This window comes from Streptomyces sp. NPDC002935 (assembly GCF_040611295.1).
In the GTDB taxonomy this organism is placed as follows: domain Bacteria; phylum Actinomycetota; class Actinomycetes; order Streptomycetales; family Streptomycetaceae; genus Streptomyces.
The window spans coordinates 1-57,128 of sequence record NZ_JBEXNW010000021.1 but is presented as its reverse complement, the minus strand read 5'-3'; the positions used below and the strand labels follow the sequence as shown (position 1 = coordinate 57,128).

The following is a 57,128-nucleotide window of genomic DNA, read 5'->3' as shown; positions in this document are numbered from 1 at the left end:
CGCAGCCACCAGTCGCGCAGGCCCCACAGGACGAGCGCGCCGTACAGGACGTAGACGAAACCGGAGAAGGCGTAGCCGTTGGCGAAGTTGAGGGGGACACCCACCAGGTCGACCAGCAGCCAGGCGAACCAGAACTCGACCATGCCGCGGGCCTGCGCGTACATGGCGACGATCGTGCCGACGAAGATGTAGGCGTCCGGCCAGGGGTCCCAGGACAGCTTCGGGTAGACGTGGAACAGAGCGCTGACCGCGAGGGTTCCCACGGCCGCGGCGCCCACCATGTACGCGCGCTCCCGCCAGGTGGCGAACCGTACGGACACCCGCCCGTCCTTGCCCTCGCCGCGGTTCCACTGCCACCAGCCCCACAGGGCGACGACGACGACCACGACCTGCTTGCCGGCGCTGCCGGTGAGGTGGCCGGCGAAGGCCGCGAAGAGGACGACGCCGGACAGGAGCTGAACGGGCCAGCTCCAGATGGAGCGCCGCCAGCCGAGCCCGAGGGCGGCCAGGCCGAACACGTTGCCGACCATGTCCGACCACTTGATGGACTGACCGAGGAGGACGAAGGCCTCGGAGTTGATCCAGTTCACTGCCCGGCCCCCTGCGCGCCGGGCAGACCGGCAGGCTGCTCGCCGCGGGCGCCGAGCAGTCGCTCGACGTACTTGGCGATGACGTCGACCTCGAGGTTGACCGGGTCGCCGGGCTGCTTGTGGCCCAGCGTGGTCAGGTCGAGGGTGGTGGGGATGAGGCTCACGGTGAAGTAGTCGGGGCCGGCGTCGACGACGGTCAGGCTGATGCCGTCGACCGTGATGGAGCCCTTCTCGACCACATAGCGGGAGAGGTCGGCGGGGAGCGAGATCTTGACGATCTCCCAGTTGTCGGACGGCTTGCGCTCGATGACCGCGCCGGTGCCGTCGACGTGTCCCTGCACGATGTGGCCGCCGAGGCGCTCGCCCACGGCCATCGGTCGTTCCAGGTTGACGCGGGACCCGACGGTGAGAGCACCGAGGCTGGAGCGGTCCAGGGTTTCCGCCATGACGTCGGCGGTGAACTCGTCGCCCTCGTGCTCGACCACGGTGAGACAGACTCCGTTGACGGCGATGGAGTCGCCGTGCTGCGCGCCCTGCGTGACGACGGGGCCACGCAGCCGGAAACGCGAGGCGTCGTCGAGCGTCTCGACGGCGGTGACCTCACCCAGCTCTTCGACGATTCCGGTGAACACTTCCCGGGTCCTCCTGCCTCATAGGGCACGGACTCCGGGGCCTGTCGATGACGACAGAATGAGCGGACCGCGGCACACCGGGAGCGACGCCGAAAGGGCACTCGTCCCGCAGGACGAGTAACGACAAACGGCAGCGCGCACGAATGCCCGCCCGCCGCGCACTGCCTCCCATCCGGACTTTAACCGTCGGTCCAGGAATTTCACCTGGTCAACCGGCCGCTGGAAGCGACCGGGTCGCGGACTGTAACCGCCGGTTCGGAATTACACCGACCCCGGAGTGCGCTGCTTCTGGTACAGGGCCAGTGTGCCACGCCTGATCGGCGCCCATACGACCACACCTCTGTGGGGTGGCTCACAGCCGATCGGCATGGACTTCCACGGAGTGGCTCATCCGGTCAACTTCCTTCGCCCGGCGCGACCTTGGGCCGTACCACGCCACCTCAATATTGGTCCATACCTATTGACGCTATGGTCTAGTCCTCTTAGTGTCCTCGATCAAGACTGCGTGATCATTGATCGTCGGTCCCCCACGATCGACCCGGCGGCGGTGACGAAGGCCCTTGCCCCGCCGCCGGGTCCCCCACGGAGCCGGCTCGGCCGCCGGTACCCACACCGTCCGCCGCATCCCGGCCTCTGCGAGGCTGGGGGCGTGACGACGAGCCTCGCCGACGAGTTCGAGACGTATCGCCCGCGCCTGTTCGGGCTCGCCTACCGCATGCTCGGTTCCGCCGCCGACGCCGAGGACACCGTGCAGGACGCCTATCTCCGCTTCAGCGGCGCCGACCGCGCGAAGGTCGAGCAGCCCGGCGCCTGGCTCGCCAAGGTCGTCACCAACCTCTGCCTCAACCGGCTGACCTCGGCCCGGGCGCGGCGCGAGCGGTATGTGGGGCCCTGGCTCCCCGAACCCGTCGCCACCGCGGACGGCACCCTCGGCCCGCTGGAGTCGGCGGAGCAGCGGGACGCCGTGTCCCTCGCCCTGCTCGTCCTCCTGGAGCGGCTCACCCCGACCGAGCGGGCCGTCTACGTGCTGCGGGAGGCCTTCGCCTACGGCCACCGGGAGATCGCCGAGGTCCTGGAACTGAGCGAGGCCAACTGCCGTCAGCTGTACCGGCGGGCGGTGGGGCGGGTCGTGGCGCCGAAGGCCCGCTTCGAGGCCCCTCCCGAGCAACAGACCCGGCTCGTCGCCTCGTTCCTGTCCGCCGCCCGCGAGGGTGACCTGGCCGGCCTGGAGCGGCTGCTCGCGGCGGAGGTCACCTGGTGGTCCGACGGCGGCGGCAAGGTCTCCGCGGCACGGCGGCCCCTCGAAGGGCGCGAGAAGGTGCTGCGCTTCCTGGCCGGCATCCTCGGCCGGACCGCGGCGGACGGCGTCCGCCTGTCGATCACCGAGATCAACGGCCGCGCCGGGCTCATCGCGCACGGCCCCGTGGCCGCCGACGGGGTCGGCAGTGTCAGCGATGTCACGGGCGTCAGCAGCGACAGAAGCCTCAGCAGCCTCATTGGAGTTGTCGCCTTCGAAGCCCACGACGGGGTGTTCACGGGCGTGCGGGCGGTGCTGAACCCGGACAAACTGGAGTTCGTGGGGCGCCAGCTGACCCATGCCTAGCCGTCACCTCCGGTGGGCCCCGCGCACGCCACCGTCACCTCCCGTCGGTTCCGCGCGCCGGTTCGTCGCACGCAGGGTCCGCGTCCGCCCTCCGACCGACGCCGGCCGCGATCGCGGTCCCGGCGCAGGCCGTTGTCACATCCGCGCGGGCTGTCCGGTCTCAGCTCACAAAGGGCGTTCCACCGGGGAGCGTCCGGCAGCGAAAGGCTGAACAGCATGACCACGATCCTGGTGACCGGCGGAACCGGAACCCTCGGCCGGCTCGTCACCGAGCGGCTGCGGGCGGACGGGCACGAGGTGCGGGTGCTCAGCCGGCACGCACAGCCGTACGCCGTCGATCTGCGCGAGGGCGGCAGCGGCCTGGACACGGCCGTCGCGGGCGTCGACGCGATCGTGCACTGCGCGACCACACCGCGTGGAGGCGACGAACGGGCCGCCGCGCAGGTCATCGCGGCCGCGCGCCGGGCGGCCGTCCCGCATCTGATCTACATCTCGATCGTCGGCGTCGACGTGGTGCCGTTCGGCTACTACAAGACCAAGCTGGCCGTGGAGAAGCTGATCGAGGAGTCCGGGCTCGGCTGGACGATCCTGCGCACCACCCAGTTCCACGACCTCGTCGCCCAGCTCCTCACCGGGCTCGCCAAGCTGCCGGTGCTGCTCCTCCCGGCCGGCGTCTCCGACCAGCCCATCGAGGTCGCCGAGGTCGCCGACCGGCTGGCCGAACTGGCGGCCGGCCCTCCCGCGGGGCGGGTCGAGGACATGGGCGGGCCCGAGGTACGCACCTTCCGCTCCCTGGCCGCCGCCCACCTCCGCGCCGGCGGGAAGCGACGCCCGCTGCTCGGCGTGCGCCTGCCGGGCCGGGCCTACCGGGCGTTCCGGGTGGGGCATCACCTCACACCGGGGCACGCCGTGGGGAAGGGCACGTACGAGGACTTCCTGAAGGCGCGCTCCACGACGACGCGGTGACCCCGGGCGCGCCCCCGCCAGGCCCGACGCGCGACACCCGCCCCGGGGATCCCAGCGCCCGGCACCCCGGCCCGGGACCCGACGCACACCAGCCCGTCCCGAAGTCCCCAGGACCTACCGCGACGACGGCGGAGCGAACAGCTCGTCCTGGGCGCCGTCGCGCGCGGTCAGCAGGGCGCCGCGCAGCACCGCGCCGCCGCCGAGCGTGCTCGCGCGCACCTCGGTCGGGAGCGGCGACATACGGACGAGCCGCCGCTCGACCCGTACGGCGAGCGCGGCGCCGCCCGCCTGGCCGACCTCACCGCCGAGGACCACACAGCCGGGGTCCAGTACGGCGATGACAGAGGCCGCCCCGATGGCGAGGCGGTCGGCGAGGGCGTCGAGGAAGCCGTCGGACGCCGGGGAGCCGGGGGCTGCCACGGCCTGCCTCACCAGCGCCGCGGCGTGCGGTTCGTGGGCGTCCGGCTCCGCCGCGACGCCGTACTCCGCCGCGAGCGCCGCGACCGCCGCCGACCCGGCCAGGGAGTGGAAGCCGCCCTCGCAGTCGGTCGCCGAGGGGAGGGTCGTGGTGCCGGGCACGGGAAGGAAGCCGATCTCCCCGGTACCTCCGGACGCTCCCCGGCGCAGGGCGCCGTCGAGAACGACGGCGGCCCCGGTGCCGTGGCCGAGCCACAGCAGGACGAAGGTGTCGCGGTCGCGGGCGACGCCGTCGCGCTGTTCGGCGAGGGCGGCGAGGTTGGTCTCGTTCTCGACGAGGACGCGGGCCTCGGGAAGCCGTTCCTGGAGGGCGGCGACCAGGCTCCGGTGCCAGGCGGGCAGACCGGAGGAGTCGCGGAGTTCGCCGGTGGCGGGGTCGATCAGGCCGGGCGCGCCGATGCCGACGGTGTGCAGCCTGCCCCACCCGCGGACGAGTTCGGGCGGGGGCGCCGCCCCGAGGGCCCCGGCCTCCTTAGCCACCCGCTCGACCAGCGCGACCGCCTGCTCCACCGCCGGTCCCGTCCCGGTGTCGCCGCCGATCGGCACGGACGCCTCGGCGAGGACGTCACCGACCAGGTCGGAGACGACCACGGAGACTCCCTCCGTACGGACGTCGAGCGCGGCCAGGTGGGCGCGGTCCGCGACGATCCCGTAGACCCGGGCGTTCGGGCCGCGCCGCTGCTCCCCCGATTCCCCGACCACGGTGATGAGGCCGGAGGCCGTGAGGCGTTCGACGAGGTCGGCGACGGTGGGCCGGGAGAGTCCGGTGAGCTGCTTCAACCGCCCTGCCGTCAAGGGGCCTTCCTGCTGCAACAGCCGCAGGGCGAGCCGGTCGTTGATGGCCCGTGCGGTGCTCGGGGATGCGGGCATGCCGGGAATCCTTCCAGATCGGCGGGCCCGCCCGGTGGGCGGGCGGCCAGCAATCGTCTATCTATCAGGCAGGGTTCCTGATAGTTTACGGCGGCAGATTGGGGCATCATCACCCGGGGAGGGGCCCGAGCATGAGTGAAGTGGTCTACGACCAGCGCGAGGTGAAGCGCGCCCGGTACGCCGTGGCGGCCGTCTTCGCCGTGCACGGAGCCGTCACCGGCTCGTTCGCGACCCGTGTGCCGTGGATCCAGGACCATGCGTCGGTCAGCGCGGGGCAGCTGGGTTTCGCCCTCGCCTTCACCGCCCTCGGCGCGTCCTGCTCGATGCCGCTGGCCGGCCGGATCACCCACCACTTCGGCAGCCGTACGGCGCTGCGCGGACTCATGACGCTGTGGACGATGGCGCTGATCCTCCCGTCCCTCGCGCCGAACCTGCTCACCCTGTGCCTGGCGATGTTCGTCTACGGCGCCACGGCGGGGATGGCGGATGTCGCCATGAACGCGCTGGGTGTCGAGGTCGAGAACCGGCTCGACAGGTCGATCATGTCCGGGCTGCACGGCATGTGGAGCGCCGGCGCCCTGGTCGGCGCGGCGGCCGGCACGCTCGCCGCGCATCTGGGCTCGGACGCGCGCCTGCACCACGCCCTGGCCGCGGCGACCCTCACGCTCCTCGGTCTCGTCGCCTGTCGCTGGGTGCTCGACCTGCAGCCCGCCGAGGACGAGGAGCCGCCGCCGCGGTTCGCGCTGCCGCCCCGGTCGGCGCTGCTCATCGGCGCGGTCGGCTTCTGCGCGGTCTTCGCGGAGGGCGCGAGCCTGGACTGGTCGGCGGTCTACCTGCGCGACCAGCTGGACAGCTCGGCCGGTCTCGCCGCGGCCTCGACCACCGGCTTCATGCTGACCATGGCGGTGGCCCGGCTGGTGGGCGACACGGTGGTGAACCGATTCGGCGCCGTACGCACCGTCCGGGCGGGCGGTGTGCTGGCCGTGCTCGGCGGGCTGCTGATCGTCGTGGCGGAGCATCCGGCGGTGGCCATGGGCGGCTTCGCGCTGCTCGGCCTCGGTATCGCGGTCGTCGTCCCGCTGTGCTTCGCGGCGGCCGGGCGCAGTGGCCCCAACCCCAGTCAGGCCATCGCGGGCGTCGCGACCATCACGTACACCTCGGGGCTGATCGCGCCGAGCCTGATCGGGTCGGTGGCGCAGGCGACGAGTCTGATGGTGTCGTTCGGGCTGGTCACGATCCTGGCGTTCGGGCTCACCGTGCTCGCGGGTGTGCTGCGCGCCGGGGACCGCGACCGCCCGAAGGTCAGTCCTGCGAGCGCAGCAGTTCCCGGCCCAAGGTCCTGAACCGGTCGCTCCACGGCGCCGGGCGCAGCGTCCCGGGGTCGAGCCGGACGAGGACACGGGTGCCCCGCGCGTAGGTCACCGCGCCGTCGAGGGAGCAGAAGCGGAAGCCGTACGTCAGTCCGGTGTTCCCCAGCCGCTCCAGCCAGAGGTGGACGGCGTACTCGCCGGGACGGCTGACCGGGGCGTCGTAGGTGATGCGCAGTTCCTTGACGGCGTTGCAGAAGTCGCCCGCCGCCTCCCAGTCGCCCTCGAAGCTCAGGCCGCGCTCATACCACAGCGCGGCCCAGGCGCGCTCGACCATGACCGGGTAGCGGGCGTTGTGCAGCAGTCCGAGCGCGTCGAGGTCGTCGAAGTGGACGGTGACGGGCAGGAGCCGTCCGTACGAGAGGGCGGGGGCGACGGGGACTTCGGCGGTCACGGGCGGGGCTCCTGGAACGTACGGCGTGCGGATGGGGCAAGCATGGCTGAAACGCCACCCCCATCCTAAGCAAACGCTCAGGAGCCCTGTCCGGGCGGGATCAGCCCGCGATCGAGTCGAGCTGCTCGGCGGCCGGCCGCAGCTCCCACAGATCGCCGCCGGGCGGCGCTTCGAGCTTCGGTACGGCCGCCCGCGCGGCCCGGTCCCCCGCGTCGGCCGCCGCGTGCACCACATCGCTCGCCGCGAAGCGGTGGAACTCCAGCTCGGGGTGGGTCCACGGCTCGGCGCCGGTGGCGGCGGGCAGCAGGTAGTCGACCGCCTCGTACAGGCTCTGGCCGTCCGGCCCGCGGTACGACCAGAGGTTCACGCCGACGTGCCGGCCGATGGCCGCGAGCCGGGTGTAGGCGACGAGGTCGAAGGTCGAGTAGTGCCAGCTGCGGGTGCGGGCCAGCTCCTGGGGCTGGCTGCCGTCGGCGGCGATCTGCGGGTCGATGCGCAGCGCGCGGGCGTCGAGCACGGTCCGCCGGGCGAGGGCCTTGTCGCCGGTCGCGTAGGCGAGGGCGGCGAGCTGCATGTCGTAGAAGGTGCCGTGGTTGTTCCGGGCGGCGCCCTCCTCCTTGCCGAAGGCGCTGTCCGTCAGCCAGTCGCGGTAGCCGGTGTTCCAGTCGAGCATCGCGGCCCTGTCGCGCCGGGACCAGCCGGGGGCTCCGGTGTCCAGGACGGCGATCGCGTCGAGAACGCTGGTGTAGGACTGCGAGAAGTCGATCACGCCGATGGCCCGGCCGTCGTACTTGCAGGGGATGAACTGGCCGTGGTCCAGGTTCGGGTTCATCCTCGTCGCCGGGTCCAGGAACCAGGTGCGCAGGACCTGGGCGGCCTTCTCGGCGTACTGCTTCCTGCCGGTGTAGTACCAGGCGAGAGCGAGGTCGTACGTCGAGTCGAAGACCTTCTCGACGTCCTGGCGGTCGGTTCCGGTGTCCACCTCGGGGTTGCGCTGCCCGTCGCGCTGGACGTAGGGGCAGCCCCAGGGGTTGTCTGCGGTGGCGGGCCGCGAGGGCCACCAGTAGGGGGCCTGGCTGAGGTAGTCGTGGACATCGCCGCCGGGGGCGGGCTTCGGTTTGTCGACGACCGTCCAGGGGCCCTGTTCCAGCCAGTTGTCGGCCCGGGCCGTCAACGCGCCCAGCGAGCGGGCGAGTCGGCGGTCGCCGTGGTCCAGCCGGATCCGGGTCCGCTGGAGCCGCCCGCCGTCGAGGACCGCGGTCCTGGGGATCGCGGGCACGGCATGGGCGGACGCCGGGGGGACGACAACGGGCGCGGTACGAGCGGACGCCGAGGGGACGACGACGGACGCGAGCGCGACGGCGGCCGCCGCGACCACGCCCATTCGGGATCGTGCACTCACAGAACACTCCGATCAGACATATGAACGACGTTCATGAGTAGGACCGTGTGAGCGTAGAGCCGCTGGTTACCCCTGACAATGGTCCGGACAAATTCACGTACAGAGAAAGCGATTCTCACCATGGATCTCGGCGTGCGCTGGAAACTGCACGGCGACGGGCGGACTCCCGCCCCGGGAGCGGTCGTCCGCCCCGACGAACGCCTCTCCTGGCCCCGGACCTTCGGGCTCGGCGCCCAGCACGTGGTGGCCATGTTCGGGGCGTCCTTCGTGGCGCCCGTCCTGATGGGACTCGACCCGAACCTCGCGATCATGATGTCCGGTGTCGCGACGGTCGTCTTCCTGCTCGCCACCCGCGGCCGGGTGCCCAGTTATCTGGGCTGTTCGCTCTCCTTCGTGGGCGTCGCCGCCGTGATCCGCGCGCAGGGCGGCACCAGCGCCACGGTGACGGGCGCCTGCTTCGTGGTCGGGGTCGTGCTGTTCCTGGCGGGTCTCGCCGTGCGGCGGTTCGGGGCGAGGATCATCCACGCCGCGATGCCGCCGATCGTGACCGGCGCGGTCGTCATGCTGATCGGGTTCAACCTGGCGCCGGTGACCGCGTCCACCTACTGGCCGCAGGATCAGTGGACGGCGCTGCTCACGATGCTGGTCACCGGAGCGGCCGTGGTGTGCCTGCGCGGTTTCTGGTCACGCATCGCGATCTTCCTCGGGCTCGTCTTCGGCTACGTCATCTCCTGGGCCCTCGACCGGATCCTCGGCCGGATCCACTCGATGGACGCGAGCGGCAAGGTCACCGACCACTGGCGGCTGGACCTCTCCGGCGTCGGCCGGGCCGACTGGATCGGGCTGCCGTCCTTCCACGGACCCTCGTTCCAGTGGTCGGCGATCCTCGTCGCGCTGCCGGTCGTGATCGCGCTGGTCGCCGAGAACGCCGGTCACGTCAAGGCCGTCGGCGAGATGACCGGCGACCCGCTGGACGACGAACTGGGCACCGCGATCTCCGCGGACGGTGCCGCCTCCATGCTCTCCACGGCGGTCGGCGGCCCGCCCAACACCACGTACTCCGAGAACATCGGTGTGATGGCCGCGACCCGGGTCTACTCCACCGCCGCCTACTGGGCGGCCGCCGGCTTCGCCCTGCTCTTCGGGGTGTGCCCCAAGTTCGGCGCGGTGGTCGCGGCGATCCCGGGCGGCGTCCTCGGCGGCATCACCGTCATCCTGTACGGCATGATCGGGCTGCTCGGCGCCCAGATCTGGCTCAACGCCCGGGTGGACCTGCGCAATCCGCTGAACCTGGTGCCGGCCGCCGCGGGCATCATCATCGGCATCGGCGGCGTCACCCTGAAGTTCACCGACAACTTCTCGCTGAACGGGATCGCGCTGGGCACCATCGTCGTGATCACCGGGTATCACGCGCTGCGGGCGATGGCCCCGGCGCATCTCAGGCAGGAGCCCCTGCTCGACTCGGGGACGTCGTCGTACGACGAGTCCGGGGATCAGCGCGCCAGTTCATAGGCGTACTCGGCCGAGAAGGTCCCCGGTGTGCCCCGGCAGCCGTCCGACTCGCCCGGCGGCTTGACCCACAGATAGGCGTCGATCCCGGCCTCCCCGGTGCTCAGGGTCGGCGCCTGTCCGATCCTGCGGCCGGCCGGATCGCACCACTCGCCGTCGGCGGGGGCGCCGTTGCCGTTGCGGCTGGTGTCGATGACGGCACCGAGGCCGGCGGGCCCGCCGAGCGCGGCCAGCACCCGCCGGGCGTAGGCGATCTCGTCGCCCGTCCGGTTGAAGTTGGAGACGTTGGTGAAGACGCCGTCGGAGGAGGCGGGCGAGGCCGCGCCCGCCCGGCGGAGCAGCGCGGCCTGCTGGGCGGCCGGGTTCCAGTCGGAGTGGCCGGCGTCGTAGTAGACCCGGGCCCTGGGGTTCGCCGCCTTCAGGACGCGGCCCGCGCGGGCCAGGGAGGCGAAACGGTCGGCCCGCCCGCTCTCGGTGAGACAGTCGGACTGGGCGATCGAGTCGGGCTCCAGGACGACGACGACCTCGCCGGAGCCGAGCCCCGCCGCGAAACCGTCGATCCAGCCGTCGTACGCGGCGAGGTCGGGCGCCCCGCCCTCCGAGGCACCGTCGCAGTCGCGCTGCGGGATGGCGTACGGCACGACGACGGGCACCCGGCCCCGCGCGGAGGCGGCAGACGTCACGGCCCCGACGCGCGCGGCGATGGTGGACGGCGTGAAGTCGGCGAACCACACCGCGGACGGGCGGTCGGCGATCCGGGACGCGATGACCGCGCGCCGGGCGTCACCCGGGTGGGTGTCGACCCAGTCGCGGACCTGGGTGTCGGGGTGACGGTAGAGGAGGGCGGGTACGGCCACGACGGGCTTCCTCCCGGTCGGCGAGGGCGCGGGGGCGTGCTTCGGGGAGGCCGACCTCGACGCGGACGGCGCGGCCGAGGTGCGCGACGGCGTCGGCGAACCGGGAGGCGGGCCGAGGCCGGGCGACCGGGGCACCAGCGGTCGCGCGTCCTTCGAGGGCTGCCCGTCGTCGAGCGCGGACACCATCCCCGTCACGGTCCCGACCGCCACCACGACCGAGGCCGCGGCAACCATGACACCTCGGGCGGCGGACCGCCCGCGTCCGGCCCTGCGCTCCGCCGACCGCTGGGCACGTAAGCCTGACACGTACCGCTCCCCCACTCCCGCCCCGGCCGCGTTCCCCCGTTCTGGGGAAGCCCCCGGCCCGGCGGCACTTCGGCCACCCTAGGACTGGGACGCTGCCCCCATGGCGCAGTCGGCACAGTTCACCACCCCCGTTGACGCGGTCGTCTCCCGTATGCGCGCCCTCGACGTGAGGCTCCCCGAGCGGGACGGTCTCGCGGTCTTCAACCGCGTCTACCTCACCGTCACCGAGGAGTTCGACCGGCACCTGGACGCCGGGGTCTTCCCGGACCGCCGGGCCGCGATCACGCTGGACGTACGGTTCGCGGAGCGCTATCTGGCGGTGGCCGAGGAGGGCCGCGCACCCGCCTGCTGGCGGCCGCTGCTGCAGTTCCGCCGCCATCCGGGAGTACGCCCGCTGCAGTTCGCGCTCTCGGGCATCAACGCGCACATCGGGCACGATCTGGCGCTCGCCCTGGTGGACACCTGTCGTACGCTCGGCTGCGAACCGGGGGACCTGGAGGACGAGTTCGACCGCGTGGGCGATCTCCTCGTCTCGCTGGAGGAGCACATCCGCGAAGATCTGATGCCGGGCCCCGACCTGCTCCAGATCGCCGATCCGCTCACCCACCTGCTCGGCTCCTGGAGTCTGGAGCGGGCGCGTGAGGCCACCTGGGCGGCGGCGCGGACCCTGTGGGCGCTGCGCGGACTCCCGGACCTGGCCGAGGAGTTCTCCGAACGCCTGGACGCCGTGGTGGGCCTGGCCGGCCGGATGCTGCTCACTCCCCTGCCGACCTGATCCGGCCACGCGGCCCGGTCCTCGGCGGAACTCGGATCGGATCACTGTACGTTGAATCATCGGCACACCCTGATGCGAAGGAGCACCCAGGTATGGCGACGCGACTCGGCCTCACCCTCCCCCAGATGAAGCAGTACCACCTCGGACGGGACGTGCCCGACGTGGCGCGCGCCGCGGAGGCGATCGGGTACGACAGCCTGTGGGTCTTCGAGCGAGCCCTGTTCCCGGACCCCCCGACCCAGGGGCTGTACGGCGTCGAGGGGCTGGCCTGGCCGGAGGGGTACCGCGGCGTCGCCGACCCCTTGGTCACCCTGACGCTCGCGGCCGCGGTGACCGAGCGCGTAGAGCTCGGCACCAGCGTCCTGGTCGCCCCGCTGCACCTGCCGTTCCAGCTCGCCAAGGCCCTCGCCTCGCTCGACGCGGCGAGCGACGGCCGGGTCGTCGCGGGTCTCGGCACGGGCTGGTCGCTCGACGAGTACGCGGCGGCCTCCGCGCGGCCCTTCGAGGAGCGCGGCCAGGCCCTCGACGAGGTGATCGGGGTGTGCCGCGCGGTGTGGGGTCCCGACCCGGTGGTCTACGACGGCACGCTCACCAAGATCGCGTCGGCCGTGGTCGGTCCCAAGCCGGCCCGGCCGATCCCGATCCTGCTGGCCGCCAACACCGGAAAGGCGCGGCGCCGACTCGTCGACCACGCCGACGGGTGGATGCCGATCGGCATGGGTGTCGAACAACTGGCCGCGCAATGGACCCAGTTGCAAGACCTGGCCGCCGAGCGCGGCCGCACCGAGCCGTTGCGCACGGCGCTGCGGACCAACCCGCAGTACACCGCGAAGGGCTACGAGGGCGGGGACCGCCGGCCCTTCCAGGGCGGCGTCGAGCAGATCATCGAGGACCTGGTCGCCCACGCCGAGATCGGCCTCGACGAGATCTTCCTCGACCTTCAGAGCTCGGTGCGCGACGCCCAGGAACTGAAGGACGTGGCCGCCGAGGTGTACGAGGCGGCGCGGGCGGCCGGGGTCTGACCCGACCGCCGCGTCACGCCGTGCGGAGGGCTCAGTCCTCGGGGAGTTCCACCGGCGCGATCTCGTCGTAGACGTCGCCGGGCCCGGGGTTGGTCGGGTCGGTCGTCCCGCCGAGCTGGTGCATGACGCCCCAGACCGCGTTCAGCGCGGTCTGGACGGCACCCTCGGCCCAGCCGGCCGTCCAGGAGATGTCGTCGCCGGCGAGGAAGATGCCCCGCTTGTCCTCGGGCAGCCCGTCCTGCATGAAGTGCGTGAACAGGCGGCGCTGGTAGCGGTAGTGGCCCGGCAGGTTGGCCTTGAACGCGCCCATGAAGTAGGGCTCGTTCTCCCAGGACACGGTCACCGGGTTGCCGATGATGTGCTTCCTGATGTCGACCTTCGGGTAGATCTCGCCGAGCGACTTCAGCATGACCTCCATCCGCTCGCTCGCGGACAGCGGCAGCCACTTCAGGCTGTCGTCGCACCACGTGTACGAGAGGCAGATGACGGCGGGCTTGTCCGGGCCCTCGTCGAGGAGGTAGGTGCCGCGGGTCATCCGGTCGGTGAGCGTCATCGACATGACGTCACGGCCGGTCTCCTCGTCCTTGTCGAGCCAGAACGGCCGGTCGACGGGCACGAAGAGCTTGCTGGACTCCATGTAGTGCGTGCGCTCGATCGCGGTCCAGTGGTCGATCGGGAAGAGCGAGTCGTCGCAGGCGACCTTGGAGAGCAGCATCCAGGACTGCGCGGTGAAGATCGCCGCCTTGTAGGTACGGATGTCGCCGTTCGCGTCCGTCACCGTGATGCCGTTGCCCGCCGTGCGGTTCAGCCGGGTCACGGCCGGGCGCGGGGCGCCGTCGTGCAGCGTCGACAGCGAGGTGCCGTACGCCCAGTGGACGATCTTCTCCGGCTCGCGCTCCCACAGGCGCAGCGGAAGCTGCTGGGAGCCGCCGACGATGCCGCGGTGGTGGTCGTCGGCCTCGGTGTAGACGACGCGCAGGATCTCCAGGATGGAGTTCGGGAAGTCGGTGTCCCAGCCTCCGGTGCCGAAGCCGACCTGGCCGAAGATCTCGCGGTGCCGGAAGGACTTGAAGGACTCCGACTCGCAGAGGAAGCCGTAGAAGGTCTGGTTGTCGAGCTTCTCGACGAGCTTCGACCAGATCTCCCGGATGCGCGGAACGTCGCGCTCCCGTATGGCCTGGTTCATGTCGGAGAAGTCGGCGCCGTCCTCCAGGCAGGCGTTCCAGGCGTTCATCACGTCGCGGTAGACCTGCGGCAGGTCGTCGACGGACGTCGCGTAGTGCGACTCGCCCTTGAGGTCGACGACCGTCGAAGGCGTGGACTCGGCAAGGGGGTTGGGGAACGGACGGGTCTGGAGGCCGGCCAGGTCGATGTAGTGCTGGAGGGCGGTGGAGGACGGCGGGAACCGCATCGCGCCCATCTCGGCGGTGAGCGAGGGGTCGCAGCCCTCGAAGCCCACCGTGCGCAGCCGGCCGCCGATCTCGTCGGCCTCGTACACGACGGGCTTGAGGCCCATCTTCATCAGCTCGTACGCGGCCACGATGCCGGACAGTCCGCCGCCGATGACCGCGACCTCGGTGCCGTGCTCGGTCGCGGGTATCTGCCCGAGGCCCGCGGGGTGCGCGAGGAAGTCGTCGTAGGCGTAGGGGAAGTCCGGGCCGAACATGGTGATCGGCGGCTGCTGCACGTCGGCGTGCTGGACGGCGTTGGGCACGGTGGACGTCATGGGGTACGGACTCCTTGCGCGAAAGCTGGTGAGGGGAGGGCTTGCGTGACCGGCCGGGGACAGGCCTGGCGGGAGGTCAGGCGAGGGACCCGTAGAGGCCGGGGCGGCGGTCCTTCAGATACGGGTTCGCCTCGCGCGAGGCCGCGAGGAGGACGGGGTCGGCGTCCGCCAGGACCAGTTCCTCGCCGCGGCCCGCCCGGGCCCGGGCGACTCCGTCGGGCGAGGCCAGCGTGGACAGTCCGACGAACTCGAACTCCCCTTCCGGACCGGTGCGGTTGACGTAGGCGATGTACATCTGGTTCTCGAAGGCGCGCACCGGGACGACGGACTCGGCGACGAACTGGAACGGGTGCATCTGCGCGGTCGGCACGAGCAGCAGGTCGGTGCCGGCGAGGGCGTGCGCGCGGACGTTCTCCGGGAACTCGACGTCGTAGCAGATCATGAGGCCGACGCGGAGGCCGTCCAGTTCCGCCTGGACGACGATCTGGTCGCCGGGTGTGAAGTGGTCGTGCTCGAAGCAGCCGAAGAGATGGGTCTTGCGGTAGTTCGCGAGCCGGGCGCCGTCGGCGGAGATCAGCTGCACGGAGTTGAAGACGTTCGCTCCGCCGTCGGCCGGGGAGTCTTCGTCCTCACCTCGTCCGGCCTCGCGCTCGGGGTAGCCGTAGGCGACGGCCACGCCGTGCCGGGTGGCGATCTCGGCGACCGCGTCGGCGGAGTCGCCGTCGGCGGGCTCGGCGAGACGCGCGATGTCGTCGCCGATGGCGTAGCCGGTCAGGAACATCTCCGACGTCACGATCAGCCCGGCGCCCGCCGCGACGGCGCGTCCCGCGGCCTCGTCGAGCACCTTGAGGTTCTCGACGATCGAGCCGGGGCGGCCGGAGCTCTGGAGCAGGGCTGTGCGCATGCGGGTTCTCCACCGGTACGAATGGGGGATTCGGGGGTCAGATAGACGGTACGGTCGGCGGGCTCGGGGGGACAAGAAGGACCCGTTGCGCGCCACCGAACGAATCATTGCGTGCGCCCGGCCTCCGGCGGCGATTCGTTGCGCGCGGCGCCGCGCACCCCGGTCAAGGCCCCGATTCCCGTGGAGACGCAGGTCACAGGGGGGGTTCCCCGCCCCAGGACGGAGGCAGGGCGATGCCCGGGAATTCCGGCCGCTCCGGCTGTCCCTCCGGCGCGCACGGCGCTCACAGTTCGCGCAGCCGCTCCACGATCTCGCGCAGCAGTTCGGGGTCGGCCGCCGGACCTCCGTGCGGAGGCCGGTGCGGCTCGTCGATCCGCACCAGACCGGACTCGGCCAGGTCGCCGAGCAGCACGCGGACGACGGTCAGGGGCAGGTCGGAGTCCGCAGCGAGCTCGACGACCGGCCGGGGGCCGCGGCACAGCAGGTCGAGCAGGGCGGTCGCGGCATGATCGACACCGGGCTGTCCGGCGTCCGTCTCCAAGGCGGTGACCTGCGACATCAGATCGATGACATGCCGGTCCGAGGGCCGGGTCCGGCCCCCGGTGACGGTGTAGGGCCGCACCATCGGCCCGGTCTCGTCCTCGTACCAGTGCTCGTCGGTCACGGGCGGATCAGGGGCCCGCGGGGTCGGCCGACGAACGGACGGCGGCGGCCATGTGGCGGCCGACGCGGCGGACGAGCAGTGCCATCTCGTGGGCGAGCTGACCGACGTCCGTCTGCACCTCGCTGAGCACGGCCAGCCGGCTTCCGTCACCCGCCGGGGTGATGAAGAGGTAGGCGTCGTCGAGCATCACCATGGTCTGGCGCACCTGACCCGCGGCGAAGCGTTCGCCCGCCGAACGGGCGAGGCTGTGGAAGCCGGAGCAGACGGCGGCGAGGTGCTCGATGTCGCGTCTGCGCATGCCGTCCGAAAAGCTCAGCGGGAGACCGTCGGCGGTGAGGAGCACCGCCTGGCGGACGTGGTCCGTTCTGGCCACTAGGTCGTCGAGCAGCCACCCGAGATCGGTACCGGGCCGATCGGTGTCGCCGTCGTACCCGGAGACGCCACCCGTCGGCTCCGGGCTCCGGGCCTTGAGGTTCCGGGCCTCAAGCGTCTGGGCGGGGTGCTCTGGGAGCTGGTCAGGGCGCATCGTCGGCGTCCCTCCCTTCCTCGATGTCGTTTCGCTGCGCCGAGACGGACCGCGGGCGGCCGGACTCGCTGGTGCCCGGCTGCGTGGGCAGACCCTTGCGGCCGCGGTCGAGGCCCCGCTGGAAGGCCCCGAAGACCGCGCGCATCTCCTCCGCCGTGACCTCGCGCTCCGGCGTATCGTCGGCCACCGGCCCGGCGGTACGCAGCTCGGGTGCGAGGGCCCGCTGGCGGACCCGGGTGGGCAGCACGGGAGGGCCCGGTACCGGAGCGTCCTGCGGGTCGAGGCCGACCTCGAGCTCGCGCCGCGCCCTTCGCTGCTCCGGGAGGACCGCGGTGCCCCTACGCGAGGGCAGCCCCACCGGGTCCGCCCCCATCGCCGTACGCGCGGACTCCACCGGTGCGAGAACCGCCTCCGGCAGCAGCACCACCGCCGTCGTCCCGCCGTACGGCGAGCGGCACAGCGTGACCGTGATGCCGTGCCGTGCGGCGAGCCGCCCCACGACGTACAGCCCGAGCCGGTCGTGCCGGGTCGGGTCGAAGTCGTCCGGCGTGGTGAGGGTGCGGTGGGCCTCCTCGATCTGTTCCGGCGCGAGACCGAGGCCCCGGTCGTCGATCTCCAGGACGAACCCGCCGCCGGCCCGCCCGGTCCGCAGGGTGACCTGGGTGTGGGGCGGTGAGAACACGGTGGCGTTCTCGACGAGTTCGGCGATCAGATGGACGACGTCGGCGACGGCGTCCGCCGCGACGCCCACCTCCGGCATCGGGGGGACCACGACGCGCGCGTACTGCTCGATCTCGCTCACCGCGGAGGACACCACCTCGGCGACGGGTACGGGCCGCCGCCAGCGGCGGCCCGGGGCCGAGCCGGAGAGGATGATCAGGCTCTCCGCGTGGCGCCGCATGCGCGTGGTGAGGTGATCGATCCGGAACAGGTCGTCCAGGACGTCCGGGTCGTCGGTGCGCCGCTCCAGCGTGTCGACGAGCTTGAGCTGGCGGTGGACGAGTGCCTGGTTGCGGCGGGCGATGTTCAGGAGCACCGCGAACAGCCCGCGGCGCAGGGTGGCCTGCTTGACGGCGGCCTCGACGGCGGCGAGCCGGGCGGTGTTGAAGGACCGGCCGACCTGGCCGATCTCGTCGTCCACCGCCTCCGCGTCGGCCAGGGGCGGCGCCTCGGCGGCGGCGTCGACCTCCTCGCCGGCGCCCAACCGCTCCATGACATGCGGGAGCTGACGGTTGGTCAGCAGGTCGGCGGCGTCCCGCAACGACTCCAGACGGCGCGAGATGCGCCGTGCGCCGCGCACCGCGAACCACAGGGACAGCCCGACGGCGGCCAGACCCAGCACACCGACGATCGCGGCCTTGGCCAGCTCCCGGTAGGCGAACGCCCGCCCGCGCTCCGCGGAGTTGATCGCCGACTGGGTGCACAGCCGCATGTAGCGCTTGACGGCGCGGTCCGTCGTGGTACGCCAGGAGCCGGCCGCGACGGCCCCGCCCGCACGCTCCGCACCCGCCCGCAGCAGGGCGTCCTCGCCCCGGGTCAGCTCCCGGTGGAGGTCCTCGCGCTGGAAGTCCTCGAAGAGGGCGCGCGAGTCGGCCGGGAGGTCGGGCACATAGGTCCGCTCGAAGACCCGGCGATCCTCGATCGTCGCGGTGAGGGTGTCGTACTGGCGGTCGGTGAGCGTTCCGGCGGCCCGCGCCCCGGCGACGAGGGCGTCCTCGCGCGACACGAACTCCCGCACCCGCACCAGCTCGACGACGACCTGCGCCTCGCGGGCCAGTTGTCCGGCCTGGAGCGCCGTGAGCGCGGACTGGACGTCGAAGCCCGGTTCCACCAGGGCGCTGTATTCGGCCACGGCCCGGTCCCAGGTGACGGCGTGGGTCAGCACCCGCCCGCGCAGCCCCTCCAGCCCGTCGACGGAGTCGAGCACGGCGTCGAGCACGTGCCGCTGACCACCGGAGAGCCGACCGCGGTCCCCGTCCCGGATCGCCGTGCGCATCGCGGTGACCGCGCGGTCGGTGCGACGCTCCTGCGCCAGCAGGTCGAGGGCCGCCGTCGTCCCGCGCCCCCCGCCCAAGTACGCGGCCGCGAGCCGCCGTTCGATCTGGATCTGGCCGATCGCCGTGTCGACCGGCGTGCCGAAGGAGTTGTACACACTCTCCAGGCGGACGAGAGCTCGCAGTTCGCCGGTGACGGACACCATGGCGAAACTCCACAGCGTCATGAGGGCGATCACCGGAGCGAGTGCGAGGGCCACGATCCGCGTGCGGACCGTGGTCGGACGGCCGAAGGGCCAGCGCATGGACTCCCCAGGACGACAGGACGAATCGGGTGGCCGGGTGACGTGTGGTGACACATCGGTGTTACTCACGGGTAGCGAGGCGGCTCAAACTAGTGGATGACATGCCCGGACCGCAATGGTCCCGACTGACTCACCGTTCAATGCCCACGGCCCGCCGCCCGGCCCGTCCCGTCAGTCTCCGCGCGGCACGGCGAAGACGGTGACGACCGCCGCGTGGTCCGAGGGCCAGTCGTTGTCCGCGACGTCGGGCCAGGCACGCGGGGTGCCGCTGACGAGGGTGCGGGAGTCGACGACGGCCAGGCCCCGGTGCAGGACGAAGTCGATCCGGTCCTGCGGTTCCTGACGCCCGCTGCCGTCCTCGTGCTCGGTGTGGACGGGCGACCAGGTGTGCCCCGGGTCCCGTACCGGGTCGGGGTGAGCCTCGCGGTAGGAGTCGCGCAGGCCCGCCTCCTCGGCGGCCTTCGTCACCGGCCAGGCGACTTCCGGCCAATCCAGGTGCGAGGGCGCGTTGAAGTCCCCGACCAGGACGACCGGAACGGACGCGTCGGCCGAGGCGGCGATCCCCCGCAGGATCTCCCGCATCCGGTCGAGCCGCCCGCTTTCGTGCGCGATCAGTTCGGCCGCCGGAAGCCCGTCGAAACGGGCCTCGTAGGGGCCGTACGGCGCGCAGTCGAGGTGGGCGCTCCAGACGTCCACCCGCCGCCCGCCATCCAGTCCGATCCGGACGCCGGTCCCCCCGTAGAAACCGACGTCCGGGTCGCCCAGCCGGGCGGTGATCGGGTAACGGCTGATGATGCCGAGGTTGTCGCCCGCCCTGTGGTGGTACCAGCCGAGGGCCTCGGCGAGTTCCCGCGCCGAGTCCCCGTACGTCTCCTGGAGGCCGACCACGTCCGCGCCCGTCTCGGTGATGACCTTGAGCTGCTTCTCGCGGTACCCGTCGACCTTGGTCCCTCCGTACCAGAGGTTCCAGCTCATCACCCGCAGCTCGCCCGGGGCGACCATCGCGCGCAGCCGGGCCGGGGACACCTCCTCCAGGCTGCCGAGCACGGTGCGGCCGGCCGCGGGGGCGATCGGCGCGAGCGAGGGCACGGCGAGAACGGCGCAGCCCGCCGACTCGGCTGAGGTGACGCCGGTCTGGGTGTCCTCGACGGCGACGCAGGCGGCGGGGTCGACGCCGAGGGCACGGCAGGCGGCGAGGTAGGGGTCGGGGGCGGGCTTGGTGCGCTCGGTGTCGTCGGCGGTGACGGAGACGGCGAAGCGTTCGGCGCCGAGCGCTTCCAGGACGGTGTCGGCGACGGCGCGCGGCGAGGCGGTCACGAGGGCGGTGGGCACGCCCTCGCGGGCGAGCGCGTCGAGCAGTTCCCTCGCCCCGGGGCGAGGGACGATGCCCGTGCGGACCCGGTCCGCGAACTGCTGGTGCAGCTCGGCGGCGATCACCCCCGCCGACGCGCCGGTGACCCCGGCCAGCCAGGCTGCGGTGTACTCGACGGGCCGTCCGAGCACCTGTGGTTGATCCACTCCCGTCAGTGCGTGCCCGAATCCGTCGGCCACCTGCTCCACCGCCTCCCACCACAGCCGCTCGGTGTCCACGAGCGTGCCGTCCATGTCGAACAGGACGGCCTGGAGGGGGAGTCGGGCGGTGGGGCGGTGGGTCACGGGGTTCTCTTTCCTCGGTGGGGGGATTCGGGTGGGGGGCTCGGATTGAAGGGGCGGGCGAGGTGGGGCGGGTGACGTGGGTCGTGAGGTGGAGGCACGCGGTGCCATGCCCTGTGGGGCCGCCCCAAGGTGCGCCCCGCAGGAAGTGGCCCGCAGGGAGTGGCCCGACGGCGCGAGGGCCGTAGCCCCGCGGACCCGCGTGCACGGGGCCGCGGGCCCGGCCACCCGGGTCGTACGGCACCGGCCGAGCGTCGTGCTCTCCCAGCCGCGCGCTGCCGCTGCCGGCCCCGGTGTCCGGGGCCGCGGGCCGGCTCGCCCCGCAGGTCGGTGCCCACCACCTGATGCGCGCCGCCGGACACCCCCGTGCCCCGGCCGTACGGCATCGGTCGCAGCGCCCGACACTCCCCCGCGGCGCGGAGCACTACGCGAGGTGCCGCGGGCGTACGAGGGCGGCGGGCGCTCCCGCAGGCACGGCCGGTGTCCGAGGCCGAGCAGGGCGGTTTCCGCCTCGCTCAGCGGGGGCGGCGACCTGCGGTGACCGCTGCCGCCCCGTGCGGCACGGCACCGGACGCGCGGCCCGGCGACCTGCCGGGTGCGTCGGCCGACGCGGTTCCGGACGCCGTGCCCGGCTCGGTGGCGCGTGGCCTCGGGTGGGCGATACCGGGGACTCCTCAGCTCGTGCGCTCGGCGACCAGGACCGGGCGGTCCGGCAGGGCGACCGTCACGGCGGCGCCCGAGGCGAGCGTCGCGGCCTCGTGCGTGGGCAGGTCGGCCTTGACCTCGGTGCCGTCGGCGAGCCGCACGGTGACGCGGGTGGCCGCGCCGAGGAACGCGGTGGCCACCACCCGCGCGTCACCGGCGTCGTCGGCGCTCACCCGGACCGCCTCGGGCCGTACCAGCACATCCACCTCTCCCGCGGCGGGCGCGTCCCCGTCCACCGGCAGCCGTCGGCCGAGCACCTCGACCCTGTCGCCGTCGAGGCTCCCCGGAATCCGGCTCATCGTGCCCACGAACTCGGCGACGAAGGCGGTGGCGGGTCGCCCGTACAACTCGGCGGGCGACGCGCACTGTTCGAGCTGTCCGGCCCGCATCACCGCGACCCGGTCCGCCATGGACAACGCCTCTTCCTGGTCGTGCGTCACGAACAGGGTGGTGATGCCGAGCTCCAGCTGGAGCCGGCGGATCTCCTCGCGCAGCGAGAGCCGCACCTTGGCGTCCAGCGCGGAGAGCGGCTCGTCGAGCAGCAGGACACGGGGCCGCAGGGCGAGCGCCCGGGCCAGCGCGACGCGCTGCTGCTGGCCGCCGGAGAGCTGGTGCGGGAACCGCTCCCCCTTGTCCCCGAGTCCGACGAGGTCGAGCAACTCGGCCGCGCGGGACTTCCGTTCGGCCGTACGCACCTTGCGCATCCGCAGCCCGAAGGCCACGTTGTCCAGGGCGCTCAGATGCGGGAAGAGGCTGTACGACTGGAAGACCATCCCGGCGTCGCGGCGGTGTGCCGGAACGCGCGTGATGTCCTCGCCGTCGACCAGGACCTCGCCGGAGTCGGGCTGTTCGAACCCGGCGAGCATGCGCAGCGCGGTGGTCTTGCCGCAGCCGGAGGGGCCGAGCAGGGCGAGAAGTTCACCGGGCCGGACGGTGAGGTCCAGGCCGTCGAGGGCGACGGTCGGGCCGAACTCCCTCCGGAGCCCCCGGAATTCGACGGTGGCGGCCTTGTCGAGCGTGGCGACGGTCATATTCATCCCCGGGAGGCGGAAGCGGTACGGGAGCGGCCACCGAAGACGGCGAGCGCGAGAAGCAGTGCCCAGGTGACGAACAGGCTGAGCACGGAGACGGCGACGGACATCTGGGCCTGCGAGCCGCCGACGTTGTAGATCCAGACGGCGAACGGCTGGTACCCGAGCAGGCGCGCGACGGTGAACTCGCCGAGCACCAGGGCCAGCGTGAGGAACGAGGCGTTGAGCAGCGCACCGCGCAGATTGGGCAGCACCGCGTGCACGAGCGCCCGCGCGGGGCTCGCGCCGCAGCTGCGGGCGGCCTCGACGAGGGTGCGCACGTCGACGGCGCGCAGTCCCGCGTCCAGCGCCCGGTACACGAACGGCAGCGCCATCACGACGTACGCGAGGACGAGCACGATCGGGAAGCCCGGGTCCTGGATCGCCACGAACGTCTGGAACAGCGGGGTGCGCGACAGGTGTTCGGGCCCCCACTTCAGGACGGTGGCGATCCCGGCGACGAACGCGATCGGCGGGACGACCAGCGGCAGCGAGCACACCACCTCGACGACCGGCCGCAGCCGGGGCGCGCCGAGCCGCAGGGCGACCGTGGCGGGCACCATCAGGAGCAGCACCACGACGATGGTCGCGACGGCGAGTTCCAGCGAGAGCAGCAGGCTGGAGACGAATCCGTCGGCGGACACGATCTGGCTGTAGGCGTCGAAGGTGACGCCCTGCCCGGGCACATCGACCGTGAAGACCACGGACGCGGCCATGGGCACCAGGAAGTACAGCGCGGCGAGGGCGAGAACCACCCAGCGCCACAGGTTCAGGCGAGCCATCGCGCGCTCCGTCGTTGCAGGGGCAGGTACACGGCCATCACCAGGCCCGCGATGAGGACCATGTCGAGGCTGAGGGCGAGCGCCACGTTCTCCTGGCCGACCAGCACGTTGCCGGAGATGGCGTCGGCGATCTGCAGGGTGACCAGCGGGACCGCGCTGCCCACCATGGCGGCGGCGGTGGCGTACGCGGCGAAGGCGCTGCCGAAGAGGAGCACGAGTCCGCCGAGGAGCGAGGGCGCGAGGACGGGCAGTGCCACATGCCGCCAGTACTGGACGGAGGTCGCGCCGTTGTTCTGCGCCGCCTCGCGCCACTGGGAGCGCAGGCCGTCGAGGGCGGGCGTGATGGTGAGGACCATGAGCGGGATCAGGAAGTACAGGTAGACGATGACCAGGCCCCAGAAGCTGTAGAGGTTCCAGCCCTTGTCGGTGAGGCTCAAGTGCCGTGTCAGCACACCGGAGTTGCCGAGCGTGGCGACGAAGGCGAAGGCCAGCGGGACGCCGCCGAAGTTGGCGAGGACCCCGGACGCGGTGAGCACGGCCTCGCGCAGGGCGCGGAAGCGGGAGGTGACCACGGCCTGGGCGAGCGGCAGTCCGAGGACGGTCGCGAGGCCCGCGGAGACGGCGGACAGCTTGACGCTGCCGATCAGGGCGGTCAGGTACGCGCCCTGGAACGAGCCGGTCAGGTTGGCCGTGGTGTACGAACTGGCGCCGGTGGCCTGGTCCTTGACGGTGAAGGCACCGTTGAGCATGGCGACGGCGGGGACGCCGAAGGCGATCGCCACGAAGACGAGCAGCGGGAGGACGGCGAGCCGGCCGGGGGCGCGGCGGCGCCGCCGCTGCTGGTCAGCAGCGGCGGGCGCCACGTCGGCCGGGGCCTCGGTGAGTGCGGTGGTCATCCGGAGACGGCCTTGCCCCAGCCCTGGCCGAGCACGGTCTTGGCCTTGCTCTGCTGGTCCTCGGTCGGGAAGCTCGGCGTGCCGGAGACCGTGGGGAGCTTGGCGGCGGCGGTCTTGTCGAGCGTGCCGGCCTTCTCCAGCGCGGGCATCAGGACCGGGCGGGCGTATCCCTTGAGCCAGAGGTTCTGGCCCTCGGCGCTGTAGAGGTACTCCTGCCACAGGCGGGCGGCCGCCGGGTGCGGGGCGTCCTTGTTGACGGCCTGGGAGTAGTACTGGGCGTACTGGCCGTCGGAGGGGATGGCGACCTTCCAGTCGACGCCCTTGGACTTGAACTCGTCGGCGTATCCGGCGTTCAGGTAGTCCCAGTCGATGCTGATGGGCGTCTCGCCCTTCTCGACGGTGGCCGGAGTCGACTCGACGGGCGTGTAGTTGCCGTTCTTCTTCAGCTTGGCGAAGAAGTCGAGGCCGGGCTGGATGTCGTCGAAGGAGCCGCCGTTCGCCAGCGAGGCCGCGTACACGCCGCCGAAGGCCGAACCGGACTTGGTGGGGTTGCCGTTGAGCGCGACCTGCCCCTTGTACTGGGGCTTGAGCAGGTCCTTGAAGGTCTTCGGGCACTCCTTGACCCTCTTGGCGTCGCAGCCGATGGAGATGTAGCCGCCGTAGTCGTTGAACCAACGGCCCGCGGCGTCCTTCTGTCCCTCGGGCAGGTCGCCGAAGGCGGTCACCTTGTACGGGGCGAGCAGCCCCTGCTGGGCGGCGCTCAGGGCGAAGGAGCTGCCGAGGTCGAGGACGTCCGGGGCACGGTCCTGGCCCTTGCGCGAGGTGACGGCGGTGATCTCGTCCTGGCTGGAGCCGTCCGGGCTCTCGACCTCGATCTTGATGCCGTACTTCTTGGTGAAGCCGTCGATGAGGGCGCCGTAGTTGGCCCAGTCGCGGGGAAGGGCGATCGCGTGCAGCGTGCCCTCCTTCTTGGCGGCCTTGACCAGGGCGTCGAGGCCGCCGAAGTCCGCGGCGGAGGTCGCGGTGGCCGCGCTCTTGCCGTCGGCGGTGGTCGCCTTGTCGTCGGGAGCTGCGCCGCAGGCGCTCAGGGCGAGGGCTGCGGCGACGGCGAGGCCGCCGGTGAGGAGGGCGGTCCTCGGCAGGAACACGGTCACGGTCTCTCCAGGATGACGCACGAGGGTGGGGTGGGACGGAGAACTTGTCTGAACAAGTTGGCCCCAGTAGGCCCGCCGATGGTGTCCTGTTCGTAAACTTTGGTGAAACCGTGACCCCCTATTCCCTGCACAATCCCGACCGGCACGGATCACGGTCCGATGTCGATTAGGCTGATCAGGCTGTACACAGTGGTCGAATCAGAGGGGAAGAATGGCGGCGCGACACGAGGAGATCGCCGAGGAGCTACGGCGGGCGATCGACCGCGAGGAGTACACCGTGGGCAGTCTGCTGCCGGCGGAGACGGACCTCGCGGCCCACTACGGCGTCTCGCGCGGCACGGTCCGCCAGGCCGTCGCGACCCTGACCGCCGAGGGGCTCATCGGTTCACGCCAGGGCGCCCGCCGCGTCGTCCTCGCCGGCCGCCGCAGCCAGAGCTTCGCCGAACTGCGCAGCTTCGCCCAGTGGGCGCGCGCGATGGGGCGCGAGGCGACGGGGCACGTGGTGTCGCAGGAGTACCACCCGGCGACGGTGGAGGACGCCGTCCGTCTCCAACTTCGCGAGAAGACACCGGTGTTGCACGTGCTGCGGGTCCGCGGACTGGACGGTGAACCGGTCCTGCTGGAGCGCACGGTGTACGCGGACTGGATCTCCCCCGCCGTGGCGGCCATCGAGCCCGAGTGCCCCTCCGTGACCCAGCGGCTCTTCGAGGACACCGGCCTGGTCTTCGCGTACGGCGAGCACGTCATCGACGCCGTCGCGGCGGGCGCGCAGGACGCCGACCTCCTCGGGGTCCGCCGCACCAGCCCCCTGCTGCGGGTCCGCCGGGTCACCACCACACGCGAAGGGCGCCCGGTGGAGTGGTCCGACGACCGCTACCGCTCGGACGCCGTGAGCTTCAGCGTGCACAACTCGATCGGGAACAACGCGCTGGCGAGGAAGACGGCGGAGTAGCGGCCCCGTCGGCTGAGGTGGCCTTGTCGACGCCGGTCACCAGGCGTGCCGGTCAGGGGCGCCGGGAACTGCGCGCCCAGCCACACCAATCCCGCAGCCGCACAGAGGCAGGACCCCCACCCCCTGGGGCGCACCAGCGCTTATGGGGGCGCCGACTACGTCGGCGACCCCGACGAAAACCTCCGCAGCAACGGCGAGAGCACCAGCACGGATTTCGTCCGTTCCACGAACGGCTCTCCCGCGATCCGCTCCAGGACTCGCTCGAAGTGCCGCATGTCCGAGGCGAAGACCTGCACCAGCGCGTCCGCCTCCCCGGTGACGGTGGAGGCGGCCACGACTTCCTGATAGCGCTCCAGACCGCGCTGGATGGTCTCCGGCGAGGTGTTCCGCCGGCAGTAGATCTCGACGAAGCCCTCCGTCTCCCAGCCGAGCGCCGCCGGGTCCACCCGCACGGTGAACCCGGTGATGGCCCCGGTGGCCCGCAGCCGGTCGACCCGCCTCTTCACGGCGGGGGCGGACAGGCCGACCAGTTGCCCGATGTCCGCGTAGGAGCGACGGGCGTCCTCGGCGAGGGCGTGCACGATGCGTTCGTCGAGATCGTTCAGCACTGCGGGTGGTTCACTTTTCTGCGAGGGGTTCTACGGTTGCTCGGCGACGGGTGATTCCGCGGTCGCCATGCGGGACCTGCGGTAGCCGTAACTGAAGTAGAACACGAGCCCGACGGCCATCCAGACGCCGAAGACGACCCAGGTGACGGCGGAGAGACTGGCCATCATCCACACGCACAGCAGGAAGCCGATCGCGGGCAGCACCGGCGTGAGCGGAACCCGGAAAGTGCGGCGCATGGCCGGGCGCGTCCGGCGCAGTACGACGACGGCGACATTGACCAGCGCGAAGGCGAAGAGCGTGCCGATGCTGGTGGCGTCGGCGAGCTGGCCGAGCGGGATCGCGGCGGCCAGGACACCGCAGAACAGCGACACGATCACGGTGTTGGCGCGGGGCGTGCCGGTCTTCGGGTGGACCCGGGAGAAGACCTTGGGCACCAGTCCGTCCCGGCCCATCGCGAACAGGATGCGCGTCTGGCCGTAGAGGACGGTCAGCACGACACTCGCGATGGCGATGACCGCGCAGGCAGCCAGCAGGGTCCCCCAGAAGGTCTGCCCGGTGACGTCCTTCATGATCCCGGCGAGCGCGGCCTCCGAGTCGCTGAACTGCCGCCAGGGCCTCGCCCCGATGGCGACGGCGGCGACGAGGACGTACAGGGCCGTCACGATGACCAGCGAGAGCATGATCGCGCGCGGCAGGTCGCGCTGCGGGTTCTTGGCCTCCTCACCGGCGGTGGAGGCGGCGTCGAAGCCTATGTAGGAGAAGAACAGGGTGGCGCCGGCGGCGCTGACGCCCGCCATGCCGAGGGGCATGAAGTGGTCGTAGTTGCCGGAGCGGAAGCCCTGGACGCCGATCGCGCAGAACAGCACCAGCGCGGCGATCTTCACGGCCACCATGATGGTGTTGGCGCGCGCCGACTCGCGCGCTCCGCCGAGCAGGAACGCCATCGCGAGCAGCACGACGATGAGCGCGGGCAGGTTGAAGACGCCCCCGTCGCCGGGCGGCGCGGACAGCGCGTCCGGAATGGTGACGCCGATGGTGCCGTCGAGCAGTTCGTTCAGGTACTCGCCCCAGCCGACCGCGACGGCCGCGACCGAGACGCCGTACTCCAGAACCAGGCACCAGCCGCAGATCCAGGCGATGAGCTCGCCCATCGTTGCGTAGGCGTACGAGTACGAGGAACCGGCGACCGGGATGGTGCCGGCCAGTTCGGCGTAGGAGAGGGCGGAGAAGAGCGCCGTGAGACCGGCGATCACGAAGGACAGGGTGACCGCGGGCCCGGCCTTGGGGACGGCCTGGCCGAGGACGACGAAGATGCCGGTGCCGAGCGTGGCACCGATGCTGATCATGGTGAGCTGCCACAGACCGAGGGAGCGCCGCAGCGATCCTCCTTCGCCCTGGCCACCCTCCTCCACCAGGCGTTCCACCGGCTTTCGGCGCATGAGACGCGCGCCGATACCCGGGGACGGTGGGGCGGACGTGGGTGGGGACTGCGGGGGTGCGCCTTGGTCGAGCACGCGCTGGCTCCTTCATCGCTGCCGGTCGAAAAGGACGGGGACCGGCGGCACCCCTGACAGGAGGGACCCACCGAGCGGGGTCCCCGCCACGCCTGTGTACAGCGCTTGACCCTATGAGTCCGGGCTTCACGGGCGTAATGCAGCAACCTTGCGCATCTCCGCAAGATCGTTGCGTTCATCGCATCCCGGCGCATGTTCGTTGCGCGGGGCCTTTCGATGGTTGCGTGAGGCGCCTTTCCGGCGGGTGACGAGGCCGTGGAGACAGCCGAGTTGACAGGGCGTCAGCTCTCGTCCGGCTCCCCCGCCACGGCCCGTGCCCGCGCCACGTCCTCCTCGTCGAACCCCAGCCGTCCGGGCTCTCCGTACACCGCCGCCTGGGCGTCGATCCAGCGCGTGTGGGCCTCCCACGCGGCCTGCTTGCTGGTGCCGAGGGCCGCGCCGATCTGGGACCAGGAGGCGCCGGACTCACGGGCGGCGCGGACGGTGAGCTGACGGCCGTACGCCGCCTTCCGGGCCACGACCTCGCTGAGCGCGAGCAGTTCCAGGAGTCCGGCACGGTCGAGCGCCTCCGCGTCGCTCCCCGCCCCGGCCAGCGAGTCACGCACGCGCAGCTCGTCGAGACGGGCCACGGCGGTCAGCAGGGTGTACTGCGCTTCGATGCTCTGCGGTGTCGTCGTCATGCCGTCAGCGTCACGTCAAGCAGACTTGACGTCAAGAGGACCTGACGGAAGTGGCCGCGGGCCGGGCGCACCGGCGGCCGCCCACGCGTACGGCCCCTGCTCCCGGGAGGGGAACAGGGGCCGTACGGGGCGCGGGGGCGGGTCAGCTCCAGCTGGCGTGCAGGGCCTTGCCCTCGGCATAGCCGGCCGCGCTCTGGATGCCGACGATCGCGTTCTGGGCGAACTCCTCCAGGGAGTTGGCGCCCGCGTAGGTGCAGGAGGAGCGGACGCCCGCGATGATCGAGTCGATCAGGTCCTCGACGCCCGGACGGGACGGGTCGAGGAACATGCGCGAGGTGGAGATGCCCTCCTCGAACAGCGCCTTGCGGGCCCGGTCGTACGCCGATTCCTCGCTGGTGCGGTTCTTGACGGCGCGCGCGGACGCCATGCCGAACGACTCCTTGTACAGACGTCCGTCGGCGTCCTGCTGAAGGTCGCCCGGGGACTCGTACGTGCCGGCGAACCAGGAACCGACCATGACGTTGGACGCACCGGCGGCCAGCGCCATCGCCACGTCACGGGGGTGGCGGACACCGCCGTCGGCCCACACGTGCTTGCCGTACTTCTTCGCCTCGGCCGCGCACTCCAGGACGGCGGAGAACTGCGGCCGGCCGACGCCGGTCATCATGCGGGTGGTGCACATGGCGCCGGGGCCGACGCCGACCTTGATGATGTCGGCGCCCGCGTCGATCAGGTCCTTGACGCCCTCGGCGGCCACGATGTTGCCCGCGACGATCGGCACTTGCGGGTCGAGCGCGCGCACCGTCCTGACGGCGCTGATCATCGACTCCTGGTGACCGTGCGCCGTGTCGATGACGAGGGTGTCGACGCCCGCGTCCAGAAGCTGCTTGGCCTTGCCCGCCACATCACCGTTGATGCCGACGGCGGCGGCGATACGCAGCCTGCCGCCCGCGTCGGTGGTCGGCGTGTACAGCGTGGCGCGCAGGGCGCCCTTGCGGGTGAGGATGCCGGCCAGCTTGCCGTCCGCGTCCACGGCGGGGGCGTAGCGGCGGTTGGCGCCGTCGAGGATGTTGAACGCCTCGCGCGGTTCGATGTCCGCGTCGAGGAGCAGCAGGTCCCTGGACATGACCTCGGACAGCTGGGTGAAGCGGTCCACGCCGGTGAGGTCGGCGTCGGTGACCACACCGACCGGCCGGCCGTCCTCGTCCACGACGACGCCCGCGTTGTGCGCGCGCTTGGGCAGCAGCGCCAGCGCGTCGGCGACGGTCTGGTGGGGCTCGAGGCGGATCGGGGTGTCGAGCACCAGGTGGCGTCCCTTGACCCAGGAGACGACCTCGGTGATGACGTCGATCGGGATGTCCTGCGGAATGACGACAAGGCCACCGCGGCGGGCGACGGTCTCGGCCATCCGGCGGCCCGCGATCGCCGTCATGTTGGCGACGACGAGCGGGATGGTGGTGCCCGTGCCGTCCGGAGAGCTGAGGTCCACGCCCTGACGCGAGCCGACCGCGGAGCGGCTGGGCACCATGAAGACGTCGTCGTACGTCAGGTCGTACGGGGGCTGGATGTCGTTGAGGAAACGCACGTGCTGCACATCCCAGTCGATCAGAGGTGGCCCCCGGACAGGTCAGCCAGGGGGAAGAGCACGTACCTCATTGTCCCATGACAGCCGGTATGCGGTCCCCGGACAGATCATCCAGGCTGGTCAGGGGGCAATTGGTCGGATCCTCCAAGGATGAGGACGACCGACAGGGTGGCGTCGAACTGCTGGTAGTGGCCGGAGGCCGACTGAAGGACCTCCTGGGCGGTCTCCCACTCGTCGGGCCTCGCCCTCGCGTAGGGGCGCCAGCCGGTCACCACCAGCAGCCTGCCCGGACTGGCCGGTCCCCAGTCGGGATCGCCCAGGACGTCGGCGAGCGCGTCCCAGTTCCGCCCGAACCACTCCGGCAGGTCGAGGGCGCGGACACAGCGCGCCATGAAACCGGCCTTGTCGAGCACCCCGGTGAGATCGAGCTCGGTGACCTGCCACCCGGCCGAGCGGCACACCTCCGCGAGCGGACCGTGCGTCATCTCAGCACCGCCTTGAACGAGTCGTAGTGATCGTCGGTGTAGTAGATCTCCCCGCCCTGCCCGGTGACAATGCGCCGGGCTCCGCGGTCGCGCTCGCCCGGTGTCCGCACCGTGTACTCGCGGTAATACCCCCTGCCGTGCCCCGGCAGTTCCCGCTCGAAGTTGCCGAAGACGGCGCCGTCCCTGGCGTACGGGAAGGGGCCGCCCCGGTCGATGAGGACGAGGGTCGCCCGTGCTTCGGCGGGCAGCGCGGCCGCGGCGACGACCGGCAGGTCACCGGCCCAGGACGGGATCCCCGTCGCGCGGCTCGCGGCCGTGGCCGCGGAGTCGCCCGAGGCGGCGGTCCCCGTCGGCGAACAGCCCGTCAGCAGGACCGTCAGACAGACCAGCAGCCCGGCGAACACGCGGCCCGCGAACGCGCGAGGGGACGGCCGCAGCAGCATGACGTCGATGCTGCCACGGCCATCCCCTCGCGGCGCGCGCTGGGTGATCGCTCAGGGGCCGTCCGGGTCCGCCCGGTTCAGCGCCGGACGCGGGGGCGGGCCCGCCGTCATCAGAGCGTCCGCGGCCGCGGTGTCCGTCACCAGGCTGGTGACGAGCCCGGACCGCAGCACCGCGTCGATGGCGGCCGCCTTGCGCTGCCCGCCCGCGATCGCGACGACCTCGGGGATACGGCGCAGCCGGTCGGTCTCGACCGTGATGCAGCGCTCGCCCAGATCCCGCCCGACCCGCCGGCCCTCGGCGTCGAAGAGGTGCGCGGACATCTCGGCGGCGACACCGAGGGACGCGTAGTGGGCGCGCTCCTCGTCGCTGAGCATGTCGTGCACCGTGGAGATGCCGGGCTCCCAGGAGCCGATGGAGACGCAGGCGACCGTGACCTTGTCGAAGTACTCGAAGGCGCGGGCGATCCCCGTCTGGTTGCGCAGCGCGGCCGCGGTGGCCGCGTCCGGCAGCAGCATCGGCGCGTAGATGGGGTGGGCGTCGCCGCCCGACACCTGCGCGGCGCGCCGGACTGCCTCGACGGAGCCGCGCTCGGCGGTCCCGGCGTCGTACACGCCCGTCAGCTGCACCACGGTGCACGGGGGAAGCCGGTCCAGCGCCGCCGCCATGTGGATCGTGGAGCGGCCCCAGGCGAGGCCGAGCACATCGCCCTCGTTGACGAGCTCGCCGAGCAGGTCGGCGGCCACCTCACCGAGGTTCTCGGGGTCGGGCGACTCCTCGGCCTCGGCCGGGGACTCGACGACCACGGCATGCCGCAGGCCGTAGCGGGCACGGAGCGCGTCCGAGCGCTCCGCGTCCAGCTCGGCGGGGACGCGGATCTCGATCCTCACGAGATCCCGTTCGAGAGCGGTCTCCAGGACCCGGGCCACCTTGAAGCGGCTGACGCCGAACTCCTCGGCGATCTGGATCTTGGACTTGCCCTCGAGGTAGAAGCGGCGGGCCATGGCCGCCGCCTGGACCAGCTCAGCGGGTCCCATCCGCATGGCTGACCGGCCCGCCGACATACCCGACACGGCGATCTCCTCACTTCTGTTCACACTCTGGATTCGCCGTTCATCCTTGCAGATCCGGCGCACTTGATCCGCCCTGATGGGCGGCGTTCACGTTCCCTTGGCTCAGTGGTCGCACGCCCACGATGCACGGGCCGTCGCCTCCTGAGCCTGGGTGCGCAGTGCACGTACCGCCTGGGCCGGGTCCGCCGCCCCGTACACCGCGGAACCCGCCACGAACACGTCGGCTCCCGCCTCCGCGCACCGCTCGATGGTCGACGCCGAGACTCCGCCGTCGACCTGGAGCCACAGTTCCAGGCCGTGCTTGCTGATCAACTCGCGCGTACGGCGGATCTTCGGGAGCATGATGTCAAGAAAAGCCTGGCCCCCGAATCCGGGCTCGACCGTCATGATCAGCAGCATGTCGAGCTCGGGCAGCAGGTCCTCGTACGGCTCGATCGGGGTCGCGGGCTTGAGCGCCATGGAGGCGCGGGCGCCCTTGGCCCGGATCTCGCGGGCGAGCCTGACAGGTGCGGCAGCCGCCTCCACGTGGAAGGTGACGGAGCCGGCACCCGCTTCCACGTACTGGGGCGCCCACCGATCGGCGTCCTCGATCATCAGATGGCAGTCCAGCGGTGTGTCCGTCGCACGGGCCAAAGACTCTACGACCGGCACCCCGAGGGTGAGGTTCGGTACGAAATGGTTGTCCATGACGTCGACATGGAGCCAGTCCGCGCCCTGCACCGCCTGTGCCTCCTCGGCAAGACGGGCGAAGTCGGCGGACAGGATGCTGGGGTTGATCTGCACGGCCATGCCCCAAGACTGCCATGTCCCGGGCCGGTTGCCCGCCTCGGTCCAGACCTGGGTTGTTCCGCGGATGTCGTACGACGGCCCGGCATGCCATGCTGGGCGGCCCAGCGGCGCTGCGTCCGACCACGGGGGTGGGCATGAAGCGGCTCGACACCTGGAAGCGGGCGACCATCGCGGTCGTGTGCGGACACCGGTCCAAGTGGCTGGTCCTGGTCCTGTGGCTGCTGGTGCTCGTCTTCGTGGCACCGCTCGGAATGAAGCTCAGCGACGCCCAGGACAACGACGCCCAGTCCTGGCTGCCGGGCTCGGCCGAATCCACCCAAGTCCTCGACATCTCGAACGACTTCCGGCCCGAGCAGATCCCCGCCGTCGTCATCTACAACCGCCCGGACGGCCTGACGGCGCAGGACCGCCGGCAGATCGCCGAGGACACCCAGCAGCTGAAGACGCTGCGGGAGCACGGCATCCGCGGCGCGGAGACCCGTGGACCGGTCTTCGACCGGCAGGCGGATCCGCGCGCGGCGCAGGTCTACGTCCCCATCACCATGGACGCGTCCGGCTGGCAGCGGATCGCCCCCGCCGTCGACTCCGTGCGTGACCAGGTGGGCAAGGGCGAAGACGGGCTCTCTGTGCACGTCACCGGGCCCGGCGGTATCGCCGCCGACTCCTCCAAGGCCTTCGAGGGCATCGACTCGACGCTGCTCTTCGCCGCCATGACCGTCGTCATCGTGATGCTGCTGATCACCTTCCGCAGCCCGACCCTGCTGTTCGTCCCGCTGCTCGGCGTGGTCGTCGCCCTGTTCACGGCCCAGGCGCTGATCTATCTGCTGGCGAAACACGCCGGTCTGACGGTCAACGGCCAGAGCGCGGGCATTCTGACGGTGCTCGTGTTCGGCGCGGGTACCGACTACGCGCTGCTGCTGGTCGCCCGCTACCGCGAGGAGCTGCGCCGCCACGAGGACCGCCACGAGGCGATGGCGCTCGCCATGAACCGGGCGGGTCCGGCGATCCTCGCCTCGGGCGCGACGGTCGTGCTGAGCATGCTGGTGCTCCTGGTCGCCGAGATGAACTCGACGCGGGGCCTCGGGCCGGTCGCGGCGATCGGCGTGGCCGTCGCCCTGCTCGCCATGCTCACGCTCTTCCCCGCCCTGCTGCTGGTCTTCGGGCGCTGGATCTTCTGGCCGGCCGTGCCGCACCTCGGCTCGCCCGATCCGACCAGGAGCGGCGTCTGGGCGCGCATGGGACACCGGATCGCCCGCCGCCCCCGGACGACCTGGGTCGCCACGGCACTGGCGCTGGGAGTGCTGTCCCTGGGCCTGATCCAGCTGCGGGCCGCGGGGATCGCCAACGCCGACACGTTCACCGGGAGACCGGACTCGGTCGTCGGCCAGGAGGTGTCGGCGCGCTACTTCCCGGCGGGCGCCGGTGATCCGCTGGTGATCGTGTCCAACACGGCCCAGGGCGTGCAGGTCGGCCGTGCCGTGGCGGCGGACCCGGGCGTGGTGCCGACGAGCATCGGTGTGCCACCGGGCACCGCGCCGGCACACGACGGCCGGGTGCTGTTCGAGGCGACCACACGTGCCCCCGCCGACAGCGAGGCGGCGAAGGCCACCGTCGAGCGGGTGCGCGACGCGGTGCACGCCGTGCCCGGCGCCGACGCGAAGGTGGGCGGCGGCTCGGCGGCCCTGCTGGACATGGAGAACGCCCAGACGCACGACAACTACCTGGTCATCCCGCTCGTCCTGGTGGTGGTCCTGCTGGTCCTGAGCGTTCTGCTGCGCGCTCTGGTCGCCCCGCTCCTGCTGATCGGCACCGTGGTGCTGTCGCTGGCCACGGCCCTCGGCGTGAGCGCGCTGGCCTTCCGGCACGTCTTCGACTACGCGGGCGAGGACGTGGCCTTCCCACTGTTCGTCTTCGTGTTCCTGGTGGCACTCGGCATCGACTACAACATCTTCCTGACCACCCGCATCCGTGAGGAGGCGGGCCGCCAGGGCACCCGCGCCGGTGTCGTGACGGGACTCGCCACCACCGGAGCGGTGATCACCTCGGCCGGTCTGGTCCTCGCGGGCACGTTCGCGGCGCTCGGCACCCTGCCGATCGTGGGCTTCGCGGAGATCGGCTTCGCGGTCGCGCTCGGCGTGCTCCTGGACACCTTCGTGGTGCGCTCGGTGCTGGTCACCGCGCTCTTCCTCGACGTGGGCCCGAAGGTGTGGTGGCCGCACCGGCTCGCACGCGATGACGGCACGGCGCGGTCCGCCGACGCGCCGGCGCCGGAGGAATCCGGGCAGCCCGGGGTGTCCGAGGAGCACGCCGTCTCCGGGGAGTCCGGAACATCCGGGGAACCCGGCGAATCTACGAAACCGGCCCCACCGCCCGGCTGACGAAGCCGAGCGGTCAGGCGGTTCTGCGGATCAGGGCCAGATACATCGCGTCCGTCCCGTGCAGATGCGGCCACAGCTGCAGGTCGGGGCCGTCCCCCAGGGCCGGGACGCCGGGCAGCAGCGGACGGGCGTCGATCAGTTCGGCGGAGCCGCCCTCGTAGTGCTTGAGGACGTCGTCGACGACCGCGCGGGTCTCGGCGAGGTGCGGCGAGCAGGTCGCGTACCCGACGACGCCGCCGACCCGCACCGAGTCGAGCGCCGTGCGCAGCAGTCCGCGCTGGAGCGGCGCGAAGCCGTCGAGGTCCTCGGGGCGACGCCGCCAGCGGGCCTCGGGACGGCGGCGGAGCGCGCCCAGGCCCGTGCAGGGCACGTCCATGAGGACGCGGTCGAAGGTGCCGGGGCGCCACGGCGGGCGGGTGCCGTCGGCGGCGATGACCTGGTAGGGGCCGGGGTTCCCGGCGAGCGCCTTGGCGACGAGCCCCGCCCGGTGCGGCAGCTTCTCGGAGGCGAGCAGCGTCGCACCCCGTTGGGCGGCGAGGCCCGCCAGCATCGCGGCCTTTCCGCCGGGTCCGGCGCAGCCGTCCAGCCAGACCCGGTCGGGCCCGTCGAGCGGCGCGTTCGCCAGGGCGATCGCGACCAGCTGGCTGCCCTCGTCCTGGACGCCGGCACGGCCCTCGCGTACGGCGTCGATGGCGCCCGGCTCGCCGCCCTCGGTGAGCCGCACGGCATAGGGCGACCAGCGCCCGGGAAGCGCCGAGTCCTCTTCGAGGGCGTCGAGGAGTTCCTCGGAGGTGGAGCGTCCCGGCCGGGCGACGAGGGTCACCTCGGGCCGCTCGTTGTCCGCCTCCAGCAGGTCCTCGATGCCGGCCCGGCCGCCGCCCAGCGCGTCCCACAGCGCGGAGACGACCCAGCGCGGGTGCGAGTGCACGACGGCGAGATGGTCCTCGGGGTCGTCGTCGTAGGGCGGCGCGACCTGCTCCACCCAGGCGTCGAGGTCCTGCCGCGCGACCTTGCGCAGCACGGCGTTGACGAACTTGGCCCGCCCGTCGCCGAGCACCACACGGGCCAGCTCGACGGAGGCGGAGACGGCGGCGTGCGTCGGGATCCGCGTGCCGAGCAGCTGGTGGACACCGAGGCTGAGCACATCGAGGACCGGCGGGTCGACCTCCCGCAGCGGCCGGTCGACACAGGCCGAGATGACGGCGTCGTACGTGCCCTGGCGGCGCAGTGTGCCGTACACCAGCTCGGTGGCGAGCGCGGCGTCCCGTCCGTCGAAGTCGCCCTTCTCCCGCGCCTTGCGCAGCAGCGGCGGCAGGACGAGGTTCGCGTACGCGTCCCGCTCGTCCACGGCCCGCAGCGCCTCGAAGGCGAGCATGCGGACCGGGTCCTTCTGGGGGCGGCGGTAGGGCTTGCCGGGCTTCTGCGGCCGACGGGGCTGCTCACTCACGAAAAAGGTGCTCCGGATCCAGGAAAAAAGATGCGCTTATCAGCGTACGCCGCAGGGCCGACGTCAGACGCCGAGCCGCTCCCCGGAGGGAATCCGCACCCCGCGGGCCCAGTCCGCCGCGCGCATCGGCTTCTTGCCCTGGGCCTGCACCCAGAGCAGCTCGACGGCGTAGGAACCGGTGCCCACGTACACGTTGTTCTTGGCGACGGACAGCTCGCCCGGGGCGAGATCCGTGCGGTCGGGCACCGTCGCGACCTGGATGAGCTTGAGCCGCTCGGCGCGGAAGACGGTCCAGGCGCCGGGGGCCGGGGTGCACCCGCGCACCATGCGGTCGACCCGCAGAGCCGGGGCGGCCCAGTCGATGTGGGCGTTCTCGACGGAGATCTTCGAGGCGGTGCTGATGCCGTCGGCGGGCTGCGGTACGGCCTTGAGCGTGCCGTCTTCGATCCCGTCCATCGTCGCGGCGAGCAGTCCGGACCCGGCGAAGGCGAGCCGCGTCAGCAGGTCCCCGCTGGTGTCGGTGGGCCGGATCTCCTCGGTGACGGTGCCGTACACCGGCCCCGAGTCGAGGCCTTCCTCGATCAGGAAGGTGGAGGCGCCGGTGATCTCGTCGCCGGCCATGATCGCGTGCTGCACGGGGGCGGCGCCGCGCCAGGCGGGCAGCAGCGAGAAGTGCAGGTTGACCCAGCCGTGCGCCGGGATGTCGAGGGCGACCCGGGGCAGCAGCGCCCCGTACGCGACGACGGGGCAGCAGTCCGGGCCGATCTCCCGCAGCCGGGCCAGGAACTCCTCGTCCCGGGGCTTCACGGGCTTGAGCACCTCGATCCCGGCCTCTTCCGCCCGCACGGCGACCGGACTCGCGACGAGCCGTCGCCCCCGTCCGGCCGGCGCGTCCGGCCTGGTCACGACAGCGGCCACCTCGTGCCGCCCGGAGGCGATCAGGGCGTCCAGGGCGGGAACGGCGACCTCGGGGGTACCTGCGAAGACGAGCTTCATGGGTGGCGGTTGGCCTCTCGGGCGGGAGCTCTTCCATCCCCGCGCGCGTGCCGGAGGAGGCGAGGCGCGGGGCAGCGCACCAGTCTATGCCGCGCCGGGCTCAAGGGCTCGGGGGTTCTTTCCGGGTGGGGGCCGCGTCCTCCGGGCCGGCACGGGTGGTGCGGCCTACGCGTCGGCAGCCGGGGCGCGTTCACCCCACACAGGGGGGCGTACACCTTGGGACGCGCCCCGTGCGTATGTCCTTGCGCCCCCGCAGCGTGACCACTCACCCGTCTACGCGTTGGTCAAGAAAGAGTTGACCACAGCGGGCTGCAATTTCGCGGCCCGATCCTTTTCAACGCCGGTTCGAGAGGCTTGTTCATGGCCGACCACGCAACCCACGACGCCCAGGCTCGGGCCAGCCTGCACTTGCTGGTGCGGGACATCGAGCGGGTCCGCCGGCAGGTGGACGCACTGCGCACGCTCACCGCCCAGCTGGGCAACGTCTACCGCCCGCGCCGCTCCGGACCCTCCACGGGCTTCGTCGTCTACGGACGCGCTCCCGCCCCGACCGTCCGTCTCGCCCAGGAGCTGCGGGACAGCGTCGAGACCCTGGTCACGGCCGCCGTGGACTTCGACCGCTCACTCGGTTTCTCGTGGGACGCGGTGGGCTCGGCCCTCGGGGTCACCAAGCAGGCGGTGCACCGTCGTTACGGCGCGCGCCGGGCCGCCGCCCAGGCCGCCGCCGAGGCGGAGCGCGCCACCGAGACGGCGAGCACCCGCACGGTCGCCGTCAACACCGCTCTCCCCGCGGTGCCGATCGTCCCCGCCGCCCGCTCCATGCCGACCCAGCCGACGGCAGGCAGCCCCACGCTCCGCGACGAGGTCAGGCCCACGGCCTTCCCGGGCCCACGCAACGGCTGACCTCCCTCCTGACGACAACTGCCTCCCGGCGCCAAGGCCCCCGGGAGGCAGTCCCATGTCCACGTCGGCAGCTCATGCACGCTGTCCACGTCGGCGGCCCGTGCCCGCCGCCACGCGCGCGGCTCACGCGCACTGCCGACGCCCGTGGTTGACGCTCGCTGGTCATGCCCGCCGATCAGGTCCCCGAGCCTCGCCCGGCGTTCACGTCCGCTGGTGCCCGCAGTTCACGTCCACCACGCAGGCCCGCAGCCCACGCCGCCACCCACACTTCGGTGCTCCGCGATGCCCGCCCGCTCGCTCGCTCGACCCCACCGGATGCCGCCCGGTCTCACCGGATCTCACCCGGCCTCACCCGATGTCGAGCGGATCGATCCGGATCCGTACGGGCTCGCTCACCCCACGCGCCATGCGCGCCGCCTGCGCGCTCTTCAACGCGGCCGCCAGCGCGGCACCGCTCCCCGGGGGCACCCGGATGAGCACCCGCTCCCCGGGCTCGCCCGGAGGGGGCCCACCGGCCCGCCGGGGCCGTCCGGCCTCGATGACCGGCAGCGGTACGGGCCCCAGCACCTCGGCGTCAGGCGGCAGTTCGGCGGCGGCGAGGAACGCGGCGAGCGCCTCCGGCGACCCGGACACCGCCGCCATCCGGGAGACGGGCGGAAATCCCAGCTCGGCCCGCTCGGCGAGCTCACGCACCGCGTGCCCGACGGGATCCCACCGCACGAGCGCCTGCACGGGGCGCAGGGTCGGTTCGGCCACTACCACGACCGTGCCGCCCGCTCCCTGCGGACGGACCAGCGCGGCGGCCCCTATCCACCGGCGCAACGCGTCCTCGCCGGCCCGCAGATCGGGCCGTCCGAGCATCGCCCAGCCGTCGAGCAGCAGTGCGGCCGCGTACCCGCCCTCCGCTACGGGTTCGGCCCCTGGCGTGCTCACCACCAGCGCGGGCGCCTCGGACACCGTGTCCAGCACCTGCTCCCGCCCGGACGTGCGCACCGGCACGGCCGGAAACGCCCGTCCCAGCTCCTCGGCGGTCCGGCGGGCGCCGACGACCTGGGCCCGCAGCCGGAATCCGCCGCACTCCTGGCAGTGCCAGGCGGTCTCGTCCCGCCCGCACCAGGCACAGTGCAGCGCCTGGGCGTCCTGCGCCTCCAGCGGCCCCGCGCAGTGCCGGCACCGCGCGGGCGTCCGGCACTGCGCACACGCCATCCGGGGCACGTATCCCCGCCGGGGGACCTGGACCAGCACGGGCCCCTGCCGCAGCCCTTCCCTGACGATCTGCCAGGCGAGCGTGGGCAGCCGAGCGGCCCGGGCGGCCTCGTCGCGCGCGAGGTCGCCGTCCCCGACGGTCCGTACCAGCGGCGCGGCGCCGCGCACCTGCTCCCGGTCTGCGGCCAGCGGCAGCGCCCAGCCGCTCTCGACCAGTTGCGCCGCCTCCACCGTGCAGGTCCAACCGCCCAGCAGGAAGCCGCACTTGTCGCGCGAGGCGCGCAACTCCAGCACTTCGCGGACATGCGGGAAGGGAGCGTTGTCGTCGCTGTGCCCGGCGTCGCCGTCGTCCCAGACCACGACCAGTCCCAGATTCCGTACGGGCGCGAACATGGCGGCCCGCGTACCGACGACGGCCCGTACGGCCCCCCGGCGTACAGCGAGCCACTCGCGGTAGCGCCGCTCCGGTCCGGCGTCGGCGGTCAGCACGGCGTGCTGCCCCTCCCCCAGCAGGTCCCTGAGGGCCGTGTCCACGCGGGCTGCGGGCCGCCCGGCCGGTACGACGACCAGCGCGCCGCGCCCGGAGGCGAGCGTCGCCCGCACGGCCCGGGCGATCTCCTCGGCCCACTCGGGGCCGGGCAGCGCGGTCCATACGGCGCGCGGGGCGCCGCCGGAGGCGAGCGAGGCGAGGAAGTCCGCCCCTCTCGCGTACCGCCGCCAGGTTCCGGGGTCGGGTGCGGTCGGGAGCGGCGGGGGCACCGGCGACTCCCGTGCCTCGGCGCGGGCGTGCCGGGGCGGAACGGCCAGTTGCAGCACGTCGGCGAGCGAGCCCGCGTACCGGTCGGCGACGGCGCGGGCGAGCCCCAGCAGTTCGGGCCCGAGGACGGGCTCGGGCGAGACGACCTGCGCGAGGGCGGCCAGCGGCCCGGAATAGTCGGACTCGGCGACCCGCTCGACGAGGTAACCGTCGATCAGACCGCCGCCCTCACGCCGCCCGTCGCGTACGTTGCGTCCGCCGGCGCCGAATCGCACCCGCACCCGCACGCCCGGCTGCGCGGCCTCATCGAGGTCCTCGGGCACGGCGTAGTCGAAGTAGCGGTCGAGGTGCAGCACGCCTTTGTCGACGAGCACCCGTGCGACGGGCAGCTCCTTCGCCAGCGCGGCTCCCCGCCAGGTCCGCGGCTTCGCCTTCGGCGTCTTGGCCTGGCGCACGGCCTCCCGGATCAGCGCAAGCTGCTCGGGCGGCGCTCCGTCCACGCCGTCCGCTCCGTCCGCGCCATCTGCGGTCCGCCCGTTCGCGCTGCTCACAGCAGTATTCCTACCAGACCGCACCGACAGCGCCGCCTGCCCGAGATCGGGCCGGCCGCGGATCGCGAACGCCTCGAGGGCGCTTCTGCCATGGGCCGCTCGGCCATACCGGTCGGGGACCGGCAGCAGGATTCGAGCCTGCGAGGGACATCACCCGGAAGTACCCGCGGCCATCGCACCGGGCACGACGACGTCGGTTCTCCCGAGATCCAGGCGGCAGCGGAACGTGTTCCAGATTCAACGCACGCCCTGGGGCGTACTCCACCGAAGTAACCGCGGCCATCGCACCGGGAGATCACCAGAGTACGAAGTCCGGCCCGCCGGGACCACCGGTTTCTTCGCAGCCGTGAGGCCCGGCACCCGTGGGGGTACCGGGCCTCACGGCTCGGACGAAGCCTTTCGGGACCTACAGACCCGCGGCCTTGCGCAGCGCGTCCACCCGGTCCGTCCGCTCCCACGTGAAGTCGGGCAGCTCGCGGCCGAAGTGGCCGTAGGCGGCGGTCTGGGCGTAGATCGGCCGGAGCAGGTCGAGGTCGCGGATGATGGCCGCCGGGCGGAGGTCGAAGACGTCGGTGATGGCCGTCTCGATCCTCTCGGCGTCGACCTTGGCGGTGCCGAAGGTCTCGACGAACAGACCGACCGGCTCGGCCTTGCCGATGGCGTAGGCGACCTGGACCTCGCAGCGCGAGGCGAGGCCCGCGGCGACGACGTTCTTCGCGACCCAGCGCATCGCGTACGCGGCGGAGCGGTCGACCTTGGACGGGTCCTTGCCGGAGAAGGCGCCGCCGCCGTGGCGGGCCATGCCGCCGTACGTGTCGATGATGATCTTGCGGCCGGTGAGGCCGGCGTCGCCCATCGGGCCGCCGATCTCGAAGCGGCCGGTCGGGTTCACCAGCAGGCGGTAGCCCTCGGTCTCCAGCTTGATGCCGTCGTCGAGGAGGGCCTTCAGCTCCGGCTCCACCACGAACTCGCGGATGTCGGGAGCGAGCAGGGAGTCCAGGTCGATGTCCGACGCGTGCTGCGAGGAGACGACGACGGTGTCCAGCCGGACCGCCTTGTCGCCGTCGTACTCGATGGTGACCTGGGTCTTGCCGTCGGGGCGCAGGTACGGGATGGTCCCGTTCTTGCGGACCTCGGACAGCCGGCGCGCGAGCCGGTGCGCGAGGTGGATCGGGAGCGGCATCAGGTTCGGGGTCTCGTCCGTCGCGTACCCGAACATCAGGCCCTGGTCGCCGGCGCCCTGCCTGTCCAGCTCGTCCTCGTCACCCTCGACACGGGACTCGTAGGCCGTGTCGACACCCTGCGCGATGTCCGGGGACTGGGAGCCGATCGACACCGACACGCCACAGGACGCTCCGTCGAAGCCCTTCTTCGACGAGTCGTAGCCGATCTCCAGGATCTTGTCGCGGACCAGCTGGGCGATCGGCGCGTACGCCTTGGTCGTGACCTCTCCGGCCACATGCACCAGGCCGGTGGTGATGAGCGTCTCAACGGCGACCCGGGATGTCGGGTCCTCGCGCAGAAGCGCATCGAGAATGGTGTCGCTGATCTGGTCAGCGATCTTGTCGGGGTGACCCTCGGTCACGGACTCCGAGGTGAACAGGCGACGGGACACAACGCTCCCTGTGGTTGCAGCGGCTGCTGGCTGATCATTGGTGGACGGGACGAGAGCTGCGCTCGGCGTCGTCCGTGAACAGTTTATCGGTCGCGCTCAGCCGCGGGACCCCTGTCTCGCCTCTCGGAAGCCCTGTGACCTGCGGCACGGGCATTCTGCGTCATGGCCGTCGCTCTCCGCCAGGGTCGCCACGCCCGTTTTTACGGCCTTTGCGGCAACCGGCCGGATGGGTGAGCTTTCACGTCAGTCGGCGTGTCACCAGGTCCCACACCGTCTCGGCCAGGGCTTCCTTGGGTCCGTGGGGCACCGGAGTCTCGCTGCCGTCGGCCCCGAGCACCACGGCCTCGTTCTCCTCGGAGCCGAAGGTCTTGCGCTCCCCCACCTCGTTCACCACGAGCAGATCGCAGCCCTTGCGCTCCAGTTTCGTCCGTCCGTTGGCGAGGACGTCGTCGGTTTCGGCGGCGAACCCCACCACCACCTGCCCGGGGCGCGGACGGTCCGCGGAGATCTCCGCGAGGATGTCCGGATTGCGGACCAGGACGATCGGCTCCGGCTCCTGGCCGTCCTTCTTCTTGATCTTCCCCGCGGCGTACGACTCCGGGCGGAAGTCCGCCACCGCGGCCGCCATCACGATCGCGTCGGCCTCCGGGGCCGCCTTCAGTACGGCCTCCCGCATCTGCACGGCGGTGCCGACCTGGACCACGTCGACCCCGGCCGGGTCCGCGAGGCCGGTGTTCGCCGCGATCAGCGTGACCCGGGCGCCGCGCGCGGCTGCGGTGCGGGCGAGCGCGTACCCCTGCTTGCCGGAGGAGCGGTTGCCGAGGAAGCGGACGGGGTCGAGGGGTTCACGGGTGCCGCCCGCGCTGACGACGACATGGCGCCCGGCGAGATCGGGCTCGGTCACGCCGCGGGCGAGCACCCGGCGGCAGACCTCGAAGATCTCCCCCGGGTCGGGCAGCCGTCCCTTGCCGGTGTCGACGCCGGTGAGGCGCCCCACGGCGGGCTCGATGACGACGGCACCGCGGCGCCGCAGGGTCGCCACGTTCTCCTGGGTGGCCGGGTGCTCCCACATCTCGGTGTGCATGGCGGGCGCGAGGACGACCGGGCAGCGGGCGGTGAGCAGGGTGTTGGTGAGGAGGTCGTCGGCCAGCCCGTGGGCCGCCTTGGCCAGCATGTCGGCGGTCGCGGGGGCCACCACCACGAGGTCGGCGTGCTGCCCGATGCGGACGTGCGGGACCTCGTGGACGTCCGACCAGACCTCCGTGGAGACGGGGTGGCCCGAAAGGGCGGACCAGGTGGCGGCGCCGACGAAGTGCAGCGCGGACGCGGTGGGTACGACCCGCACGTCGTGGCCCGACTCCGTCAGCCGTCGCAGCAGCTCACAGGCCTTGTACGCGGCGATGCCACCGCTGACCCCCAGAACGACCTTCGGCTTGTCCACCGTCTCTCCCCGAGCTCGGAAACGTACGACTCCATGACACACCACAGGCCCGGCGGTCGCGCCGCCGGGCCTGGGATGAGCAGATGAACGACTACTGGGCGGGGCCTTCGACGGCCTCGGAGGTCAGCAGACCCGCGTTGATCTCGCGCAGGGCGATCGACAGCGGCTTCTCGTGGACGTGGGTGTCGACGAGCGGACCGACGTACTCAAGGAGGCCCTCGCCGAGCTGCGAGTAGTACGCGTTGATCTGGCGGGCACGCTTGGCCGCGTAGATCACCAGGCTGTACTTCGAGTCGGTGGCCTCGAGGAGCTCGTCGATCGGAGGGTTGATGATGCCCTCGGGAGCAGTGATGGAAGAGGACACGCTCTGCCTTCCGAAAGGTGGAAAATTGACCTGAAAGATCAAACAACTTCCACCAAGGCTAGCAGCTCGCGCGCCACGTCCTCGACGGAGGTGTTGACCAGGGTGACATCGAACTCCGGCTCGGCCGCGAGTTCGACCTTGGCCGCCTCCAGACGGCGCTCGATGACCTCGGGCGGTTCGGTGCCCCGCCCGGTCAGCCGGCGCACCAGCTCCTCCCAGGAGGGCGGAGCCAGGAACACGAGCAGCGCCTCCGGCATCGACTCGCGGACCTGGCGGGCACCCTGGAGGTCGATCTCCAGGAGGACCGGTACACCCGTTTCCAGGTGCTCCAGGACCGCGGCGCGCGGAGTGCCGTAGCGATTGCCGGCGAATTCGGCCCACTCCAGGAGCTCGCCGTTGGCGATCAGCTTGTCCATCTCGTCGTCGGAGACGAAGAAGTAGTGGACTCCGTGCTTCTCACCGGGGCGCGGCTTGCGGGTCGTCGCCGACACCGAGAGCCATACCTCGGGGTGTTCTTTGCGCATATGAGCGACGACCGTGCTCTTGCCGACCCCTGAGGGGCCGGAGAGCACGGTCAGCCGCGGACGTTCACTCATGCAGCGATTATTCCAGCAATCCCGGGGTGCCCAGGACTCAGGCGCCGGAACCGCCGAACTCGCGCTCCAAAGAGGCGATCTGGTTAGAGCCGAGACCGCGTACGCGGCGGCTCTCGGAGATCCCGAGTCGCTCCATGATCTGCTTGGCGCGGACCTTGCCCACGCCCGGCAGGGACTCCAGGAGAGCGGAGACCTTCATCTTGCCGATGACGTCGTTCTCCTGACCCTGCTTGATCACCTCGTGCAGCGAGGCGCCGGAGTGCTTGAGTCGATTCTTGACCTCGGCCCGCTCCCGGCGAGCCGCGGCGGCCTTTTCGAGCGCGGCTGCGCGCTGTTCAGGGGTAAGGGGCGGAAGAGCCACGCCTACGTCACCTCGGATGTCGAACTGTCGGATACGGACCGGTGAGGAACCTAGTCGCCCCACACCTGGGGAGCTACGAGCAACACGCTTGCCCGATCTCGCCCACTGCCTTGTGGCCGCGGGAGGTGCCCCCACTCGACGGAGACTAGCGGGCAAGTGCGCCGGAGTCAGCGAGAACAGAGGAAAAGTCCTGGTCAGCCTCCCTGGGGCCCGACATTTCCGACATACCTCCCCGGATTTGAGAATGTATTCAGACTCGGGGCGCTCGCAAGACACTCGCCGGACGGCCCTCGAACGGCTGTCGGAGGACTCAGGCGGCCGCCACAGCCGCCCTGATCTCCTCCGCGAACCCCTCCGCCGACTCACGCAGCGCCATGACGTCGGGCCCGTGACGAAGGACACCCCGGCTCACGTTCGGGACGACATTGCGCACGGCCGGCCCGAAGACGCCCGCCAGGTCGGCCGCCGTCGCTCCCTGGGCACCGATGCCGGGCGCGAGGAGCGGGCCGTTGATGTCCAGGTCGTAGGAGGAGAGATCGCCCAGGGTGGCGCCGACGACCGCTCCGAAGGAGCCGAGGGGCGTCTCGTCCGCGTTCTCGGCGGCCAGGTGCCCGAGCATCGTCGCTCCGACGTCGCGTCCGTCCGCGCGAACGGCGTGCTGTACCTCGCCGCCCTCCGGATTGGAGGTGAGCGCGAGGACGAAGAGTCCGGTCCCGCTCTCGCGCGCCAGCTCCACCGCGGGCTTCAGCGAGCCGTAGCCCAGGTAGGGCGACACGGTCAGCGCGTCCGAGAAGAGCGGCGCGTCCTTGCGCAGGAAGGTCTCGGCGTACGCGGCCATGGTCGAGCCGATGTCGCCGCGCTTGGCGTCCATCACGACCAGCGCCCCGGCCGCCCGCGCCTGTTCGACCGACTTCTCCAGGACGGCGATGCCGCGCGAGCCGAACCGCTCGAAGAAGGCGCTCTGCGGCTTGAGGACGGCGACCCGCTCGGCGAGCGCCTCGACGACCGTGCGGCTGAAGCGCTCCAGACCCGCGATGTCGTCGCCGAGCCCCCAGTCGGCGAGCAGGGAGGCGTGCGGGTCGATGCCCACGCACAGGGGGCCGCGCTCGTCCATGGCACGGCGAAGGCGTGCGCCGAAGGGTTCCAGGCTCATACGGACTTCCTCACGTCGGCGCCGACCGCGTCGGCGAGGGTGGAGTGCGGGCTCGTCCGCAGGCGGGCGGCGAGCCCCTTGTGGATGGCGCGGCCCCAGAAGGGCCCCTCGTAGATGAAGGCGCTGTAGCCCTGGACCAGCGTGGCGCCGGCCAGGATGCGCTGCCAGGCGTCCTCGGCGTTCTCGATGCCGCCTACGCCCACCAGGGTGATGCGGTCGCCCACGCGCGCGTAGAGGCGGCGGAGCACCTCCAGGGAGCGCGCCTTGAGCGGCGCGCCCGAGAGTCCGCCGGTCTCCTTCACCAGAGAGGGTTCGGACTTCAGACCGAGCCCCTCGCGCGCGATGGTCGTGTTCGTGGCGATGATTCCGTCCAGGCCGAGCTCGACGGCGAGGTCGGCGACCGCGTCGATGTCCTCGTCGGCGAGGTCGGGGGCGATCTTGACGAGGAGCGGGACGCGCCGGTCGGTGACGGCGCGGTCGGCGGCCTCGCGGACGGCGCTGAGCAGCGGGCGCAGTGCCTCGGTGGCCTGGAGGTTGCGGAGGCCGGGCGTGTTCGGGGACGACACGTTCACGACGAGGTAGTCGGCGTGCCGGGCGAGGCGCTCGGTCGACTTCACATAGTCGCCGACGGCCTCCTCCTCGGGGACGGCCTTGGTCTTGCCGATGTTGACGCCCACGACGGTCCTGAACACGGGCGTACGGGCCGCCAGGCGCTCGGAGACGGCCGCGGAGCCCTCGTTGTTGAATCCCATGCGGTTGATCAGGGCGCGGTCCGGCACGAGGCGGAACAGCCGCTTCTTGGGATTGCCGGGCTGCGGCTCCCCGGTGACCGTGCCGATCTCGACGTGGTCGAAGCCGAGCATCGACATCCCGTCGATGGCCACGGCGTTCTTGTCGAAGCCGGCCGCGAGTCCGAAGGGGCCGTGCATGCGCAGCCCGAACGCCTCGGTGCGCAGCTCCTTGTGCCGGGGCGCGAGCGCGGCGGCGACGAAGGTGCGCAGGACGGGGATACGGGCGACGAGCCGGATCCAGCGGAAGGCCAGGTGGTGGGCCTGCTCCGGGTCCATCCGCTTGAAGACGAGGTTGAAGAAGAGCTTGTACATGATCATGTCCTCGAAAGAGCCCGGTGAGGGGCCTCATACAGGGGCGGGGGCCTCATGAAGAGGGGGACACCGTTTTCCCGGTGTCCCCCTCAGGGCCGCTAGTCGCGCGAGGCGATCAGATGCTCGGCGTGTTCCTGGAGCGACCGCACGCCCACGTCGCCGTGGTTGAGCGCGTCGATGCCCTGGACGGCGGCGGCGAGCGCCTGCACCGTGGTCAGGCACGGGACCGACCGGGCCACGGCCGCCGTACGGATCTCGTAGCCGTCGAGGCGGCCGCCGGTGCCGTACGGCGTGTTGACGATGAGGTCGACCTCGCCGTCGTGGATGAGCTGGACGATGGTCCTCTCGCCGTTCGGGCCCTCGCCCTCGCTCTGCTTGCGCACGACCGTGGCGTTGATGCCGTTGCGCTTGAGCACCTCGGCCGTGCCGGAGGTGGCCATCAGCTCGAAGCCGTGGGCGACGAGTTCCCGCGCCGGGAAGATCATCGAGCGCTTGTCGCGGTTGGCGACCGAGATGAAGGCGCGGCCCTTGGTGGGCAGCGGACCGTACGCGCCCGCCTGCGACTTGGCGTACGCCGTCCCGAACACCGAGTCGATGCCCATGACCTCGCCGGTGGACCGCATCTCCGGGCCGAGGACCGTGTCGACGCCGCGTCCGTGGATGTCGCGGAAGCGCGACCACGGCATGACGGCCTCCTTGACGGAGATCGGCGCGTCGAGCGGCAGGGTGCCGCCGTCGCCGTTCGCCGGGAGCAGCCCCTCGGCCCGCAGCTCTGCGACGGTCGCGCCCAGGGAGATACGGGCGGCGGCCTTCGCGAGCGGCACCGCGGTCGCCTTCGAGGTGAAGGGGACGGTGCGCGAGGCGCGCGGGTTGGCTTCGAGGACGTAGAGGATGTCGCCGGCCATCGCGAACTGGATGTTGATCAGGCCGCGGACACCGACGCCCTTGGCGATGGCCTCCGTCGAGGCGCGCAGCCGCTTGATGTCGAACCCGCCGAGGGTGATCGGCGGCAGCGCGCACGCCGAGTCGCCGGAGTGGATGCCGGCCTCCTCGATGTGCTCCATGACGCCGCCGAGGTAGAGCTCCTCGCCGTCGTACAGCGCGTCGACGTCGATCTCGATCGCGTCGTCGAGGAACCGGTCGACCAGCACCGGCCGGGAGGGGCTGATCTCGGTCGACTCGGCGATGTACGAGGACAGCCGCGTCTCGTCGTACACGATCTCCATGCCGCGCCCGCCGAGGACGTACGAGGGCCGGACGAGGACGGGGTAGCCGATCTCGTCGGCGATGGCCTTGGCCTCGGCGAAGGTGGTGGCGGTGCCGTGCTTGGGAGCGGGCAGGCCCGCCTCCTCGAGGACCCGCCCGAAGGCGCCGCGGTCCTCGGCGGCGTGGATCGCCTCGGGCGAGGTGCCCACGATCGGCACGCCGTTGTCCTTGAGCGCCTGCGACAGGCCGAGCGGGGTCTGGCCGCCGAGCTGCACGATCACACCGGCGATCGGACCGGCCAGCGACTCCGCGTGCACGATCTCCAGCACGTCCTCGAGCGTGAGCGGCTCGAAGTACAGGCGGTCGGAGGTGTCGTAGTCCGTGGAAACGGTCTCGGGGTTGCAGTTGACCATCACGGTCTCGTAGCCCGCGTCGCTGAGCGCGAAGGAGGCGTGGACGCAGGAGTAGTCGAACTCGATGCCCTGGCCGATGCGGTTCGGGCCGGAGCCGAGGATGATCACGGCGGGCTTCTCGCGCCGCGCGACCTCGCTCTCCTCGTCGTAGGAGGAGTAGAAGTACGGCGTCTTCGCCGCGAACTCGGCGGCGCAGGTGTCGACCGTCTTGTAGACCGGGCGCACGCCCAGCGCGTGCCGCACCTCGCGGACGACGTCCTCGCGCAGCCCGCGGATCTCGGCGATCTGCGCGTCGGAGAAGCCGTGCCGCTTGGCCTCGGCAAGCAGCTCCGGGCCGAGCTTCTCGGCGGCGGCCAGGTCGTCCGCGATCTCCTTGATCAGGAACAGCTGGTCGACGAACCACGGGTCGATCTTCGTGGACTCGAAGACCTCCTCCTGCGTGGCGCCCGAGCGGATGGCCTGCATGACGGTGTTGATGCGGCCGTCGGTGGGCCGGACGGCCTCGCGCAGCAGCTCGTCCTTGTCACCGGGCTCACCCACGAAGGTGAACTGGCTGCCCTTCTTCTCCAGCGAGCGCAAGGCCTTCTGCAGCGCCTCGGTGAAGTTGCGGCCGATCGCCATGGCCTCGCCGACCGACTTCATGGTGGTCGTCAGGGTGGAGTCGGCGGACGGGAACTTCTCGAAGGCGAAGCGCGGGGCCTTCACGACGACGTAGTCGAGGGTCGGCTCGAAGGACGCCGGGGTCTTCTCGGTGATGTCGTTCGGGATCTCGTCGAGCGTGTAGCCGACGGCGAGCTTGGCCGCGATCTTGGCGATCGGGAAGCCGGTCGCCTTGGAGGCGAGCGCCGAGGACCGCGAGACGCGCGGGTTCATCTCGATGACGATGATGCGGCCGTCGACGGGGTTGACCGCGAACTGGATGTTGCAGCCGCCGGTGTCGACGCCGACCTCGCGGATGATCGCGATGCCGATGTCACGCAGCCGCTGGTACTCGCGGTCGGTCAGCGTCATCGCCGGCGCGACGGTGATGGAGTCGCCGGTGTGGACGCCCATGGGGTCGAAGTTCTCGATGGAGCAGACGACCACGACGTTGTCATTCTTGTCGCGCATCAGCTCCAGCTCGTACTCCTTCCAGCCGAGGATGGACTCCTCCAGGAGCACCTCGGTGGTCGGGGAGAGCGTGAGGCCCTGGCCGGCGATGCGGCGCAGCTCCTCCTCGTCGTGGGCGAAGCCGGAGCCGGCGCCGCCCATGGTGAAGGAGGGGCGGACGACGACGGGGTAGCCGCCGAGCGTCTCGACGCCCGCGAGCACGTCGTCCATGGAGTGGCAGATCACGGACCGGGCGGACTCGCCGTGCCCGATCTTCGCGCGGACGGCCTCGACGACGCCCTTGAAGAGGTCGCGGTCCTCGCCCTTGTTGATCGCCTCGACGTTGGCGCCGATCAGTTCGACGCCGTACTTCTCCAGCACCCCCTGCTCGTGCATGGAGATCGCTGTGTTGAGTGCCGTCTGGCCGCCGAGCGTGGGCAGCAGGACGTCGGGGCGCTCCTTGGCGATGATCTTCTCGACGAATTCGGGGGTGATCGGCTCGATGTAGGTGGCGTCGGCGATCTCCGGGTCGGTCATGATCGTCGCCGGGTTGGAGTTGACCAGGATGACCCGCAGGCCCTCGGCGCGCAGGACGCGGCACGCCTGGGTGCCGGAGTAGTCGAACTCGGCGGCCTGGCCGATGACGATCGGGCCGGAGCCGATGACCAGGACGGACTGGATATCGGTGCGCTTAGGCACGCTGGCCCTCCATCTGGACTGTTTCCATCAAAGACGTGAAGCGGTCGAACAGGTAGGCGGCGTCGTGCGGTCCTGCTGCCGCTTCGGGGTGGTACTGGACGCTGAAGGCCGGCTGGTCGAGCAGCTGGAGGCCCTCCACCACGTTGTCGTTGAGGCAGACGTGGGAGACCTCGGCGCGGCCGTAGGGGGTCTGGGAGACCTCGTCGAGCGGGGCGTCGACGGCGAAGCCGTGGTTGTGCGCGGTGACCTCGACCTTGCCGGTCGTACGGTCCTGCACGGGCTGGTTGATGCCGCGGTGGCCGTACTTCAGCTTGTACGTGCCGAAGCCGAGGGCCCGGCCGAGGATCTGGTTGCCGAAGCAGATGCCGAAGAGCGGGGTCTTGCGGGCGAGGACTTCCTGCATGACCGCGACGGGACCGTCGGCGGTCGCCGGGTCGCCGGGGCCGTTGGAGAAGAAGACGCCGTCCGGGTTCACGGCGTAGATGTCCTCGGCGGTGGCCGTCGCGGGCAGCACGTGCACCTCGATGCCGCGCTCGGCCATCCGGTGCGGGGTCATGCCCTTGATGCCCAGGTCGACGGCGGCGACGGTGAACTTCGCCTTGCCGATCGGGACGGCTTCGCCGTCGGGGCCGATCGCGGGGACGACGTAGGGCTCCTTCGTGGCGACCTCGGCGGCGAGGTTCGCGCCCTTCATCTCGGGCGCCTGGCGCACCTCGGCGAGCATGGTGCCCGCGTCGGGCAGCGCGTTGCCGGAGAAGATGCCGACGCGCATGGCGCCGCGCTCACGCAGGTGGCGGGTGAGGGCGCGGGTGTCGATGCCGCTGATGCCGACGACACCCTGGTTGCGCAGTTCCTCGTCCAGCGAGCGCCGCGAGCGCCAGTTGGAGGGCACGCGCGCGGGGTCGCGGACGACGTATCCGGCGACCCAGATCCGCTGCGACTCGGGGTCCTCGTCGTTGACGCCGGTGTTGCCGACGTGCGGGGCGGTCATCACGACGACCTGGCGGTGGTACGACGGGTCGGTGAGGGTCTCCTGGTAACCGGTCATGCCGGTGGAGAACACCGCTTCGCCGAAGGTCTCCCCCACGGCCCCGTAGGCGCGGCCGCGGAAGACGCGGCCGTCCTCCAGGACGAGTACGGCGGGAAGCGCCTTCTCCCTCTGCGAGGCGTTCCCCTGAGTGGAGGTCGTCATCGTGCGCCTTCCGTTTCCGTCTTGTTGATCATGCCGTTCAGGGTGTCGACCCATTCGTTGTGCTCGGCCGCGCGGTCCGAGCGGAAGCCGGAGTCGAGGAGCCTGTCGCCGTGCGCCCAGGTGACGACGAGGAGTCCGCCCTCGGTGAGGACCTTGCCCGCGATGCCCTTGTCGAGCCGGGCCTCGCGCAGCTGCGAGGCCGGGACGAAGAAGTCGCTCGCGCCGGGGCGTACGACGTCCAGTCCCGCGTCCGTCAGAGTGAGCTCGGCCCGGCTGCGGGTGCCCAGGCCGTGCGCCACGATGCGGTCGAGCCACTGTCCGGCCGTGGTGGAGCCGTGGTAGCGGCCGCTCATGCTCAGTTTCACCGGGCCGGGGTCTTCTGGCGCGGCAGGCAGCTCGGGCAGGTCACCCTGGAGGGTGCCGCGCCACTTCCAGCCCTCGCGCATCAGCCAGTAGACGAGCGCGATGAAGAGGGCGAGGCCGACGAGCCAGCCGATCCGGGCGGCCCAGTCGGTCACCGGCGCCGACTTCTGTTCGGCGGCGGCCAGGGAGATGAGAGGTGTCACGCGAGCTTCCCGTCGACGAGGGTGGCCTTGCCCCGCAGCCAGGTGTGGGTGACCCTGCCCGGCAGCTCGCGGCCCTCGTAGGGGGTGTTGCGGCTGCGTGAGGCGAAGCCAGCGGGGTCCACCGTCCCACGGTATGCGGTGTCGACCAGCGTGAGGTTCGCGGGCTCACCCACCGAGACGGGACGTCCGTGGCCCGCGGCCCGGCCGATCGCGGCAGGCTTGACGGACATGCGGTCGGCGACGCCGGCCCAGTCGAGCAGCCCGGTCTCGACCATCGTCTGCTGGACGACGGACAGCGCGGTCTCCAGGCCGACCATGCCCATGGCGGCGGCGGCCCACTCGCAGTCCTTGTCCTCGTGCGGGTGCGGCGCGTGGTCGGTCGCGACGATGTCGATCGTGCCGTCGGCGAGCGCCTGGCGCAGCGCCATGACGTCCCGCTCGGTGCGCAGCGGCGGGTTGACCTTGTAGACCGGGTTGTACGAGCGCACCAGCTCGTCCGTGAGGAGCAGGTGGTGCGGGGTGACCTCGGCGGTGACGTCGATGCCGCGGGACTTGGCCCAGCGGACGATCTCGACGGAGCCGGCGGTCGACAGGTGGCAGATGTGCACGCGCGAGCCGACGTGCTCGGCGAGCAGGACGTCGCGGGCGATGATCGATTCCTCGGCCACCGCGGGCCAGCCGCCGAGACCGAGCTCGGCGGAGACGATTCCCTCGTTCATCTGGGCGCCCTCGGTGAGCCGGGGCTCCTGGGCGTGCTGCGCGACGACGCCGCCGAAGGCCTTCACGTACTCCAGCGCGCGGCGCATGATCACGGCGTCGTCGACGCACTTGCCGTCGTCGGAGAAGACCGTGACGCCCGCGGCGGACTCGTGCATGGCGCCCAGCTCGGCGAGCTTCTTGCCCTCAAGGCCGACGGTGACGGCGCCGATCGGCTGCACGTCGCAGTAGCCGTGCTCCTGGCCGAGCCGGTAGACCTGCTCGACCACACCGGCCGTGTCGGCGACCGGGAAGGTGTTGGCCATGGCGAACACGGCCGTGAAACCGCCGCTCGCCGCCGCGCGCGTGCCGGTCAGCACGGTCTCGGAGTCCTCGCGGCCGGGCTCACGCAGATGGGTGTGCAGGTCGACGAGGCCCGGCAGCAGCACCTTGCCGTCGGCCTCGACGACCTCCGCGCCCTCGGCGGACAGGCCGGTGCCGACCTCCGCGATCGTGTCGCCGTCGATCAGGACGTCCTGCGGCTCGCCGCCGAGCACCTTCGCACCACGGATCAGGATCTTGCTCATCGTCTTACTTCTCCTCGGTACGGGTGTGGGTGACGGCGGGCTCGTTGCCGCCCAGCAGCAGGTAGAGCACGGCCATGCGGATCGAGACACCGTTGGCGACCTGCTCGACGACGGTGCAGCGGTCGGAGTCGGCGACCTCGGCGGTGATCTCCATGCCGCGGACCATCGGGCCGGGGTGCATCACGATCGCGTGCTCGGGCATCTTCGCCATGCGGTCGCCGTCGAGCCCGTAGCGACGCGAGTACTCGCGCTCGGTCGGGAAGAACGCCGCGTTCATCCGCTCGCGCTGGACGCGCAGCATCATCACCGCGTCGGACTTGGAGAGCGTGCTGTCGAGGTCGTACGAGATCTCGCAGGGCCAGGTCTCCACGCCGACCGGCACCAGGGTGGGCGGCGCGACGAGGGTGACCTCGGCGCCCAGGGTGTGCAGCAGGTCGACGTTGGAGCGCGCGACCCGGGAGTGCAGGACGTCGCCGACGATCGTGATGCGCTTGCCGGCCAGGTCCTGGCCGATCCCGGCGTCCCGGCCGACGAGGCGGCGGCGCATGGTGAAGGCGTCGAGCAGGGCCTGTGTGGGGTGCTGGTGGGTGCCGTCGCCCGCGTTGATGACGACGGCGTCGATCCAGCCGGAGGTGGCGAGCCGGTACGGGGCTCCGGAGGCGCCGTGCCGGATGACTACGGCGTCGACGCCCATGGCTTCGAGGGTCTGGGCGGTGTCCTTGAGGGACTCGCCCTTGGAGACGCTCGACCCCTTGGCGGTGAAGTTGATGACGTCCGCGGAGAGGCGCTTCTCGGCGGCCTCGAACGAGATCCGGGTGCGGGTCGAGTCCTCGAAGAAGAGGTTGACGACGGTGCGGCCGCGCAGGGTCGGCAGCTTCTTGATCGGCCGGTCGGCGACCCGGGCCATCTCCTCGGCGGTGTCGAGGATCAGGACGGCGTCGTCGCGGGTGAGGTCGGCGGCCGAGATGAGATGACGCTGCATCTGTCAGGCTCCGTAAGGAAGTTCAGGGAGGATTCGGGCATGCGGGCGCGCGGGAGCGCACTCGGCGGCGGGGGCCGGAGCGCTAGTGCTGCTCGCCCGGGGAGGTCCGCTTGACACCGAGCAGCACGGTGTCGCGACCGTCCTCCTCGGCGAGCTGGACCTTGACCGTCTCCCGCAACGACGTGGGGAGGTTCTTGCCGACGTAGTCAGCGCGGATGGGCAGTTCGCGGTGGCCCCGGTCGACCAGGACGGCGAGCTGCACGGCGCGCGGCCGGCCGATGTCGTTCAGCGCGTCGAGCGCGGCGCGGATGGTGCGGCCGGAGAAGAGCACGTCGTCGACGAGGACGACCAGGCGGCCGTCGATGCCGTCACCGGGGATCTCGGTGCGGGCCAGCGCACGCGGCGGGTGCATGCGCAGGTCGTCGCGGTACATGGTGATGTCGAGAGAGCCGACGGGGATCTTGCGATCGGTGATCTCTTCGAGCTTGTCGGCCAGTCTGCGGGCCAGGAAGACACCCCGGGTCGGGATGCCGAGGAGCACCACGTCGTCGGCGCCCTTGGCGCGTTCGACGATCTCGTGGGCGATGCGGGTCAGCACCCGCGCGATGTCGGGCGCCTCCAGAACGGGCCGCGCATCGGCTTCGTACTGCTGCTTGTCGTACTCGGTGTCCATAAGAAACGGACCTCCTTCTCCGCCTCACGGGACGGATCATTAAAGGACGTCGGAATTGCGCCATCCACGCTACCAGCCCGGCAACGCACCTGATCACATCGCTTTGAGCCACGTCCGGTGACACCCGCGCGGGGGCCGGTCGAAATCCGTTCGGCTTGACGGGGGAGAGTAACGCTGCGTAACCTCACAGTGAGTCACCAGCCGCGCGGCGGAGCCGCACGTTGATACAGCGTCCGGGGAGCTATATGTCCAGCGAATACGCCAAACAGCTCGGGGCCAAGCTCCGCGCGATCCGCACCCAGCAGGGCCTTTCCCTCCACGGCGTCGAGGAGAAGTCCCAGGGCCGCTGGAAGGCGGTCGTGGTCGGTTCTTACGAGCGCGGCGACCGCGCCGTCACCGTGCAGCGCCTTGCCGAGCTGGCGGACTTCTACGGGGTTCCGGTGCAGGAGCTGCTGCCCGGCACCACTCCGGGCGGGGCCGCCGAGCCGCCGCCGAAGCTGGTCCTCGACCTGGAGCGGCTGGCCCACGTGCCGGCCGAGAAGGCGGGCCCCCTCCAGCGCTACGCGGCGACGATCCAGTCGCAGCGCGGCGACTACAACGGCAAGGTGCTGTCGATCCGCCAGGACGACCTGCGCACCCTCGCCGTCATCTACGACCAGTCCCCCTCGGTCCTGACCGAGCAGCTGATCAGCTGGGGCGTCCTGGACGCGGACGCGCGTCGCGCGGTCGCCCACGACGAGGGCTGACCCCTTAGGACAGCTCAGCAGAAACGTGCCGCCGGGGTGGCCGGAACCTGATGGTTCCGGCGACGAGGTCGGCGATCCGGCCGCCGAGCAACAGCAGCCCGCCGAAGGCCAGCGTGTACGCCGTGATGACC

General features: G+C 71.7%; 50 protein-coding genes and 1 riboswitch (1 of these 51 running past the window's edge). Of the genes, 10 read left to right on the top strand and 40 right to left on the bottom strand.

Features of this window, described 5'->3' with window-relative positions; genetic code table 11:
* A protein-coding gene (locus ABZX90_RS26665) for a nicotinamide mononucleotide transporter family protein (protein WP_355208759.1) crosses the window boundary here: on the bottom strand, positions 1-590 show its 5' portion. The gene continues 46 nt to the left of window position 1, outside the view; 590 of the gene's 636 nt are visible here — the first part of the coding sequence; its start codon is at positions 588-590; the stop codon falls past the left edge of the window.
* Positions 587-1,222, bottom strand: coding sequence for a riboflavin synthase (locus tag ABZX90_RS26660; protein WP_351131012.1), 636 nt, complete (start codon positions 1,220-1,222; stop codon positions 587-589). Before ABZX90_RS26660 ends, ABZX90_RS26665 begins: the two co-directional genes overlap by 4 nt.
* Before the next feature lie 154 nt (positions 1,223-1,376).
* A riboswitch (FMN riboswitch) is annotated at positions 1,377-1,507 on the bottom strand.
* A gap of 364 nt (positions 1,508-1,871) precedes the next feature.
* Between ABZX90_RS26660 and sigJ the strand changes: the two genes are divergently transcribed.
* A complete protein-coding gene (gene sigJ / locus ABZX90_RS26655; RefSeq protein ID WP_355208756.1) occupies positions 1,872-2,825 on the top strand; it encodes an RNA polymerase sigma factor SigJ in 954 nt (317 codons plus the stop codon).
* A 216-nt stretch (positions 2,826-3,041) separates the two neighbouring features.
* Positions 3,042-3,791 (top strand): NAD(P)H-binding protein, encoded by a 750-nt coding sequence (locus ABZX90_RS26650; RefSeq protein ID WP_355208753.1) that lies wholly within the window; start codon positions 3,042-3,044, stop codon positions 3,789-3,791.
* A 114-nt stretch (positions 3,792-3,905) separates the two neighbouring features.
* Here the strand turns inward: ABZX90_RS26650 and ABZX90_RS26645 are convergent, their stop codons facing one another.
* The gene (locus ABZX90_RS26645) at positions 3,906-5,138 is read right to left on the bottom strand and encodes an ROK family transcriptional regulator (protein WP_351131016.1); all 1,233 of its coding nucleotides are present in this window, start codon (positions 5,136-5,138) and stop codon (positions 3,906-3,908) included.
* A gap of 131 nt (positions 5,139-5,269) precedes the next feature.
* Here ABZX90_RS26645 and ABZX90_RS26640 point away from each other — a divergent pair, with 131 nt between their 5' ends.
* Positions 5,270-6,481, top strand: a complete 1,212-nt coding sequence (locus ABZX90_RS26640) for an MFS transporter (RefSeq protein ID WP_355208750.1) — start codon at positions 5,270-5,272, stop codon at positions 6,479-6,481.
* On the opposite strand, the gene ABZX90_RS26635 is transcribed toward ABZX90_RS26640, so the two are convergent.
* Both ABZX90_RS26635 and ABZX90_RS26630 read right to left on the bottom strand, forming a co-directional pair.
* The gene (locus ABZX90_RS26635; protein ID WP_351131018.1) at positions 6,441-6,899 is read right to left on the bottom strand and encodes an acyl-CoA thioesterase; all 459 of its coding nucleotides are present in this window, start codon (positions 6,897-6,899) and stop codon (positions 6,441-6,443) included. The two genes, ABZX90_RS26640 and ABZX90_RS26635, sit on opposite strands and share 41 nt — an antisense overlap.
* 100 nt (positions 6,900-6,999) lie before the next feature.
* Positions 7,000-8,301 carry an alginate lyase family protein gene (locus ABZX90_RS26630; protein WP_351131019.1) on the bottom strand — a complete coding sequence of 434 codons (1,302 nt, stop codon included), beginning with the start codon at positions 8,299-8,301 and terminating at the stop codon, positions 7,000-7,002.
* 120 nt (positions 8,302-8,421) lie between these two features.
* Here ABZX90_RS26630 and ABZX90_RS26625 point away from each other — a divergent pair, with 120 nt between their 5' ends.
* Positions 8,422-9,813, top strand: coding sequence for a solute carrier family 23 protein (locus ABZX90_RS26625; protein ID WP_355208746.1), 1,392 nt, complete (start codon positions 8,422-8,424; stop codon positions 9,811-9,813).
* Here ABZX90_RS26625 and ABZX90_RS26620 read toward each other — a convergent pair.
* Positions 9,795-10,901 carry a glycoside hydrolase family 6 protein gene (locus ABZX90_RS26620; protein ID WP_355208743.1) on the bottom strand — a complete coding sequence of 369 codons (1,107 nt, stop codon included), beginning with the start codon at positions 10,899-10,901 and terminating at the stop codon, positions 9,795-9,797. The two genes, ABZX90_RS26625 and ABZX90_RS26620, sit on opposite strands and share 19 nt — an antisense overlap.
* A 172-nt stretch (positions 10,902-11,073) precedes the next feature.
* Here ABZX90_RS26620 and ABZX90_RS26615 point away from each other — a divergent pair, with 172 nt between their 5' ends.
* Positions 11,074-11,748 (top strand): DUF5995 family protein, encoded by a 675-nt coding sequence (locus ABZX90_RS26615; RefSeq protein ID WP_351131022.1) that lies wholly within the window; start codon positions 11,074-11,076, stop codon positions 11,746-11,748.
* A gap of 92 nt (positions 11,749-11,840) precedes the next feature.
* On the top strand, positions 11,841-12,770 hold the full coding sequence (locus tag ABZX90_RS26610) for an LLM class F420-dependent oxidoreductase (RefSeq protein WP_351131024.1): 930 nt from the start codon (positions 11,841-11,843) through the stop codon (positions 12,768-12,770).
* A 31-nt stretch (positions 12,771-12,801) separates the two neighbouring features.
* Here the strand turns inward: ABZX90_RS26610 and ABZX90_RS26605 are convergent, their stop codons facing one another.
* From ABZX90_RS26605 to ABZX90_RS26560, 10 genes are all read right to left on the bottom strand, one after another.
* Positions 12,802-14,496 carry an NAD(P)/FAD-dependent oxidoreductase gene (locus ABZX90_RS26605; protein WP_355208739.1) on the bottom strand — a complete coding sequence of 565 codons (1,695 nt, stop codon included), beginning with the start codon at positions 14,494-14,496 and terminating at the stop codon, positions 12,802-12,804.
* Positions 14,497-14,572: 76 nt separating this feature from the next.
* Positions 14,573-15,400, bottom strand: a complete 828-nt coding sequence (locus ABZX90_RS26600; protein WP_355208736.1) for a carbon-nitrogen hydrolase family protein — start codon at positions 15,398-15,400, stop codon at positions 14,573-14,575.
* A 283-nt stretch (positions 15,401-15,683) separates the two neighbouring features.
* On the bottom strand, positions 15,684-16,025 hold the full coding sequence (locus ABZX90_RS26595) for a DUF742 domain-containing protein (protein ID WP_351131067.1): 342 nt from the start codon (positions 16,023-16,025) through the stop codon (positions 15,684-15,686).
* Positions 16,026-16,071: 46 nt separating this feature from the next.
* On the bottom strand, positions 16,072-16,590 hold the full coding sequence (locus ABZX90_RS26590; protein ID WP_355208733.1) for a roadblock/LC7 domain-containing protein: 519 nt from the start codon (positions 16,588-16,590) through the stop codon (positions 16,072-16,074).
* The gene (locus ABZX90_RS26585) at positions 16,580-18,889 is read right to left on the bottom strand and encodes a nitrate- and nitrite sensing domain-containing protein (RefSeq protein ID WP_355208730.1); all 2,310 of its coding nucleotides are present in this window, start codon (positions 18,887-18,889) and stop codon (positions 16,580-16,582) included. Before ABZX90_RS26585 ends, ABZX90_RS26590 begins: the two co-directional genes overlap by 11 nt.
* Before the next feature lie 171 nt (positions 18,890-19,060).
* Positions 19,061-20,545 (bottom strand): HAD-IA family hydrolase, encoded by a 1,485-nt coding sequence (locus tag ABZX90_RS26580; protein WP_355208727.1) that lies wholly within the window; start codon positions 20,543-20,545, stop codon positions 19,061-19,063.
* A gap of 671 nt (positions 20,546-21,216) precedes the next feature.
* Positions 21,217-22,278: an ABC transporter ATP-binding protein gene (locus ABZX90_RS26575; RefSeq protein WP_351131030.1), complete on the bottom strand. Its 1,062-nt coding sequence runs from the start codon at positions 22,276-22,278 to the stop codon at positions 21,217-21,219.
* Between the two features lie 2 nt (positions 22,279-22,280).
* Positions 22,281-23,099 (bottom strand): ABC transporter permease subunit, encoded by an 819-nt coding sequence (locus ABZX90_RS26570; protein ID WP_351131031.1) that lies wholly within the window; start codon positions 23,097-23,099, stop codon positions 22,281-22,283.
* The gene (locus ABZX90_RS26565) at positions 23,087-23,995 is read right to left on the bottom strand and encodes an ABC transporter permease subunit (protein ID WP_351131032.1); all 909 of its coding nucleotides are present in this window, start codon (positions 23,993-23,995) and stop codon (positions 23,087-23,089) included. Before ABZX90_RS26565 ends, ABZX90_RS26570 begins: the two co-directional genes overlap by 13 nt.
* Entirely contained in the window at positions 23,992-25,149 is a 1,158-nt protein-coding gene (locus tag ABZX90_RS26560) for an extracellular solute-binding protein (RefSeq protein WP_351131033.1), read from the bottom strand. The genes ABZX90_RS26565 and ABZX90_RS26560 overlap by 4 nt, the downstream gene beginning before the upstream one ends.
* A 211-nt stretch (positions 25,150-25,360) precedes the next feature.
* Here ABZX90_RS26560 and ABZX90_RS26555 point away from each other — a divergent pair, with 211 nt between their 5' ends.
* Entirely contained in the window at positions 25,361-26,101 is a 741-nt protein-coding gene (locus ABZX90_RS26555; protein WP_351131034.1) for a GntR family transcriptional regulator, read from the top strand.
* A gap of 155 nt (positions 26,102-26,256) precedes the next feature.
* Here ABZX90_RS26555 and ABZX90_RS26550 read toward each other — a convergent pair whose 3' ends face one another.
* The 8 genes from ABZX90_RS26550 to rpe form a co-directional block, all read right to left on the bottom strand.
* Positions 26,257-26,709 carry an Lrp/AsnC family transcriptional regulator gene (locus tag ABZX90_RS26550; RefSeq protein WP_351131036.1) on the bottom strand — a complete coding sequence of 151 codons (453 nt, stop codon included), beginning with the start codon at positions 26,707-26,709 and terminating at the stop codon, positions 26,257-26,259.
* A 30-nt stretch (positions 26,710-26,739) separates the two neighbouring features.
* On the bottom strand, positions 26,740-28,224 hold the full coding sequence (locus ABZX90_RS26545; protein ID WP_351131038.1) for an amino acid permease: 1,485 nt from the start codon (positions 28,222-28,224) through the stop codon (positions 26,740-26,742).
* A gap of 281 nt (positions 28,225-28,505) precedes the next feature.
* Positions 28,506-28,904: a hypothetical protein gene (locus ABZX90_RS26540; RefSeq protein WP_351131039.1), complete on the bottom strand. Its 399-nt coding sequence runs from the start codon at positions 28,902-28,904 to the stop codon at positions 28,506-28,508.
* Between the two features lie 142 nt (positions 28,905-29,046).
* Positions 29,047-30,489: a GuaB1 family IMP dehydrogenase-related protein gene (locus tag ABZX90_RS26535; protein WP_351131069.1), complete on the bottom strand. Its 1,443-nt coding sequence runs from the start codon at positions 30,487-30,489 to the stop codon at positions 29,047-29,049.
* A gap of 107 nt (positions 30,490-30,596) precedes the next feature.
* Positions 30,597-30,974 (bottom strand): barstar family protein, encoded by a 378-nt coding sequence (locus tag ABZX90_RS26530; protein ID WP_351131040.1) that lies wholly within the window; start codon positions 30,972-30,974, stop codon positions 30,597-30,599.
* Positions 30,971-31,417, bottom strand: a complete 447-nt coding sequence (locus ABZX90_RS26525; RefSeq protein ID WP_351131041.1) for a ribonuclease domain-containing protein — start codon at positions 31,415-31,417, stop codon at positions 30,971-30,973. The genes ABZX90_RS26530 and ABZX90_RS26525 overlap by 4 nt, the downstream gene beginning before the upstream one ends.
* A gap of 51 nt (positions 31,418-31,468) precedes the next feature.
* On the bottom strand, positions 31,469-32,512 hold the full coding sequence (locus ABZX90_RS26520) for a sugar-binding domain-containing protein (protein ID WP_351131043.1): 1,044 nt from the start codon (positions 32,510-32,512) through the stop codon (positions 31,469-31,471).
* A 78-nt stretch (positions 32,513-32,590) separates the two neighbouring features.
* Positions 32,591-33,277, bottom strand: coding sequence for a ribulose-phosphate 3-epimerase (rpe, locus tag ABZX90_RS26515; RefSeq protein ID WP_351131045.1), 687 nt, complete (start codon positions 33,275-33,277; stop codon positions 32,591-32,593).
* Between the two features lie 134 nt (positions 33,278-33,411).
* Between rpe and ABZX90_RS26510 the strand changes: the two genes are divergently transcribed.
* Positions 33,412-35,655, top strand: a complete 2,244-nt coding sequence (locus tag ABZX90_RS26510; protein WP_351131046.1) for an MMPL family transporter — start codon at positions 33,412-33,414, stop codon at positions 35,653-35,655.
* Between the two features lie 13 nt (positions 35,656-35,668).
* Here ABZX90_RS26510 and ABZX90_RS26505 read toward each other — a convergent pair whose 3' ends face one another.
* Positions 35,669-37,102 carry a transcription antitermination factor NusB gene (locus tag ABZX90_RS26505; protein WP_351131047.1) on the bottom strand — a complete coding sequence of 478 codons (1,434 nt, stop codon included), beginning with the start codon at positions 37,100-37,102 and terminating at the stop codon, positions 35,669-35,671.
* 63 nt (positions 37,103-37,165) lie between these two features.
* On the bottom strand, positions 37,166-38,098 hold the full coding sequence (gene fmt / locus ABZX90_RS26500) for a methionyl-tRNA formyltransferase (RefSeq protein WP_351131048.1): 933 nt from the start codon (positions 38,096-38,098) through the stop codon (positions 37,166-37,168).
* A 360-nt stretch (positions 38,099-38,458) separates the two neighbouring features.
* On the opposite strand from fmt, the gene ABZX90_RS26495 reads away from it, so the two are divergent.
* Positions 38,459-39,001 (top strand): hypothetical protein, encoded by a 543-nt coding sequence (locus ABZX90_RS26495; protein ID WP_351131049.1) that lies wholly within the window; start codon positions 38,459-38,461, stop codon positions 38,999-39,001.
* A gap of 348 nt (positions 39,002-39,349) precedes the next feature.
* Here ABZX90_RS26495 and ABZX90_RS26490 read toward each other — a convergent pair whose 3' ends face one another.
* From ABZX90_RS26490 to pyrR, 14 genes are all read right to left on the bottom strand, one after another.
* Positions 39,350-41,515, bottom strand: a complete 2,166-nt coding sequence (locus ABZX90_RS26490; protein WP_355208714.1) for a primosomal protein N' — start codon at positions 41,513-41,515, stop codon at positions 39,350-39,352.
* A 406-nt stretch (positions 41,516-41,921) separates the two neighbouring features.
* Positions 41,922-43,130, bottom strand: a complete 1,209-nt coding sequence (gene metK / locus ABZX90_RS26485; RefSeq protein ID WP_355208711.1) for a methionine adenosyltransferase — start codon at positions 43,128-43,130, stop codon at positions 41,922-41,924.
* 238 nt (positions 43,131-43,368) lie between these two features.
* Entirely contained in the window at positions 43,369-44,571 is a 1,203-nt protein-coding gene (gene coaBC, locus ABZX90_RS26480; RefSeq protein WP_355208709.1) for a bifunctional phosphopantothenoylcysteine decarboxylase/phosphopantothenate--cysteine ligase CoaBC, read from the bottom strand.
* Between the two features lie 91 nt (positions 44,572-44,662).
* Positions 44,663-44,935 carry a DNA-directed RNA polymerase subunit omega gene (rpoZ, locus tag ABZX90_RS26475; RefSeq protein ID WP_003982715.1) on the bottom strand — a complete coding sequence of 91 codons (273 nt, stop codon included), beginning with the start codon at positions 44,933-44,935 and terminating at the stop codon, positions 44,663-44,665.
* A 38-nt stretch (positions 44,936-44,973) separates the two neighbouring features.
* Positions 44,974-45,531, bottom strand: coding sequence for a guanylate kinase (gene gmk, locus ABZX90_RS26470; RefSeq protein WP_351131054.1), 558 nt, complete (start codon positions 45,529-45,531; stop codon positions 44,974-44,976).
* A gap of 37 nt (positions 45,532-45,568) precedes the next feature.
* Positions 45,569-45,892: an integration host factor gene (locus tag ABZX90_RS26465; protein ID WP_016638838.1), complete on the bottom strand. Its 324-nt coding sequence runs from the start codon at positions 45,890-45,892 to the stop codon at positions 45,569-45,571.
* A 310-nt stretch (positions 45,893-46,202) separates the two neighbouring features.
* Complete coding sequence (gene pyrF / locus ABZX90_RS26460; RefSeq protein ID WP_351131055.1) at positions 46,203-47,045, bottom strand: orotidine-5'-phosphate decarboxylase; 843 nt, start codon at positions 47,043-47,045, stop codon at positions 46,203-46,205.
* Positions 47,042-48,148 carry a quinone-dependent dihydroorotate dehydrogenase gene (locus ABZX90_RS26455; RefSeq protein WP_355208704.1) on the bottom strand — a complete coding sequence of 369 codons (1,107 nt, stop codon included), beginning with the start codon at positions 48,146-48,148 and terminating at the stop codon, positions 47,042-47,044. The genes pyrF and ABZX90_RS26455 overlap by 4 nt, the downstream gene beginning before the upstream one ends.
* 98 nt (positions 48,149-48,246) lie before the next feature.
* The gene (gene carB, locus ABZX90_RS26450) at positions 48,247-51,555 is read right to left on the bottom strand and encodes a carbamoyl-phosphate synthase large subunit (RefSeq protein WP_351131058.1); all 3,309 of its coding nucleotides are present in this window, start codon (positions 51,553-51,555) and stop codon (positions 48,247-48,249) included.
* Entirely contained in the window at positions 51,548-52,747 is a 1,200-nt protein-coding gene (gene carA / locus ABZX90_RS26445; protein ID WP_351131059.1) for a glutamine-hydrolyzing carbamoyl-phosphate synthase small subunit, read from the bottom strand. The genes carB and carA overlap by 8 nt, the downstream gene beginning before the upstream one ends.
* A complete protein-coding gene (locus tag ABZX90_RS26440; protein ID WP_351131060.1) occupies positions 52,744-53,313 on the bottom strand; it encodes a hypothetical protein in 570 nt (189 codons plus the stop codon). The genes carA and ABZX90_RS26440 overlap by 4 nt, the downstream gene beginning before the upstream one ends.
* Positions 53,310-54,596 carry a dihydroorotase gene (locus ABZX90_RS26435; RefSeq protein ID WP_351131061.1) on the bottom strand — a complete coding sequence of 429 codons (1,287 nt, stop codon included), beginning with the start codon at positions 54,594-54,596 and terminating at the stop codon, positions 53,310-53,312. The genes ABZX90_RS26440 and ABZX90_RS26435 overlap by 4 nt, the downstream gene beginning before the upstream one ends.
* Positions 54,597-54,600: 4 nt before the next feature.
* The gene (locus ABZX90_RS26430; RefSeq protein ID WP_351131063.1) at positions 54,601-55,578 is read right to left on the bottom strand and encodes an aspartate carbamoyltransferase catalytic subunit; all 978 of its coding nucleotides are present in this window, start codon (positions 55,576-55,578) and stop codon (positions 54,601-54,603) included.
* A gap of 82 nt (positions 55,579-55,660) precedes the next feature.
* The gene (gene pyrR, locus ABZX90_RS26425; protein WP_351131064.1) at positions 55,661-56,251 is read right to left on the bottom strand and encodes a bifunctional pyr operon transcriptional regulator/uracil phosphoribosyltransferase PyrR; all 591 of its coding nucleotides are present in this window, start codon (positions 56,249-56,251) and stop codon (positions 55,661-55,663) included.
* Positions 56,252-56,496: 245 nt separating this feature from the next.
* Here pyrR and bldD point away from each other — a divergent pair, with 245 nt between their 5' ends.
* The gene (bldD, locus tag ABZX90_RS26420; RefSeq protein ID WP_037621142.1) at positions 56,497-56,997 is read left to right on the top strand and encodes a transcriptional regulator BldD; all 501 of its coding nucleotides are present in this window, start codon (positions 56,497-56,499) and stop codon (positions 56,995-56,997) included.
* Positions 56,998-57,128: the final 131 nt, after the last annotated feature.

Coding starts and splice junctions, on each gene's coding strand:
- pyrF (WP_351131055.1), bottom strand. CDS start 47,045: ATGAGCCTGGAACCCTTCGGCGCACGCCTTCGCCGTGCCATGGACGAG.
- ABZX90_RS26600 (WP_355208736.1), bottom strand. CDS start 15,400: ATGCGCACAGCCCTGCTCCAGAGCTCCGGCCGCCCCGGCTCGATCGTC.
- ABZX90_RS26495 (WP_351131049.1), top strand. CDS start 38,459: ATGGCCGACCACGCAACCCACGACGCCCAGGCTCGGGCCAGCCTGCAC.
- ABZX90_RS26430 (WP_351131063.1), bottom strand. CDS start 55,578: ATGCAGCGTCATCTCATCTCGGCCGCCGACCTCACCCGCGACGACGCC.
- ABZX90_RS26615 (WP_351131022.1), top strand. CDS start 11,074: ATGGCGCAGTCGGCACAGTTCACCACCCCCGTTGACGCGGTCGTCTCC.
- ABZX90_RS26570 (WP_351131031.1), bottom strand. CDS start 23,099: ATGGCTCGCCTGAACCTGTGGCGCTGGGTGGTTCTCGCCCTCGCCGCG.
- ABZX90_RS26595 (WP_351131067.1), bottom strand. CDS start 16,025: ATGGTGCGGCCCTACACCGTCACCGGGGGCCGGACCCGGCCCTCGGAC.
- ABZX90_RS26510 (WP_351131046.1), top strand. CDS start 33,412: ATGAAGCGGCTCGACACCTGGAAGCGGGCGACCATCGCGGTCGTGTGC.
- ABZX90_RS26455 (WP_355208704.1), bottom strand. CDS start 48,148: ATGTACAAGCTCTTCTTCAACCTCGTCTTCAAGCGGATGGACCCGGAG.
- ABZX90_RS26620 (WP_355208743.1), bottom strand. CDS start 10,901: ATGGTTGCCGCGGCCTCGGTCGTGGTGGCGGTCGGGACCGTGACGGGG.
- ABZX90_RS26605 (WP_355208739.1), bottom strand. CDS start 14,496: ATGACGTCCACCGTGCCCAACGCCGTCCAGCACGCCGACGTGCAGCAG.
- ABZX90_RS26540 (WP_351131039.1), bottom strand. CDS start 28,904: ATGACGACGACACCGCAGAGCATCGAAGCGCAGTACACCCTGCTGACC.
- pyrR (WP_351131064.1), bottom strand. CDS start 56,251: ATGGACACCGAGTACGACAAGCAGCAGTACGAAGCCGATGCGCGGCCC.
- fmt (WP_351131048.1), bottom strand. CDS start 38,098: ATGAAGCTCGTCTTCGCAGGTACCCCCGAGGTCGCCGTTCCCGCCCTG.
- ABZX90_RS26585 (WP_355208730.1), bottom strand. CDS start 18,889: ATGCGCTGGCCCTTCGGCCGTCCGACCACGGTCCGCACGCGGATCGTG.
- gmk (WP_351131054.1), bottom strand. CDS start 45,531: ATGAGTGAACGTCCGCGGCTGACCGTGCTCTCCGGCCCCTCAGGGGTC.
- ABZX90_RS26565 (WP_351131032.1), bottom strand. CDS start 23,995: ATGACCACCGCACTCACCGAGGCCCCGGCCGACGTGGCGCCCGCCGCT.
- ABZX90_RS26645 (WP_351131016.1), bottom strand. CDS start 5,138: ATGCCCGCATCCCCGAGCACCGCACGGGCCATCAACGACCGGCTCGCC.
- ABZX90_RS26625 (WP_355208746.1), top strand. CDS start 8,422: ATGGATCTCGGCGTGCGCTGGAAACTGCACGGCGACGGGCGGACTCCC.
- ABZX90_RS26640 (WP_355208750.1), top strand. CDS start 5,270: ATGAGTGAAGTGGTCTACGACCAGCGCGAGGTGAAGCGCGCCCGGTAC.
- ABZX90_RS26650 (WP_355208753.1), top strand. CDS start 3,042: ATGACCACGATCCTGGTGACCGGCGGAACCGGAACCCTCGGCCGGCTC.
- ABZX90_RS26435 (WP_351131061.1), bottom strand. CDS start 54,596: ATGAGCAAGATCCTGATCCGTGGTGCGAAGGTGCTCGGCGGCGAGCCG.
- bldD (WP_037621142.1), top strand. CDS start 56,497: ATGTCCAGCGAATACGCCAAACAGCTCGGGGCCAAGCTCCGCGCGATC.
- ABZX90_RS26555 (WP_351131034.1), top strand. CDS start 25,361: ATGGCGGCGCGACACGAGGAGATCGCCGAGGAGCTACGGCGGGCGATC.
- ABZX90_RS26525 (WP_351131041.1), bottom strand. CDS start 31,417: ATGCTGCTGCGGCCGTCCCCTCGCGCGTTCGCGGGCCGCGTGTTCGCC.
- ABZX90_RS26530 (WP_351131040.1), bottom strand. CDS start 30,974: ATGACGCACGGTCCGCTCGCGGAGGTGTGCCGCTCGGCCGGGTGGCAG.
- ABZX90_RS26610 (WP_351131024.1), top strand. CDS start 11,841: ATGGCGACGCGACTCGGCCTCACCCTCCCCCAGATGAAGCAGTACCAC.
- ABZX90_RS26575 (WP_351131030.1), bottom strand. CDS start 22,278: ATGACCGTCGCCACGCTCGACAAGGCCGCCACCGTCGAATTCCGGGGG.
- rpe (WP_351131045.1), bottom strand. CDS start 33,277: ATGGCCGTGCAGATCAACCCCAGCATCCTGTCCGCCGACTTCGCCCGT.
- carA (WP_351131059.1), bottom strand. CDS start 52,747: ATGACGACCTCCACTCAGGGGAACGCCTCGCAGAGGGAGAAGGCGCTT.
- ABZX90_RS26590 (WP_355208733.1), bottom strand. CDS start 16,590: ATGCGCCCTGACCAGCTCCCAGAGCACCCCGCCCAGACGCTTGAGGCC.